We start from the raw sequence: 56,105 nt of genomic DNA, 5'->3' as shown, positions 1-56,105 counted from the left end.
TCCTCATTGTGATCTTCGGCACGCTGCGTGGCGACGTGTTCTTTTCGGCGCGCAACATGCTCAATATCGGCCTCGGCATCACCATCCTTGGCGTGCTGGCGATGAGTCAGACCGTCGTCATCGTGGCCGGTGGGCTCGACATCGCGGTCGGCGCCGTCGTCGGCCTCACCACGGTATCGACCGCCATGGCCATCCAGGCGACGGGCTCGCCGGGGCTCGGCATCGTCGCCGGTCTGGTCGTCGGCGGGCTGGCCGGCCTGGTCAACGGCATCATCATCACCTACGGGCGCGTCAATGCCGTCATCGCCACGCTCGGCACGATGGCCATTTTCCGCGGCATCGCCTTCATCATGTCGGATGGCCAGTCGATCGCCATCTTCAGCGACACGTTTCGGTTCATCGGTATCGGCAAAATCCTCGGCCTGCCGCTGCTTTTGTGGATCCTGATCGCGACGGCGATCCTGTTCCAGGTCTTTCTTTCCCGGTCGATAGTCGGCCGCAACATCTATGCGCTCGGCGGCAATCCGGTCGTGGCGCGCTTTTCCGGGATCAACGTCAAGCGCTACCGCGTCGGCATCTATATCATGAGCGGCGTGGCGGCGGGGCTTGCCGGCATCCTGCTTGCCGCGCGCACGGGTTCGGGGCAGCCGGTTTCGGGGTCGCAAGGGCTGGAACTCGAGGCCATCACCGCCGCCGTTCTCGGCGGATGCGCCCTGCAGGGCGGCAAAGGGACGATTGTCGGGGCGCTGCTGGGGGTTGCGATCATCGGCATCCTGAACAACGGCATGATCCTGACTTCGGTGCCGACTTTCTATCAACTGCTTGCAAAGGGATCGCTCCTGATCCTTGCTGTGGTTGTCGCCGAGTATCACCTCAACAGGACCTAGCAATGGCAGTTAAGCCCCTTCCGAAGACCGAAGACGTGCCGGACGCGACCACTATCGGCCCGGCGTCGCTGAAGGACAGGATCGCGAGGGACATCGGCCAGCGCATCCTTTCCGGCCGCTATCCCCCTCTTTCCATCCTGCCCAGCGAAGCCGAACTTTGCGCCGCCTATGACGCAAGCCGCACCGCACTGCGCGATGCGCTTCTGACGCTCGCGGCCAAAGGACTGATCGAAGCGCGAAAGCGCGCGGGGACGCATGTCCGGCTGCCAAGCGATTGGAACAGGCTCGATGCCCAAGTGCTCGACTGGATGAGCGGGATCGAGCCCGACCTCGGCTTCGTGCGAGGGCTCATCGAAGCGCGCCTGGTGATTGAACCGGCAGCCGCCCAACTCGCGGCCAAGATGGCGAGCTCCGGTGATCTGGCGATAATCGAGGCCGCCTATGAGGCGATGTGCGACGCGCCTGAAGACGACCTGTCTGCCTGCCTCGACGCCGATGTGCGATTTCACACTGGAATCTTGCGTGCCAGCCGCAACCCGGTGTTCGCAAACCTCGGCAACATGCTGGCTGCGGCGCTCAATTTCTCCTTTCGGCTGACGACCTCGGCCACGGCCAATTTCCAGGCCACGCTCAGCGCGCATGGTGACGTCCTGGAAGCCATCCGCATGCGACGGGCCGATGACGCCTACCGGCAGATGAAGGCGCTGATTGGGATAGCATCGGTCGACCTCTTGACCATCGCCGACGGCGCGCACCGCGACCGCCCGGTCAGGCAGAACCTCCCCGTGCCAGCCGGCGATCTGCATTAATTGCATGACGCATGCCGGAAGCATCTGAATCGCTCCGGCTCCTGAGCGCCGAAATCGTCCGGATCTCGATGCGGCCGGTGATGTCTACGGCGGTTTTCGAACGCTCGACCGGTCGGAGGTCAGCTGCCAGCGGCCGTTGCTTGAGACGGTTGTCATTTGAACCCACCGACAATTTCGCACCGCTAGGGAATTGGACAGCCTACCCGAAGCGGTTGCCCCGCAAACCTGGCATCCCCGGCCGCAACGCGAAAACGCCGCCTTCATTCGGGTTTGCCAGCAAGTGATCCGCCGTCATCGTGAAGCGCGCGGAAGTGACGAAGAGTGTATCGAGGTTGACGCCCCCAAAGGCGCAACTCGTCGGCCAGGTGCAAGCCAGTTCGATAGTTCGATCCAGCCGGCCGTCGGGCGAGATGCGCACGAGGCAGCTTCCGCCGGCGACCCGACAGTTCCAGACATGGCCGTCGGCGTCCATGCAGGAGCCGTCGGGCAGTCCTCGCTCGAAACCGCCGAAGAACCGCCGCCGCTCGGCGATCCTCGAAGAGCTCTGGTTCCAAGTATAGCTGTAGAGTTCATTCTTCATCGTATCGGCGGTGATGAAACGCCCATCCTGGGTCCACGCCATCGTATTGGTGATGCCGAAGCGGTCTTCGCTTAGTTTCGTCACGTCGCCGGCCGGTCCGATCCGGAACAGCTGTCCGGCATCCTGGGTGACGGCGAGAGGCGTGTCGTCTGGCGTGATATTATTGGCCATCGTGCCGACCCAGAACGAACCGTCTGGCGCCACGACGCCCTCATTCAGCCGTATCTCGGGCCTGTCCGGCTCGATCTCGGCGATCGTTTTGAACGGCCCGCCGAATTCCCACAAGGCGACTTCCTTCCTGAGGCCGACGATGGCGCCACCGTCCCTGCGCAGTCCAATTGAGGTGACGAGGTCAGGCGTGGCCCAGCTTTCATGAGCTCCGGTCATCGGATCCAACCGATGGATCCGGCGACCGATGATGTCGACCCAGGCCAGCCTGCCACGGCGGTCGTCCCAGACCAGACTCTCGCCGACCACATCGCGCGCGTCAAAAATCAGGGCTGCATGCGTTTCTTGCACGGGGCTCCTCCAGTTCGGCGTCCAGAAATCCGCTTGCATATATCTTCTGGTCAGAATATGAGCAATTAGATTATAACCTGTCATACAGGTTGGGGAAGCGACATGCAGAATCCGACAGAGGCAGCGGCTGAGCCGAGCCCTGGCTTGGTGAACACGGCGATCCGGGCGATCACCCAGCACATCCGCTCCGAGGGGCTGGCGCCAGGCGATCCGTTGCCCAGCGAGGCGGCCATGACCCGCCAACTCAATGTCTCCCGCACGGTGGTACGCGAGGCCTTCCGTTCGCTTTCTGCTATGCGCCTGATCGACATGAGCGCCGGGCGTCGCGCCACGGTCGCCAAGCTCGATACCGGCGCGATGTCGATGGTCATCGAACACGGCATCACCACGCATCAGATCAGCGTGCATCAGGTCTATGACGTGCGGCGCACGATCGAGATGCGCACCGTGGGGCTCGCCGCCCTGCGCCGCACCGATGCGGAAGCGGCCACCATTGCCAACGCGGCCAAGCTGATGCGCGAGAGCTTCAAGAACCCCGAGATCGTCATGGAGCACGACATCGCCTTTCACGAGGCGATCGCCTCCGCATCGCACAACCCGGTCTTCTCGCTGATCGTCACTGCCTTCAGCGGCGTCACGCGCCGCACTTGGGTGATCGGCTGGCGAACCCGCTCGACCCCCGAGGACCAGCTCAAGATGATCAAGGGGCACGAGGACATAGCCGACGCGATCTTCAAGGGTGATCCGCGGCTTGCGGCCGAGCATATGGCGCGGCACTTCGACAAGAGCGTCAAGGCGCTCCTCGACGCCGGTATCGCCTGAGATGGGGATTGCCTGACATGAAGATCCGCGCCATCGAGACCATCCGCATCGAGGAACGGCCCAACCTGCTATGGGTGGAGGTCCATACGGACGAGGGCCTTACCGGGCTCGGCGAGACCTTCTTTCTGTCGCGCACCGTCGAGGAATACCTTCATGAATATGTCGCGCCGCGCGTGATCGGCCGCGATCCGCTGCAGATCGATCTATTGGCCGCCGATCTCGTCGGCTATCTCGGCTTCCGCTCCAGCGGCGCCGAGGTGCGCGGCAATTCCGCCTTCGACATCGCGCTGTGGGATATCTTCGGCAAGGCCACCGGCCAGCCGATCGCCCAATTGCTCGGCGGCTTCAGCCGCAGCTCAATCCGCACCTACAACACCTGCGCCGGCACCGAATACATCAAGGACGCCAAGGGACAGACGACGGCCAATTACGGCATCGGCTCCAGGCGGGACTATGAGGACCTCAACGGCTTCCTCACCCGCGCCGGTGAATTGGCCCAGGAGCTGCTCGAGGACGGCATCACCGCCATGAAGATCTGGCCGTTCGATCACGCGGCCGAAAAGACGCGCGGTAATGACATCTCGCCGGCCGACCTGAAGGCCGCGCTTGAGCCTTTTGCAAAGATACGCGAAGCCGTCGGCGACAAGATCGACATCATGGTCGAGTTCCACTCGATGTGGCAGCTCCTGCCGGCCATGAAGATCGCAGCCGCGCTGGAACCCTTCGCCACCTATTGGCACGAAGACCCGATCCGCATGGACAGCCTCGGCGACTTGAAGCGCTACGCAGTCGCTAGCCCCGCACCGATCTCGGCATCGGAGACGCTGGGCAGCCGCTGGGCCTTCCGCGACCTGCTGGAGACCGGAGCGGCCGGCGTCGTCATGCTCGACATCTCCTGGTGCGGCGGCCTGTCGGAGGCGCGCAAGATCGCCTCGATGGCGGAAGCCTGGCGGCTGCCGGTGGCGCCGCATGACTGCACGGGGCCGGTCGTGCTCGCCGCTTCCACGCATCTGTCGCTCAATGCGCCCAATGCGCTCGTCCAGGAAAGTGTGCGCGCCTTCTACCGCACCTGGTACCGCGACCTGGTGACGGCGCTGCCGGAAGTGACAAACGGCATGATCACCGTGCCGCCGGGGCCGGGTCTTGGTCTGGCGCTCCATCCGGAGCTTGATCGCGCCTACACCGTCCAGCGCCGCGTCAGCGACAAGGCGGATATCTGAAAGATCCAAAGGGAGGAATAGACATGAGAAAACTCACTGCAATGCTTCTGCTTAGCGCGGCTCTTCTTGGCGGGCAGGCGACCGCCCGCGCCGACGGTCTCAACATCGTCTTCACGCATCATTCGTCGGCCTCGAACACTTTCTGGCAAGCTGTGAAGAAGGGCTTTGACGATGCCTGCGCCAAGGTCGAGGCGAACTGCAACATGGTCTTCACCCAGACCGAGGGCTCGGTCGAGCAGCAGGTCGCCAACATGCGCGCCGCCCTTGCCGCCAAACCCGACGTGCTGCTGACCTCCATCGTCGACGACCATGCTTTCGACGACGTCATCAAGGAGGCGCGCGACGCCGGCGTGCTGGTGATCGCCGTCAATGTCGACGACACCGAGGGCGCTAAGGGCAATGCCCGGCAGGCCTTTGTCGGCCAGGGCTTCAAGCCGGCCGGCTATTCGCTGGCCAAGGCGATTTCAGAAAACTTCCCGAAGGACGGCCCGATCAAGATGCTGGTCGGCATTTCCGCTCCCGGCCAGAACTGGTCGGAAAGCCGGGGCGCCGGCATCATGCAGTTCCTCCAGGAATACAAGGCCGCTCATGCCGACCGCGACGTGTCGTGGGAGCGCATCGACAGCGGCACCGACCTCGCCATTACCTCCGACCGCGTCGGCGCCTATCTCAACGCCCATCCGGACACGACAGCCTATTTCGATACCGGCTTCTGGTGCGCCGGCGTGGCGCGCGTCCTGGCCGATCGCGGCGTAGCGCCAGGCAAGGTCCTGCTCGGCGGTTTCGACCTGGTGCCCGAGGTGCTGCAGCAGATGCAGAAGGGCTATGTCCAGGCGTTGGTCGACCAGCAGCCCTACATGCAGGGCTTCATGCCGGTGATGGAGGCCTATCTCAACAAGAAGATTGGTCTTGCTCCATCGGACATCGACACCGGCCAGGGCATTGTGCGGCCGAAGGAGGCCGACAGCATCATGGCGCTCTCCGCTCAAGGGCTGCGCTGAGCATCAACCACTGAACCCTTGCATCGGCGGCGGCTGGTGCCGCCGATGTGATGGACGATCTCGAACGCCGGAGCCTTTCGTTGAAGCGCCTGTTCAAGACCTATCTCGAAAAACCGGAGCTGGCCGGGCTGATCCTTTTGGTGCTGCTCATCATCCTGTTCCAGGTCCGCTCGCACGGCGTGTTCCTGAATGCCGACAATCTGCGCGGCATTCTCGGCATCCTGCCGGAGGCCGGCCTCGTCGCGATCGGCGTCACCATCCTGATGATCAGTGGTGAGTTCGACCTGTCGGTCGGCTCGGTCTTCGCGCTGATGCCGATGACGATGGCGGTGCTGATGGTGCACGGCTGGCCGTTCCCGCTTGCGCTGCTTGCCGGGTTGTTGGTCTGCGCGGCGATCGGCTTCATCAACGGCTACGTCACCATCCGCTTCGCCATACCGAGCTTCATTACCACGCTTGGCATGCTGTTCATGGCGCGTTCGCTTACCGTCGTCGTCTCGGGCGGCTTCCCGCCGCTGCTGCCCGCCGACCTGCCGAACTGGCTGTTCACCTCCTTCGTCGGGCCGGGCAACATGTTCCGCATGTCGTTCCTATGGTTCGTCGCCATCGCCGTGCTGACCTCGCTGATGCTCTCGCGCACCAATTTCGGCAACTGGATCAAGGCCACCGGCGGCTTCCTGCCCGCCGCCGCCTCGATGGGCATCCCGACCGCCAGGGTCAAGCTCGCCTGCTTCATACTGTGTTCGATGCTCGCCGGCTTCGCCGGCATGCTGCAGGTGCTGCGGCTGGGATCGCCCTTGCCGTCGATCGGCGAGGGGATGGAGCTTCAGGCGGTGGCGGCAGCCGTCATCGGCGGGGCGTCGCTCGCCGGCGGCATCGGCACCGTCATGGGCGGCCTCATCGGCACGACGCTCATCCGCGTCATCGACAATGGCCTCGTGCTCAGCCATGTCGATGCCAACTGGTTCAAGTTCGCCATCGGCTTCCTGACCATCTTCGCCGTCGTGGCCAATGCCTGGATGCGCAAGCGCGCCAAGGCCATCAAGATGGAGGGCTAAAGCGGTGACCGACGCCATCATCTCAGTGCGCGATCTTCACAAATGGTATTCCGGCGTCCATGCGCTGAAGGGCATCACGCTGGACTTCAAGCGCGGTGAGGCGCTCGGACTGGTCGGCGACAACGGCGCGGGCAAATCCACCCTCATCAATATCCTCTCCGGTGTTCATATGGCGGATCGCGGCGAGATCCGGGTCGAGGGGAAGCCAGTGAGGATTGCGCGGCCGCGGGATGCGATGAATCTGGGGATCGAGACCATCTATCAGTACAACTCCATGGTTCCGACCATGTCGATCGCCAGGAATCTGTTCATCGGCCGCGAGCCGACCCGCTGCGCGGCCTTCGGCGTCGGCATCCTCGACCAGAAGAAGATGGCTGAGGAGAGCGTCCGCGCCATCGCCAATGTCGACCTGCATCTGCGCTCGCCCGAGGCGCTTGTCGGTGAGCTCTCCGGCGGTCAGCGGCAGGGCGTGGCAATCGCGCGCGCCATGCATTTCAGGTCGAAGGTGATGATCCTCGACGAGCCGACCAACCATCTCTCGGTCAAGGAGACCAAGAAGGTCATCGGCTTCGTGCGCGGCCTGAAGGAGCAGGGCGTCACCGGCGTCTTCATCAGCCACAACATGCACCACGTCTTCGAATGCTGTGACCGCATCGTAGCGATGGCGCGCGGCGAGGTGGTGCTGGACAAGCGCATCGAGGACACCTCGATCGATGAAGTGCATGGCGTGCTCTAAAGCAGTTCCAGGAACAGCGCGTAGCGGTCTACCGGCTGGAATTGCGTACAAACGAAGGATCTAGGAAAGGGCGGCAATGACGGTGCTTGCAAGTCGTATCGCGCTGTTGACGGGTGGGCTCGGCTCGCTCGGCCGGGCCCAGGCCGTGACTCTGGCGCGGGCCGGCGCGCGCGTGCTGGTGCTCGACCGTCCCGACATCGAGAGCGCACCGGCGACGGTTGCGGCGCTCGCCGCGGAGGCGGGCGGCGACATCGCCTTCGTCGGCTGCGATCTCAACAGTCTCGCCGCGGCGGAAGCAGCCGTGACAGCGCTGGCGGCAAGCGAAGGCGGCATCGACATCCTGATCAACAATGCCGCGCTGATCATCAACCGGCCGTTCGAGGAGTTCTCACTGACCGAGTACGAGGATCAGATCCGCGTCAACTCGTCGGCCGCCTTTGCGCTGGCGCGGGCCTGCGCGCCGGGCATGAAGGCCAAGGCCTATGGCAAGATCGTCAATTTCTGCTCGATCACGCTCAACGGCCGCTGGGACGGCTATGTCCCCTATGTCGCGTCGAAGGGCGCGATGCTGGGTCTCACCAAATCGCTGGCGCGCGAACTCGGCCCGCATGGCATCAGGGTGAATGCGGTCTCTCCCGGCGCGGTCGTCTCGGAAGCGGAGGAGCGCGTCTTCGGCGACCGGCTCAAGCAATACAATGACTGGATCCTTGAGAACCAGAGCATCAAGGCGCGCATCGAGCCGCATCAGGTCGCCGAACTCGTGCTGTTCCTGGTATCGCCGGCATCCGACATGATCACCGGCCAGAACATCGCCGTCGACGGCGGCTGGTGAGGCCATGGCCGACTTCGTGGAAGTGAACGACGGTCGGTCGAGGCTCATCCTGGCACCCGGGAAAGGGGCTGCGATCGCCCGCTTCGACGCGCTTGTCGCCAATGGCGCCCCGGTTCCGTTGCTTCGACCTGGCGATGGAGGCGGCACCTCCGGCTGTCAGTTGCTGGTGCCATGGTCGAACCGCATCTCGGGTGGCGGCTTCGCGTTCGACGGCCGCTTTCATGCCATCGAGCCTAACGTGCCAGGCGAGGCCTTTCCGATCCATGGCGATGGCTTCCAGCGGCCGTGGCGGCTTGGCGCCCGTACCGCCGGCGAGGCGGAGCTGGTGCTCGACGATGGCGCGATCGGGCCTTACCGCTATTTGGCCTCTGTCTCCTATTCGCTGCGCGACGGCGCCCTCGAGGCCCGCCTGACAGTGGAGAACCGTGCCGGTATGCGCTTGCCTTACGGCCTCGGCTTCCACCCTTGGTTCCCGCGCGATGCGGCGACCACGCTTCAGGCAAAGGCCGAGCGCGTTTGGCTGGAGGATGAACGCCATCTTCCCGTTGGCGCGGTACCAGTAAGCGACCGCCCTGCATGGGATTTCTCGATGGGCTCGCCGCTGCCAACAGGCTGGGTGAACAACGGCTTCGACGGGTGGGACCGGCGCGCCATGATCGTCCAGCCTCAGGAGGGGATTTCCATCTCGCTCACCGCCACGCCGGGTTTGGACGTGTTCCTGCTCTATTCGCCGTCGCCTGGATCGGGCTTCTTTTGCTTCGAGCCGGTCTCGCACAGCGTCGACGCGCACAATGGCGCGGGCGAGGGGCTGGCGCCGCTGGAAAATGGAGCGACGATGAGCGTTGGCATGCGCATGGATTGGGCTGCGATGCAACCTGCTCTTGCCGGGGACCCGGTGCTAGCCGGGTTGTAATGTGGATGGTGTCACCGCACTTGCGGGCTCTCCAGTTCGAGAACGGAGCCGTGAAAGGACAGTTGCGACCCTTGCACCATCAGGAACTTCGGCAAGCGTCGCGTGTTGAATTGTTCTCGAAGGAGAACACCATGCCCAAGGAAACAGAACGCGCCTCCGTGGGCCCCGAAGCCGATGCCAAGGGCCAAACGGAAAAGAAGCACAAAGGTGGGTCGAACGACGGCATCTCAAGCGCAGATCCCAGGGTCATTTCGGAGAAAAAGGACGGCGACGCTACCTTCCCGCTAAAACAGGACAAGCCGAAAGGCCGGTAAGGCCAGGACGGCAACCGCCGCTTTAGCGTGGCGCCTGTCGTCCAGCGACGGCTAAGGGTGGCCCGGTGACCTAATATCGAACCGGGCCGCAGTCGCTTTGATTTGCGTGAGGTCGCGTGGAATCTCCAATCCCAGTTCGGCAACCACGGGGAAAAAAGCTTTCGAGGCCACCCGGGGACAGAATGGCGAGCCATCGGGCACGCCTGCAATGAGGCGCGGCTTTGAGGCGCAGCGGACACTGGCATCACCCACCAGCCCCAACCGGGCAATTCGAGTCGGGCCGAGTTCAATACCGATGGTAATGCCTAGTTCGCTGATATTGGGCAGGATCGTTCGGCACAGATCGAACGATGACCGGATTGCAGCCGCCGCCAATACCGCAGAACGCACCGTGCCATGCTCATCCGTGTTGCGCCCGTCGCCCTCGGCGATCAGCGCGTGGAGGCAATCACCGATATACCGTACTTTACGCCATCGAAGTCGTCCCGAGCGACGCAGTTCATTTCACCGCGCCGGACGTGCAGGTTTGCGACAGGACGCGCAGTCGAACCTGCGATAAAGGCCGCTCGCGGCAGCAGCCTGCAGCTGAATGTCGAAAGACCTACTAATTCTCTTTGATCACCCTCGCTGCTCGCACGAGCGATGACCAGTCCGCGCCCATGGCTGCGACAAGGTCTCGAGCATCCTCGTCGGATATTCCGGTATGGTCTACCAGCTTCCGTGCCAGCAATTCGAATGCTAATTCTATAATCGTCATAGCTCAGTCCTTACGAGAGTACTCGCGACGATAGCTTGCAAATGGGTCGTCCGCATTCGCACATGTTAAGCGACCGTCATGAACGTCTCATGTACCGCAGAATGTCTGCAGGACGCGCTCGTCCGATCGTGGCGGGTCAGCATAATGTTCCATTTCCGGCTGCTCATCGAAGGGACGGCTGACGACCCCCAGGATCTCCTCGAAAGGTGTGAAGTCCCCGCCCAGTGCCACCTGGATCATCTCCTCAATGCGATGGTTGCGGGGAATGAATTTGGGATTGACGGCATGCATAGCGGCCCGCCGCGTGGCTGTGTCGGCTGCCTCGCTTGCGACGCGCTCGCGCCACCGCGCCGACCAGGCATCGAATGCGCCGGGATCCTGAAACAACGGCCGTGCCGTGCCTTGACCTTCCGCTGCGTCGAGGTCGTCGCCAAGCCGCCGGAAGCCGAGCGTGAAGTCGGCTTCGCCGCGAGCCAGCACATCCAGAAAATCAGCCGCGAGCTGCAGGTCGCCTTCCGCCTCGGTCAGCAATCCGAGTTTCCTGCGAAAACCGCGCTGCAACACAGCCTCATAGGAAGACTGAAACGACCTCAGCACATCCTCGGCTTCGGACACGGCATCATTCTCATCCGTGCTCATGAGCGGCAGGAGCGTCTCGGCAAAGCGCGTAAGGTTCCATGTGGCGACACGAGGCTGGTTGGCATAGGCATAGCGTCCGGCGCGGTCGATCGAACTGAACACCGCGCTGGGGTCATAGGCGTCCATGAAGGCGCATGGGCCATAGTCGATGGTCTCGCCCGAGATCGCCGTGTTGTCGGTGTTCATGACGCCATGGATGAAGCCGACCAGCATCCAGCGCGCCACCAGACCGGCCTGTGCGGTGACAACGGCCTCCAGCAAGGCGCGGTACGGGCGTGCTTGCCCCGCCAACTGCGGGAAGTGACGGTCGATGGCATAGTCGGCGAGGATCTTGAGCCCGTCGGCGTCGTGGCGCGCGGCGAAATATTGGAAGGTGCCGATCCGGATATGGCTTGCCGCAACTCGGGTCAGGACGGCGCCGGGCAGCCGGACCTCGCGATAGACCGGGTCGCCGGTGAGCACCGCCGCCAAGCTTCGCGTCGTCGGAATGCCCAGGGCGGCCATCGCTTCGCTGACGACATATTCGCGCAGTACAGGACCGAGGGCAGCGCGGCCGTCGCCGTTGCGCGAGAACCGCGTCGGTCCCGATCCCTTCAGTTGGATGTCGCGGCGAGTGCCGTTGACGTCCACCACTTCGCCAAGCAGCAGCGCGCGTCCGTCGCCGAGCTGAGGCACGAAATTTCCGAACTGGTGGCCCGCATAGGCCAGGGCGATTGCTTGCAAGCCTTCCGGAAATCTGTTGCCGGCAAGCATCTCCACTCCCTCCCGGCTGGTAAGCTGATCGGCGTCAAGCCTGAGTTCCTCGGCGAGTGGCTGGTTGAACCGGATCAGCCGGGGTGCGGACACCGGCTTCGGATCTGTTGGCGCAAAGAAGCGCTCCGGCAGTTGCGCATAGCTGTTGCGCAGGGCGGGAAACTGCATCTGAATGGATCGGGATTGTTCAGCGGTTGCAGGTGACGTCATGACAAGCTGGCTCTGAAGCGGAGGGCTGGACCGCTCCCGTTCGAAGAGCCTCCCTCCATATAGGGACCCAACGTCGCTGGTGCCATTCGGATCCATCAGGTCGGCACCGGACAAACCTGGGAACCACCCGCGTCCATCAAGGTTCGGGCGGGCTAACGTAGGACGACAGGCAAGGTGTCGCTTGGCGTCTCGCCGAATGTGAATGATGAAATGGAGTTCGGTCATGGCTGCAGTCGAGGACGACGAGACCCCCTGCCGTCGCGGAATCCAAAGCTTAGCCCCCGGATCGCCATTGTCACCGAATGAGCACCCCGCAATCTACTCAGCGCGCGCGGGCTATGCTGGGGGAGAACTCTGTCCTGCGGCGGCGATGCTTCGCTTGGGCCTGAGAGTTCCGCTGAAGGAAACGACGGTGAACCAGACTCGATCCGTTGCTCGGTGATCAGCCGGGCGCCGCGCTCATAGGTCAGGTAGCGCCAGAGCCACTGGATTGAGACCTGAACGCGGTGCTGAAAACCGACGAGCAGGTAGACATGGAGCAGGTAGACATGGATGAGTGCCAGGCAGGCCAGGCGAACCAGCCAATCAGTTCAGCCTGCCAGAGGCAAAGGCGATGGTCGAGGATGCGAAGACAGCACCGTCGACCGCGCCGGCAGACGTGGCGATCGGCGCGGGCATTGGCGGCGGTGGCGTCGCCGGCACGCTGACAGATCTTCAGAACCAGCTCTCGCCCGTGTCCTACGCAAACGAGTGGATCACGAGGGTCGTTGCTGTTCTCGCCATCGGAAGCGCGGTCCTGGTCTTCGGCGGCGCCGCCTATCGCTGGTAACACGAACCCAAGGCAAAGCGCCTCGCTGAAGCGCTTGGCACGGTGCCGGCATGAACCTGGCTTATCAGCCTCGTCGCCGGCCTGGTGGGCGTGCCGCGCCCGCTGGCGGGCATCATCGCATGGGCAACCATTGCCGTGGCCGTCTCGGGAGCCGTCTGGGGCGGCTACGAACTCATCAAACACTACACATTGGGGCGCCGAAGAGGTTCGCACCCAGATTGAGAAGGACAACCAGGATGCGATTCAAAAGGGCAACGATTCTCGCATGTCTTTTGACGACTGCATGGCCGCTGGCGGGGTGTACGACTTCCGACGTCAGCGGTGTTCCAGTCCTGCGGGCGGCGATCGGTAGCAGCCTCGCCGGCGCCAAGGGCAAGACAGTCGAGGATCAGAACAAGATCGACGGCACCATACCGCGAGGCTGCGCCGTCAAGCTCTACACCGCGGCTGAATGCGACAGGCACACCAAGGCGAGCGTGGAACGCCGCCGAACTAAAATAGCGCGTCGAGGGCAGGGGCATGCCGACATCGGAAACGAAAAGCTTGGAAATGATGATCGGCGGCCAGCTGCCAACCACTCTGGACATGCAGCGAGACATTTACCGAGATCAGGCGCGACATCAAGGACAGCGATGCACGAGCCGCTCTGAGCTATGAGCAGTCAGAGCAGCGCGCGGCCTCCAGCCGGGCGAAAATGTATCAGAAGACCGACGAGCTGGTTGAGCGTGTAACCGCCACCGAAAGCGCGGTCAGCAAGCTCAACGCCGACATGACCAGCGTCAAGGAAGTCACGGCTGAGGTGACGCGCTGGAAACTGATGGGGCTTGATGCCTTGGGCGTAACCGGCATGGGGCGGCGGCACTGGCTTCCCTGATCATCGCCTACTGGGCCGATATCTGGCGCGTGTTGCGGGGAGGGTGATCCGCCGGCATGAATGTCGAGAGCCTTTTCCGAATGCAAAAACGACGCCCGGCGGGGGACCGGACGTCGTTTGTTGCGGGCCGTTTCCTTGGGAGGTAAGGCAGGTCCGCCGCATTTGTTGCCGCCGAACCTCGGCGGAAGAAAGGAGCCGGACGCGGTAGCCGCCTGAGCCCGGGTCGTCCGAGTGATGCCCCCATCTCCCGTCGAACCACACCGCGTCCTACTCTCTGCATAGCAGGTGGAAGCGTACTAGAAATGTTACCCTGCGTTAGATGACGAGGTCGCCTACTGCTCGGACATCTGGCGCGAGCTGCGGGGTGGCTAGGCATGCACCCAAGCTAGGTTATCTCGTAATAGAAATCGCAGATCAGATCGGCGACTTTCACTGCCTCGAAGTCAGTCATGTGCGCCGCGTTCTCTACAGCAACGGTTTCCAAATCATCCTGATCGATGGCCAGAAGGTCCAGCAATTTTGCAAATTTGATTTTGAGTTCGCGGTCGCCGTTGAATTCGTCGATCGTCACATTCAGAATGTTTCCATTCGCCTCGATCAGCCTCGCCTGAATGCTATGTTCGGAAGCCGCTAGCGCTCGGATCGCGGCGAAGAAGTGCTCACGAGCATTGGTGTATTTGTCGTCCATTTTTGACCTCTATCGGGTGGAAAGCGCGCCCTGGACGCGGGGAGCGAGCCGCGACGTACGCTTTCCATAGAGCTGGAGTCAACAACTTCGGTGCGGTCTATGGTGCCCGCGACGCCATCCAGGCCATGAAGCGGGAGATAGACGCGTTGCGGCGCAAGCAGGTGCAGCCGCAGTGACAAACGAAAGGGGCGCCGCCCCAAAGTCGATGAGGCGGCGCCTTACCGGCTTCGGGAACCTACCGCGCCGCCCCGTAGTTGACCTGTGCTGGTTCTACCAGCTACTCCAGAACTCGCCCGCTAGGTTACGATGGCGGGGCTTTTTGTTGTGTGCTAAGGCCAGACCGTGAACTGGGGGCGGACATGCGCATATCTATCTTCGCGACGGTGATCTTGGTGTTTATGGCGGCCGGCTTTTGGCTCACCGCCGAGCTGGTAATTCAATCAGCCTGACGCCAGTACAGAACATTCCGGCTTAACATTTGTTATACCGGCGATGCCTGACTGCCCATCACCTGTCCCGGCTCGTATACTGCTTCTCGCGATCCTCCTTGATCTCGCTGTCAAGCAACATCTTGAACGAGGCGACGGCGAAGAGGCTAAGCGACGTCGGGTCAAGGCGGGTCTCGGCTCCGGCCGACCAGGGCTTTTTTTGCGCGTGGCGGAACTTCCATCGATCCCACATGTTTCGCCGCGCAACTCGGGTTGACCCAACTCTCCCGATTTGTGTCCCCTCTAACCCTGGGGGAACGCCCGCCGCTGCCGTGAATGGAGCGGCGGGCCAGCGGTCCAGTGGTGCGCGTTGGGGCAGCTACCAGACTGCCTCTGTGATCCTGCCCGGCTTCAAATCGATACCAACCGCGACCTCGCGGCCAGCGTCAGTTTCACCTCGTAGATATGCTGCCCATTCTCGTCCCGAACCCGCACGACGAATTCGTGACGGTTTGCCGGAAGGGGATGGTTTATCGCGAGTTCTGGGAGAAGGTGCTTCGCTGCCTCGCGCATGTCGGACACGGACATTTCGAGGCCCTGATCATCCGGGGTGATCTGACCATCCTCGATCGTGTCAAAGAAAAAGCGTGGCATAACGCCAGCCCGAACTTGCGCCTTCTAGCCTTGTTCCCTGGCGGTTAAATTTGCGTACAGCGTCAATGTCCTGACGCCGGGCCGCATTCCCTGATGCGCCTTCCTGCTCCCGTCATCTGCCCCGCTGGCTCGGCCAGCGGGGCTTTTTTTATTTGCCCACGTAACGAAACCATCTCAGGCAAGTTCGGAGCCCAAAGGAGGCTCCGATGACTACCGCCGACGGAGGCGAAGCTGATCCGGGCATTCAGTTCCTTGCCCGGCGGCTGGCTAAAGAGGTCGGCATCCCCGAAGCAGAGGCGCGCGGCCTGATCAAGCTCATCGGCACCAACTGGAGTTCTTTACTGCGCGAAGCCCGATTCCCGAAAAAACAGCGTCGCCCGTTTTGATCGCGGCAGCGGTCATGACCCGGTGAAGCCTTGCGCAACGGGAATCTTACTGCATGTTCCACTGTTCGGCCCCGAGAGAAACATCATGCCAATTCAACAAAAGGCAAGGGACGCCGGTAATTGGGCGCGTCGGCGGTGGCCATGCTTGGACGACGGCGGCAGGTCGTTGAAGGGAATGTCTGGCCGAAACGCCATGTCGATCAACCCTGCCTCAATCGAGACATTGCCACCGATGGCGTTGTCATCGGCACGTCACGATTACATGCCGAACGAAAATATCGACTGTCCGAAATGCGCCTTCGTTTCGGTCGTCACGGTCAGCTTTGCCACTGCCTGAAGCGGATTAGGCGCCGGCCACCCTGGAAATCGCATTTGCGCCAGAAACGCTGGGGACGATCCATTAGCATCAGATGGGCTTGGCAGCGAAAGACGTTTACGGGCGCCCAGATCGCTCCAGCCACAAGTTAGAGATCGGCAGGAACTTCCGCCGGTGGCCGTGAGGTGATTCCAAGCGGCGGGCGAGCCCGCCGCTTGGATGTCTATTCTCGACCGTTGCCGGCCGAATGCCGTTATCAGCGGCCCCAGATCCCCTGTCCATAACCGGGCCCGGGAATATCGAAGATCGAATTTCCTTTTAAGGTCTGCGCGCTGTCGGCAGTGTTGACACTCGCTGTGCCGATCAGGTCGACCGCGTAGCCGTGGTCGGACACCATCGAATGGTAACCGGTGTTCGGATAGCCGGAGCCATGGTTGAAGTCCGAGCCGTAGTGGTCGCTGCCGGCAAAAGCCATGCCGGAGGCACACAAGAAGGCGGCAGTGGTAAGAACGATCTTTCGCATTTCAATTTCTCCATCTTTAAAGGTTGGCATGTGGCCTCACCGCGCCGTGCCCCGCACCGCATTGATGAGGCCGTCTCTTCATGCCCTTTGGGCAAACCGACCAACCGCTATCCTTCTGGATGTGCGGCGGCAGGTTGTTCAGCGCGCGGTCGTTTCGTTGCGTTCGTCCGCTGTTCGGAGGGCTGCTTGATCGCAGCCGAACTCATCACAGTTGGGCTGCGTCAACGCGGCCCGTACGAATGACGGCTGTTCCCGATCAGCCGTCGCGTGGTGGGGTCAATGTCTGCGTTTTGTCGATCATGGCCTTGTAGAGCCGCGAGCCTCTTCATAGGCCGTATGGTTTGGTCGATAAGACTCGTGCGGAGCCGGTGGCCGAAATCGTACGAAGTAACTGGCTTATGCATTTCTAACCTCAGATTCCGGAGCAAGACGCGTTGGCACCTCGCCAAGAATAGATGTTCGCCGAGCGAGATGGATATTTTCGTTTTCCCGTTGGCTTCCGCATCTGCGGTGCTTATTGTCATATACCGCTTTCGTTTCAGGCGTTTTTCTGTAGTGCCATGGGACTGTTTCGTTTGTTTCAGCGGGTGAACTCCGTTCGTCCGGGGTTCATCGGCCAGATGAAGCCGCTCCATGGCGGCACTGTCCGATCTAGGCCATTCGTGTCTCGGCCGTTTTCTGGAGCACCAGATAGAGCTTGTTTGCACGTCAGCGCCGGCCAAAGACCTCCACGCGTCGAAACAGTTGAAACAAATCACGCAGCGTCTGAATGCGTGCTGAAACAAAAAGGGTCTAATATCCGCCCCTGGGAGATCACGCGAACAAAGGGACGACCATGCAGCCTGATAATCCGGTTATATCCACGCACACAGGCTATGCCCTCTTCGACGCCAACAATGTCCTCGTTGGTAGCAATCCGGAAATGTTTGGAAGCCAGCGGTTAGATCGCCGCGAGACGCAGCCGATGGACGCCATTGCCGCAGTCGCCGAAGCCCTCCTATATCTAAAAAGTTTCGACGGCCGCCCCATCGAGCCAGGCAACGCGTTCGCTGAAAGTGCTGCGGCACGATGGACGCAAATCGACGAAGGGCCCGTTGAGGCGGAGACTTTGGATGGGCAATGGAAGTTGCTCACGGCACATCCTCGGCCGGATGGTGGCATGGCCCTGGTAAGCGTCGACATTACCGACATGAAGCGAGCGCAGATCGCGTACCGGGACAACGCCGAGATATTCCGCTGCATCACGGACAGTCACCCGCTGCCCGTTTGGGTGGTGGACGCGGGAAGCGGGCAAATCCTCTATGAAAGCCTCGATGCGTCGAACCTGCTCGGCCGAAAATGGCCACCGAACGAACCTCAATTCCTGCCGGATCATTTCGTGAATAGTGGCGACTTCGATGAAATCAGTTCTCTCGCCGACACCAGCGACATTGTGCGGGATCACGAAATCCAGCTTAGAAACAAAAATGGATCGACCGTCTGGTGCTCGACCAACTGCCGTCGCGGCGTTTATGGCGGACGCCCCTCGCTCATCATCGGGGTTTTGGACATCACGGAACGAAAGCAGCGCGAGGACCTGTTCGGTTTCCTGATCAAGCATCATCCGCTGCCGGTATGGATGAACGATGCAGGTTCGGGTGAACTCATCTACCAGAGCAATGCTGCCGAACGGCTGCTTGGATGGAGCAAAAAGGCGCAACGCGAGACGGTGCGGCTCGACGACTATTTCGTCGACCCCGAGAAATACCGGGAAATCAATCGGGAGCTCATGCAAAAGGGTGCCGTCGAAAATTGCGAGGTGCTTCTTAAAAGACCCGATGGCCAAGAGTTCTGGGCCACCGGCAATCTCAGGATCGTCGAGTTCCAGGGCCGGCGCGTGGTTCTCGCCGGCATCGCCGACGTGACCAAGCAGAAGAAGCGTGACGGCGAAGTCGCTGCGGCACGGGAGATGCTCGCAGACGCCGTTGAATCACTCTCCGAGGGTTTCGCACTGTACGACGAAGATCACCGCCTGGTCATGTGCAACAGCCTCTACCGCGAGTTGAACCACCCGGTGAGGGATCTCGTTGAACCGGGTGTGGAATGGGCCGATCTCCTTCGCGAATCCGCCAAGCGCGGCGTGTACCGCAATGCGGTTGGGCGTGAGGATAAATGGCTTGACGAACAGATTCGCAGTCGGATCGAGTTCCACTCCCCTATCGAGGTCCCTCTCTCCGACGGCAAATGGCACTCGGTATCGATACATCCCACCGATCTTGGCGGCTTCGTCGTAACGCGCGCCGATATCAGCGAGCGCAAGAAGGCCGAGGCTGCCGAGCGGGACGCCACGGCACTGCTGCAAAAGGTGCTCGATGCCTGCCCTTCGCCTATACGCATGACCACGTTCGAGGGAGAAACGCTCTACCGCAATCCTGCTACCAGAGATCTCTACGACGATCGCCCTCGAATAACCGACTACTATGTCGATCCAGATCATAGCGCGATATTGGAGCGCACCCTGATCGAAAAGGGCAGGATCGATGATTTTCGGGTCCAGCAGTACGACACCGAGAACAGGGTCTTCTGGGCTTCTGTTTCCGCTCGCCTGATCGATTTCCAAGGAAGACAGGTGATCGTGTCGAACACGACGAATATCACCGACATGCTCGCAGCCCAGGAAGAAACACGCAAGGCAAACGAGCGGCTGATCGACGCGATTGAATCTCTGGCTGAAGGGTTTGCCCTCTACGACAAGAACGATTGTCTGGTGCTGGCCAACAGCAGATACCGCCAGATGCACGCGATAAGCGCGGATGTGCTCGTTCCCGGCGTGAACTGGCTCGAGTTCCTTCGCGTGACCGCAAAACGCAACCAGTTTCCGGTTCCACAGGACAAAATCGACGACTGGCTTGCCGAAAGGGCAAGGGACCGCCGCGAGTTCCGGCAACAGGAATTCCGACATACGGACGGCGGATGGTTTTTCGTCTCGAACTGTCCGACCCGCGAAGGTGGGTTCGTGGTCACTCGAGTCGACATCACAGAGCGCAAGCGGGCCGAGGAGGCCGCCAAGGAAGCGGATGAAATGGTCCGTAGAGTCCTCGAAGCCTGCCCCGTTAGCGTCCAGATGACCCGAGCGCATGACGGGAGGCTGCTCTACCGCAGTCCCGCCACCGTCGAGTTGCTGGGCGACGTCACCAGCGCCGTCGACTACCATGTCGATCCGTCAGAGCGGATGCGATATGTTGAGCGGCTGCTCGCGACGGGGTTGGTTGACGATTTCGAGACCCGGCTCAAACGCAAGGACGGTGGAACCTGCTGGTGTTCGATTTCGTCTCGACTGATCGATTACCACGGCGAGAAAGTGATCGTTTCCCACACCTATGATCTCACCGACCGTATCGAAATGCAGCAGGAATTGGAGCGACAGCGCGAGACGCTGCACCAGAACGAAAAGATGTCGGCGCTCGGCGGATTGCTGGCGGGAGTGGCGCATGAGCTCAATAACCCGCTTTCGGTGGTGCTTGGCCTGTCATCTCTGTTGAAGGAGACCGCAACCGACGCCAAGGTCGTTGAACGCGCCGACAAGATGAGCAAGGCAGCCGAACGCTGTGCCAGGATCGTCAAGACGTTCCTCGCTATGGCCAGACAGCAGCCGACGCGAACCTCAAACGTTGCGATCGCTGACATCATTTCAGAAGCGGTGGAAGTGGCGAGCTATTCGATACGATCGTCGGACATCGGCCTTTCAGTTCATCTTGAACCTGGGCTTCCGCCGATCTGGGCGGATCCCGATCAGCTTGGCCAGGTGTTGATCAATTTGCTTGTCAATGCAGAACAGGCGCAGCACGGCTGGGAAGGGCGACGGTCAATCACGGTTTCAGCGCGGCTTCATTCCACGACCGGCAACATAGTCGTCAGCGTCGCCGACACCGGTCCGGGAATTCCCAAAGAGATACTTCCCCGCATTTTCGAGCCGTTCTTTACGACGAAGGAGATTGGGGCAGGGACCGGGATCGGGCTATCCTTCTGCCATCGGATCGTCCAATCCCATGGAGGAACCATCGAGGTCGAATCGCCCGAGGGGGGTGGCTCGACCTTCATACTTTCGCTGCCTGCTTCGGACCGTCTCGATGAACGAGCCGAAACGGCGGAGGACGAGCTCCCGAATTCAACCGGCATTGCTTGTCTGGTGGTGGACGACGAAGAGGAAGTGGGTGAACTGGTCGCTGAGGTGCTGAGGCGAGACGGTTTCAACGTCACCATTGCCAGATCCGGCGAAGAAGCACTGCTGCACCTCCAGAACCGCACTTTCGCGCTGATCCTCAGCGATCTGAAAATGCCGAACATGGATGGACGGAGATTGTTCAACCAGATTGCCAAGCTCCATCCGGCCGAGCTTGGCAGGTTAGCCTTCCTGACGGGGGACACGATCAGCCCGAACGCGCAGATGTTCCTGCGCGCCGCGAAACGGCCTTATCTTGAGAAACCGATAAAACCTAACGAGCTCCGTTCGTTTGTCTCGAATTTGGTCAACAACAATACTTGACAGATCCATCGATTTGCACCTCACTTCAGGGGGCAACTTGTCCATTGGCGAGTTGCTCGGTGGTCGATTTTGACGACGCACGCACACATAGTTGTCTGCGATGACGAACCGGATATCCGCGACACGGTGGCGGAATATCTGGAGCATCATGGCTATGCCGTGACGCCGGCCAACGCGGGACCTGCCCTGCGTGAGCTTATTGATAGCCAGCACGTCGATGTGGTCATATTGGATATCCGAATGCCAGGTGAGGATGGCCTCTCCCTGGCGCGATATCTGCGAGAGCACTCAGACGTTGCCATCATCATGCTGACCGGATCGGCGGAAATCGTCGACCGCATTGTCGGATTGGAGATTGGCGCCGACGACTATATCGCCAAGCCCGTAGACCTGCGGGAGCTGCTGGCGCGGGTGAAGGCCGTGCTGCGCAGGACCTCGACGAGCGAAAGTGCCGCGAAGAAACCGAGCTCTCCTGGCCACCAGGTCCAGTTCGGCAAGTGCCGCTTCGACCCGGATGCACGCAAATTATACAACGCCGAGGGGGTCGAAATAGCGATCACCGCCATGGAGTTCCGGCTTCTGAAAGTATTTAACGAACATCGCGGACGAGTGCTCAACCGCGACCAACTGCTCGAACTCGCTCATGACCGCGCGTGGGATCCCTTCGATCGCAGCATCGACATTCGCGTCTCGCGCCTGCGGAAGAAAATCGAGGTTGATCCCTCCAAGCCGGAGGTGATCAGGACAATCCGCGGTATGGGTTACCTCTACTCTTGAGCGGGCCGCCCGGTTGGACCAGCGCTTCAGGGCTGGTGGAAGTGGCAGTCGCTCCTTCGTGGACTGCCTTCGCGAACAATCCGTTCGCAAACCAACTTCAAGTCCGAAATCGCCTTATGCGGTTCTCCTGCCCTCGCCCCGGGCAGGGCCGCCCGGGAGATCTATGAAGGTGCGCTTACGGCCAGGGATCGCCGGCGGATCGCGAGCGATGAAGCCCGGCGTCCCTCAGGAGATGTTCGTTAAGCTCGAAGAGCGCGGCGCGCAGATCGCGTGCGGCGCGCCTGCGTCTGCGGATGGTGCGCCAGCGGCCGAACGTGGATTGCAGGAAAACCGGCATCGCTCAGGGCGCCTTCCGGCTTGCTGGCGCGTTCGTCTGAGCGCGGCGCAGGAACGAACGGTTCACCGGGCTGTGTGGCTTCAGCGCAAGGCGCTCATTGGCGAGCGCTTCGGCCATTCCGGTCAGGCCCCCGCGCACCGTCGCCTCGATTAAGGTCCAATCGATGATGTCGCGCTGGGCGTGGCTGCCACCGAATGAATTCGCAATGAAACGCGCGCCATGCAGATGGCCCGCTGCCGCTTCATACTCGCCACGCCAGAACGCCGCGAAGCCTTGCACCAGAGGTAGGGCGGTCCGCCGGCCCCATTCGGCGGCCTCGGAGACCTCGGCGCTGCTGCGGTAGGCGTCGATGATGTGGTCGACTTCTTTGTGCCTGCCGGCACCCAGATAGGCCATCACCGCATGCCAGTCGTTGAAAGGATAGGTGCGGCCGTCGGCATGACTGTCCCAGGCCGCCGCCAGTTCGTTCCAGCGGTCGCCGACGTCGTGGCCGGACAGATGCAGCCGCCACAGCAGGGCCGATGCATCGACCATGTCGACGGCGACCATGCTGCGGTCCTGCCGGATCGGCCCGTCATAGAGCGCGAAAACCTCGTCGGCCTGGCCGAGATCGAGATGGCAGAGCGAACGGTGCCACCAGTTGTGGACCCTAAAGAAATTGTCGTCGGCGGACCAGTGCGGCTCGCGGGCGATCATCCAGCCGATTCCGTCCTCAGCGCGTCCTTGCATCTCCATGACGTGGGCGACGGCGTGGTGAGCCCAGCAGTCGAGCGGCTGAAGGGCGACGGCGAGGCGCCCAATTTCCTCAGCGCGGCCGTAGTCGCCAGTCTCCTCAAGGCCGAACGCATGCATGCCGAGCAGGATCGAATGACCAGGGATGTCCTCCGACCATTTCGGCAGCACGCGGGCTATGCGGTCGCGCAGGCTGCGCGCATTGGCCCGAAAGAAGTCCATCAGGTGGCCCGACTGAAGCGCGACGATATCGCGCGGGTGGTCGGCGTTATGGCGGTCGAGCGCTGTGGCCGCTGCCGTCCATTCCCCCTCGACCACCAGGTCGAGCACCGTGACATGCGACGCCTCGCGGTCCGAAAGCCGCAACGACTTCACGGTGCCCAGGATCGCCTTGGCATCCCGTGTCGCGTCGGGCTGCGTGGCGAGACTGAACAGATGCGCCTTGACGATATGCGCCATCGCGAAGTCGGGTGCGACTTCGATAGCCTGGTCAAGCAATCCGAGAGGATCGCCGCGATAGATGTTGAAGGCCTCGACGGCCTGGTCGTACAGCCTAGATGCTTCGGCTGTCGATCCTGACAACACATTGCCTTGCTGATCCGTAATCATGATCGGATTTTGTTTCGCTGGTGTGTGTGGAAGACCGCATCATTGCCTGTCCGGCCGCGGGTCAGTTCGGGCATGGCGGTATGGACGCTTGAATAGGCCAGCAGGTGGAGCAGCAAGGGACGTTTCATGGCTTTAACCCGTTTTATCTTCATGGCCATGCTTCAAGCCGTGGATCGCCAAGCCGATCTCGGACGGGCTGATCCCGATATCCTTCAGGAGAGCATCCTCCATTCCCGCGAGGGTCCGTTCCGCCAGACGACGGGCCGGTAGCCCTGGAAAGAGCGATAAGCTGCCCGAATTCTCGGCGTTAGCGAAGACATTGCAGAACTCCATTGATGCAGAACTCCATTGATGAGGCCGCTTCGAACGGCGGTGCTGTTTGATTTAAGCCATCCCTGTTTCAGTCGATTTTCCGCAACGCCGCCGAATTGTTTCGTTTGTTTCACTGCTGACACAGTCGGGCGAAGGTTCGTTAGTTTCGTGCTACACGCGCTTCCGCCGCCCTGCCGACGGTGTGAATCCGAGTGGCAGCGTCGGAGCGAACCCACCGCTACATCCGCTCGATTACATCTGGCCCGACCGGGGTGACCGCAGGACCGGTATCCAGAATATCGCCACCATTGTGGTTCCGGAAAGCGTCGACGGAAAATTCGATCTGGCAGGCGACCACCCAGCAGGTGATGGCCGGCGCAATCAGCTACATCAACGAAGGCGTGTTTTACCGCGGCCGGCGCAATCTTGGGGAGGTCACGGCTTTCTTCAACAAAGGAACGAGCCTGCACTCTCATGGCCCTCATCAAGGAGAAGGAGCCGAACCTCGCGCTTTACCGTCGAGAGCTTCAAAGCCTGTAAACGCGCTTTCCGATCGCTGCAGTGTCCGCTCTCCTCGATATCCAGAAGGCCCTGTTGCCCTTCCGCAACGAGTGCGAGGTCGCGGCAGGTCACCGACATGGATTTGCGCGCCCTGAAATGACAGGCCGATCCCGGTCCATCTGGCGCCGAACATCGCCGTCGGCGGCGGGAAGCGCAGAGCCGGAAGGCGGCTTTGCCTGTCTGCGCGGGGCTCCACAGTCACCAGCCGGGGCGATGAGGGGAGAATGGCCGCCCCGCTCGCGCACGAAGTTTATTCGTATTCTGCGTTCGGCATGTTCATCCCGGCGTTAAGCCCTGCACCGAAATCTTCCTGGCGCTCCTTTGATGGGTCTCGAAGTTGACCAAGGCGACTAACGATGTCCGTCATTCGCTCGGCCACAAGATATCCAACTCCTGGCCCGCAAAAGATTTCAGTGCCGCGTCCGCTATGGTGCGGGTTCATCGAAATGGCTTGATCAAAGTTGACCGCGATAGGTGTGTTCAGATCTTTCTCTGTGAGTGTGAGCCACATAGTACCTCCCAAATTGACGAGACCAGCAAAGCACCCGCATGTGCTCAACGGTGCGGAGGCCGCTGCAAGAATATGAGCATCCGCTAATATTAACTTCCCGCCAGCGGACTTTGTTCCTCCTCGTGTGGCTCGGATCAGTAATTGCGCAATTTGGAAGCACCTCCTATTGCTACCCAGGCATTTCGGTATTTTCCTTGGGGTTTTTATTCACGCCCGGAGAAGGTGACGTCTCCGCTGGTGCATTTCCACCTTGGTTCTGCTCAGGAGCGCGCTTGAATGGCGCCGTTTGCCACGAACCATTCTTTAAGGGCGTAAATACAAAGAAGGCTAGCAGGCATAGGAAGATGACCGCGATTACTGCGGCGCCCCACATAAGGATCCTGCCAGTACCTTGTTGTTCTTGTTTACGAGAGAGGACCTCTTTCATCGAAATTCCTTCCAGGATTTGCGCGACGGAGCGTGCTTCCTCTTGCGCGCCCTCGTCGACGCAGCAATGTCATATGGGTTGGCGCGGATGACCGGCTCTAAATCATTCGGGAAGTTTGGGTCGTCGACCGGTAATCTCGGCAACGAATCCTTTTCGTCCGGTCGATGAGTAGGCAGCATCTCTGCCACCTCGGCTAGAATATCGTTTACGACCCCGTTCATCTGCGCGCCTGTTTCGAAGCTTTTCAGCTCCTCGAACTTCGCTACTGCATCAAGGTTCCGGCTTTTTGCTGCATCACTGCCGAATTCAGAATTGCGTCAACAGAGAGAAGCGCAGAGGCGGAAAGATTTCCTCAGTGGAGAGAGAGCCATGTCCAAAAGAACCCGCCTTGATGAAGACCCGGCCGAAGGCAGCCGTTCGGTAGTCGATCACGACCTTAAAAAGTCGTCCGCCAAGCCTGGACCCGAAGCGGACGCCAAGGGCCAGTCAGAGAAAAACCACAAAGGTGGAAAGAGCGACGGCGTGTCTAGCGCCAATCCTCGCGTAATATCCGGCGAGGAGGACGGCGACGCCACGTTCCATATGAGCGAAAGAAGTAGGACTTCACTCTGAAGGCCATTCGGTGCGCCATTTCCCATCTACTCCTTGGACCAGTACCTCTACCTCATGTCCCAGAGAAGCTTCGCTGTTTGCTGCCTTGACGGCGGCCAGGACGGCGGAACCCTGCGAGTCAAAGGGATAGTCCTTGTCGTCTTAGCGGACCTTCCATCGATCCGCGTCTTTCGACACGTAATACCTGACCTCAGTCAACTGATCATCCGAGACCTGGTGATCCTGGTTGGAAAGGTCGATCGGCAACGCGCCGATCACCCTGCCCGTAGTCTTCTCGATGACTGTGACGGTCCGCTGCGTCGATCAGGGCTTGTTAACAGTGTCGTCAACTGCATTGGCTGTCGATTTGACATCCCTGCCGACGCCGCGGACGGTATTGGCGCAGGCTGAAAGAGCGATCGCGCAGGCAAGAATGATGGTCGGCGCAGTGCGGAACAAGTTCATGGCGGCGTCTCCTGGTCGACAGCCCTCAGCGAGCACAGAAGCAAAAGCTGCTTGGAGGGGAACCCGCCCCAGTAATCAGGCGGGTTCCAATGAGATCATCCGCAGACGCGAATCTTTTCAACAATCATGCGGTGATGCTTCCAATGCTTGACCACCTTGGTACGGCAATGGCGTCGATGGTGATCCTTGATGACAACGCGTCCGTGGTCGGTCTTGATCACGGTCTTCGCTTCGGCAGGGATGCCGGCGAACGAGATTGATGCAACGGCGATCATGGACGCGAGAAATAGCTTTTTCATGGTTTCCTCAGTGAGTTGAACGCACGTAAACTCGCGGATGCAAATCGAGTTCCAATCACGCGAAGGGATGAGGCGAAAGCGCCATAAGGAAGGCTGCTTAGGAGATGGCAGCGTTAGAACTGAGTGTCGGCAACCGGAGGCTTCCCCGGCAGTTTCAACCGATCGCGTTGGTATTCAGCGTATCGCTCGGCGGTGGATTTGTCGTTGAAGAACTCCTGCCTCACGTTCCCGTCTTCGGTTACGCGCACTGCCCATCGCTCACCGACAAACTTGACACAAACGCCATTCGGTTCGCCCTGCACCATGGCCCCCCTCCTTGGAACAGCATAGTTGACTGTTAGACGCCGCTGAACGATTTGGGGACAATGGACCAGATAGCCGCGCTGATCGGGGCAGGGGGATGCGAAGATTGTCAGCGGCTGCTCAACCAGCATAACCCCGGGCGAAAGACCGCGGGGCGGGATGGGCGATCCGGCTCAAGGAGTTTGTTCATCCATTGCGGCGACCCCTAGCCAAAAGACCGCCTAGGGGAGTGGCCGTCCCTTTGTTTTCCGGCACATCCATCAAGGCTTGCGCGATGCGCTGGATTGACATCCGCTTCTCAATTGACCTCAGGTCATTATCAATTTGATTGATGGTCTTGATCTCGCGTAGGCCGATGCGGATGCCTTCAGCGCCATGTCCGACGAAGACAAGGCGGCCTATGTCGAGGCCGCCAAGCAGTAAGACTAGTTCAGAGGGCCGCCTCTCAGCGGGCGGCCCTTAACTTTCAATCCTTCAAGGCATCGCGAACCGCGTCCTTTGCCTTGCCGACGCCTTTCTGAATGCTGCCTTCGGCCTTGTCAGCGGCGCCGTCAGTGCGAAGCTTGTCGTCGCCCGTCATCTTGCCGACCTTGTCCTTCACCTCGCCGCGGAGTTTCTTCGCTGAGCCCTTAACTTCGTCTTTGTGCATCGTCGTTCTCCTTTGCGCAGACCCAACGTGAGCGGAACTTGAATGTTCCAGAGTGAGCAGGATCGGCATGGCTGGATACGGTGACGATGCAGACTTCACTGCCTATGCGGCCGCGGCCGGCTATACCGTGCCAGCTGGCAGCATCCCTGGTGCTCGCCAGCGAGGCAGCGCATATATCGACGGCACCTACGGCGCGCGCTTCTCAGGCCAGCCTACGGGCGGTATCAACCAGGAAAGAGCATGGCCGCGCACCGGCGCCACAGCCTATGGGTCTGCGCTCGCTTCCGACCTGATCCCCCAGCGAGTGATCGACGCCTCCTATGAGCAGCTTACCTCGAACTGACCCGCCCCGGCTCACTGTCCGTGTCGTTCGATCCGGTCAAACGGGTCAAGCGGCAGAAGGTCGACACGATCGAACGTGAGTTCTTCGAGCCCGGGCACGACGGCAACATCTTCGCACCGAATGCGCCTGTGTCGAGCCTGATCGAGGGCGTTCTCGCGCCCCTGCTCGGCCCGGTCTGGGGCGATCCAGCAATCATGGTGGTGTGAGGCCGGCTTCTATGCCGACATGGGAGAGATGGTCCAAGACCTTCTCCGGCCCGACGCGGAGGACGGCCTTGGCCAAGGCGAGGTGAAGCTCAAGCGCATCCCGACAACGCCCGGCCCGAATCCATGGGATCCTCCGGTCGAGGGTGCTCCAGTGCTCTACGATCTGAAGGCGGCCGTCAAGCGCGTCGACCAGCGCTATAAAAACGGTGTGTTGATTGTGGAAACCGTCGACCTCATCACCTCCGCCGTGCCCGAGGTCGAGCCTCTCATGACCGACACGCTGGCTATCGACGGCAGGGAGCGGGTCATTACCAGCCTGAAGCCGTTCCCCTTCGGGGGGTGTGGCGGTGGCGGGGAAGGCCATTGTGGCGGTGTAGAACTGTGATTGTCAGCCGTTCTCGCGCTTCCAAAGGCTCGAAGTGGCCGCGTATACGAAGGACGCTGACCAGGTAATCAGGACGAGGCCATTCAGCGCTTCAAGGGCCGCCACGATCCGCATGGGCCCGGTAGCATAGACTTCGCCAAAGCCAAGGGTCGTATAACAGGCGACGGAAAAATAGAAGAAATCCTCTGCGCCGCCGGTAACCTCGCCCATCAAACTGCCGTACTGAGTGTGAGACTGCATCCACGCATATACGATGGCGAAAAGACCAATACCCGCGATGTGCGCGGCAATCGCGCCCGTGATGAGAAGCAGAAGATCCACCCGCATTGGCAAGGAAAAACGGCGTCTCAAGGCGCCGGTCATGTTCAGTACCTCGTAGTGCATCAGAACTGTGACGAGTGCGAGCACTGCAGATGCGGAAATTGCGATGACCACGTTCGATACTTCCAGGCAGGAGTGAGATGCTTAAACGCCTATCACCCCGCGAGCGGTTCGAACAGCTTGTCGCTGACTGGACTCCGAAACTCGCCTCGCCTTTCTCGACGCGATCGACGACATCACGTCGAACATCGTCCTGCGCCGCGTGGTGGAGCGACTGGAGCGCGGCGACATCACCGGCGCCATCCAGGCCATGCACCTCGACGAGGCAGCATTCCGGCCGTTGGATGAGGCTATCAGGCAGGCTTTCAACGGCGGCGGTGTCGCCACGGTGGAAGGGATGCCAACGCTTCGCGATCCGTCCGGCCATCGTGTGGTGGTGCGCTGGGATGCAAGGAACTTGGCGACTGAGACGAGGCTGCGGGATCACTCGTCGCAGTTGATCACGAATATCGTCACTGACCAGCAGGTCGCCGTGCGGACCGCTTTGGAAGCAGGCCTCGCCCGCGGCGACAACCCGACCCGCACCGCCCTCGATGTGGTCGGTAGGGTCAATCGCGTGACAGGGACTCGTGAAGGTGGATTGGTCGGGCTCACCTCAGTCCAAGGCGAATACGTTGCCCGAGCCCGCCAGGAACTGCTTTCCGGCGAACCCGACCAATTGAGAAATTATTTGAGTCGGGCACGGCGGGACAAGCGCTTTGACGCCGCAGTGCGCAAGGCGATCGAAGCGGGGAAACCGCTGCGGGCGGATGCCGTCGCCAAGATCACAGGCCGCTATTCGGACGGGCTGTTGAGCTCCGCGCCGACACCATTGGCTTGCATGAGACCTTCGCGGCCCTTGGCGCGTCGAGGACATCGCGTTCCACCAGCAGATCGAGAAGGGCAACGTCGGGGCCAATACGGTCACGAAGACCTGGAAGCATACGCCGCAGGAACATCCGCGCATCCAGCATATCGCGATGCAGGGACAGACGGCCGGACGGAACCGCAATCCCGTACCCGCATGCTCCCGGCGTGCCGGCGAGACACGCGCTCGGTTGCAAGTGCCTCGCTGAGTACAAAATCGAGTTCGTTGCTCAGTTGGTGCGGTGACGTTCGCTCACGCATTGCCGAAGGCCCCACCATCGCGGTGTCGGCGGCATCCGCGGGGCATCCTTCGCGGACACCGCGTTCCCCATCTGCCGGTCTGCTGCCGGGGACCGCTTCGCGAGTTCCCGTTTTCCTCCGAAGCGATCGAAGCCGGCAGGCCCCTCGCTCGCTCACCAGCGTCGCACGCCTCGTTGGCCGAGTAATTCCTTTTAACGGTCCAGAAGTTTTCATGACGTATGGCGGACCCATGAAGCTGCTACGACATTTCGGCGAGCCAACCCGTCGTCTCTTTCTGTTGAGAACGGCTTTGCCCATCATTGGGCTGTCACTGTTTGTTGCGATGGCCACCACAGGCCTTTTGCTGTGGTCCACGGTTCAGACCGACGGCGTTGCCGTGTCACGGCAGCAAAGTCTGGTTGCACTGATCATATCCAAGCTCGAGAGCGGCGTTGCACACGACCAGGAGAGCGTCACGGTTTGGGACGACGCGGTCACCGCACTGCGAAGCCATGATACGAAATGGCTCGATGTCAATCTCGGCAGCTGGATGCACACGTATTTCGGCCATGACGAACTCTACATTCTCGATCCCGATAATGAGCCAGTCTACGCATCGGTGGGCGGCTCAACTGTCGAGCCCGGCAGCTACCGATCCATACATTCGAATACCGCGCGTCTTGTCGACGACCTCAGGGCAAGACTGAAGCGAGGGGACACCGAAACCGTTACGAAGCAGGTCCTCACGATAGGCGCGTCCGATATGGCGGTCATCTCCGGCCATCCTGCCATCGTGAGCATCAAGCCTGTCGTCTCCGACACTGGCCACATCGCACAAGAACCCGGTCAGGAATTTCTACATATCGCGGTTCGATATCTCGATGGCAGTCTCATCACCTCCTTGCGGCAGGACTACCTGCTCGACGGCGCGCGCTTCTCCTGGGTCAACATGCTTGCTCGGGGAGAGGCGTCTTATCCGCTGATTGACCGATCCGGTTCGACTATCGGCTTCTTTGTCTGGCAACCATATCGGCCTGGGGCGTCGGTATTTTCTCAACTGGGGCCAATGCTCGTCGCTACGTTCGGGCTGCTACTGGGCGGCGTCATCGTCGTCCTGATGAGCCTTCGCAGGCGGACCTTGAAGCTGATCGAATCCGAAGACCGAATCTATCACCTCGCCCACAATGATCTACTGACCGCCCTGCCCAATCGCAGCCAGTTCAATGACCGCTTGGCCGATGCGCTGACACGGCTGCCCTCGACAGGCGAGCAACTCGCAATTCTCTATCTCGACCTCGACCGCTTCAAGCAGGTCAACGACAGCTTCGGTCATCCCGCCGGCGATGAGCTGCTTAGGGAATTCTCGGACAGGCTAAGAAGGCTCACCACGGAAGCAGATACGGTCGCGCGCCTGGGCGGCGACGAGTTCATCATCATCCAGCGCCAGGTCGCAGGAGAGCATGAGGTCAAAACCCTGTGTGAGCGGTTGATTGAAACCGCTCGCCGACCCTTCGAAGTGGCCGGGGTTCAGGTCTTCGTCGGCGTGAGTGTCGGCGCAGCGTTTGCTCCGAGGGACGGATGTGACCGGGACGAATTGGTGCGCAAAGCCGACGTTGCGCTCTATCACGCCAAAGCCGCGGGCCGCAGCGGCTATGTCTTCTTCAAAGCCGAGATGGACCAGACGCTGGCCATGCGCAAGGACCTTGAACAGGAGCTACGCAAGGCGCTGCAAGTGCCTGGCCAGATCCAGGTCCATTATCAGCCGCTCTACACGGCCGACACCAACAGAATGGCGGGCGTAGAAGCCCTTGCCCGCTGGTCTCACGCGGAGCGTGGTTGGGTAGCCCCGGATTTGTTTGTACCACTGGCCGAGAAAACGGGGCTGATCGACCAACTGGGCGAACTGGTTCTGCGGAAAGCATGCCTTGATGCGGTCTCCTTGCCCATCGACACCTTGGCGGTCAATGTGTCAGCCTTGCAGCTGAACAATCCGAGCTTCGCCATGAAGGTGACGAGCATCTTATTGGAGGCGCAGATGGATCCGCGGCGCCTCGAACTGGAAGTTACCGAAAGCACGCTGTCGGAGCGCCCGACAGAATGCCAGCGCAACATCAAGGCGCTGCGCAGCATCGGGGTGCGCTTTGCTGTTGATGATTTCGGCACGGGATTTTCCTCACTGGGACGCCTCCAGACCCTGGACGTGGATAGGATCAAGATCGATCGAAGCTTTGTGCAGGGCTTTGGCCGCTGCAACGGTGAGGAGGCCATCGTTCAGGCGATCATCGACATGGCGCGCGTCACTGGAATCAACACCACGGCGGAAGGCGTTGAGACGCAGAGCCAATGCGATTTTCTGCGCAAGCTCGGCTGCGACCAGTTGCAGGGCTTTTTGTTATCCAAGCCGGTGCCGAAAGAGGAGCTCCAGAATCTCCTGGAGGGAAGATCCCGGCGCGTTTCTGCCTAGGTACCGAAACCCGACATCTCGTAACAGCTTGTCGGGTCCTTGGCGGCGTGATCGTTCGTGTGCCCATCGCTCCAAAGCCGAAACGGGCGGCTGGTCACAAAACTCGCCAGCATTCCACGACATTGTTGCTCCTCCGCAGCTCACGAGTCGTACCTCGAAAGTCTCTCGCGGCAAGCTGGGACAAGCGTAGACATCGCTGGGACGGCTGCGAGTACCTTGCCTGTGCGCGCGGCTGTGAGAGCGGTACGACACAGCCAACCTGCTCCATGGAGGGCGAGCGAACAACTTTCCCCACGACGCGCCTCTCGTGTCGGCGTCAACCCATGGCGTTGAGTGAGGGCGGTCAGAGTGAGAGTGCAAACGGGTGGGCCGCGACGGGTTGAGGGCTGGGAGAGAGGCTCCCGGCGCCCGTCGCGGAGACCCGCGATGTCCAGAAAGAACGCATCCGCTCGTGCCGGCCAGGACCGGACGAGCTTTTTTGACGAAATTACCGGCAAGATCATCGCCGAACTGGAGGCGGGGCGCGTGCCCTGGGTCCAGCCCTGGGGGACGGCGGCGGCGAAGGCGAGCCTCGCACTGCCGAGCAACGCCGCCACCGGCCGGCATTATTCCGGGATCAACATTCTGATCCTCTGGGGCGCGGTGATCGAGCACGGATTTTCCGGCCAAAGCTGGCTCACCTTTCGCCAGGCGCTCGCGGTTGGCGGCAATGTGCGCACGGGCGAACGAGGCACGACCGTAGTCTATGCCGATCGCTTTGTGCCCGAAGATGAGAAGCGGCGCGCAAGCGAGGCGGGCGACGAAGCCCAGGCGATCCCGTTCCTGAAGCGCTTCACTGTCTTCAACGTCGCACAGTGCGAGAATCTGCCGGAGAGTGTGGCGATGAACGCGCCGCCTCCGCCGCCGGCCCTGATCGAGCCAAAAGTCGAGGCGTTGATCCGCGCGACGGCAATCGACTTCCGCATCGGCGGCAACCGCGCCTTCTACGTTCCGGCGCTCGACTATGTGCAGATCCCGCCGCCCCAGACGTATTTCGAGCCTATCAACTGGCACCGAACGGCGTTGCACGAGTTGGGACACGCCACCGGGCATCCATCTCGTCTGGGCCGCGATACGACCGGCAGCTTCGGCACGAAGAATTACGCCTTCGAGGAGTTGGTCGCCGAGATGGCCGCAGCCTTCTGCTGCGCATCGCTTGGCGTCGTGCCGACCGTCCGGCACGCGGATTACATCGGGGCCTGGCTCGAGGTGCTGCGGGAGGACAATCGCGCCATCGTGCGCGCCGCGTCCTATGCCAGCAAGGCAGCTTGCTGGCTGCTTGGCTTTGTCCCCGCCGGTGATGCGGACGAGGCGCAGGCTTCGACCGGCCAGACAGTGGCCTGATCCTCCTACGCCTGATGCGAGCGCCTGCTCGCCAACCACCACGATGGCGACGGCCGCTCCACGTCCATGGATATCTTCATCCATCGACAGGCTCGCCGCCGAGCCTGATGAAGATCGAGACCCCTGTTCGGCCATGGCTAATCTCGGCAAGCCCGAACTCGGCTCGGTCGTCATCGTCGACATAACGGCCGTCCGCCTCCCTGCCGGTCTCGGCATGGAACCTGACGTTCGAGGATCCTGCTTCTCGTCTGCGTCTGGGGGCGAGCCGGCTATGGGAGCGGCAGCATCCCCGAGGGAGCCAGGCGGCCACGTGATGCGCTTTCACCGCTGACCGCGACCTATACATGATCCTGGCCGCACACCTAAGCGGCGCCAGACAGCGAGAGGAGGAACGGGATTTTGTGACGGTTCGGAGGTCGAGAGAGAGGCTCTCGGCCGCCCGTCGCGGAGCAATCTCGATGCCTACTTTTGTCCAGAAGATCACGCTGCCCTCCTCGCGCAATATTCCCTTCACCCAGCTCGTGCTCGCCCAGTTCAACATCGGCGGCGTAGAGGCGGACAGGCGGGGCGTAGCATGATTACCCTTCACGACGCTTCCAACCTCGCACACCGTCTTGGCCGGCAGGCCGAGGCAGTGTGCCGTCATTATCTGTCCGTCGGTCACCGGGAGGGGCACTACTGGGTCGTAGGCGATGTGCGCAACACGCCCGGCCGCTCCATGTTTGTTCGGCTCGAGGACTCGCCGAAGGGCCCGGCCGGCAAATGGGTAGATGCCGCCACCGGCGAGCACGGCGATCTCATCGACGTGATCCGGGAAAGCTGCGGTCTGCTCAGGTTCAAGGAAATTGCCGACGAGGCGCGGGCCTTCCTCAGCATGCCATTGCCCGGGCCGACGCCGGCCGCAGTCCGTCAGCCCGCACCGCCGCATCGTTCACCCGTAGCCGCCCGCCGCCTGTTCGATATGTCGCGGCCGATCGCGGGCACGCTCGTACAGTTGTATTTGCGCGAACGCGGCATTACCGATCTACGCGGAACCGGAAACCTGCGCTTCCACCCGCGCTGCTATTATCGTCCGGACGAGCATTCGCCGATCGAGATATGGCCGGCCATGATCGCGGCCGTAACCGACCTCGACGGCCGGATCAGCGGGGTGCATCGCACCTGGCTCGACCCGACACGCCGCGACAAGGCGCCTATCGACACGCCGAGACGGGCGATGGGCGACCTTCTTGGCAATGCGGTCCGTTTCGGCATTGGTGGCGAGGTGTTAGCGGCAGGCGAAGGCATCGAGACCGTTCTGTCGATCCGGCAGGTCCTGCCCGACATGCCGATGCTCGCGGCACTCTCGGCAGCCCATCTCGCGGCGATCCATTTCCCCGACACGCTGCGGCGGCTCTATATTCTGCGCGACGATGATTCCGCTGGCGATCGCGCGCGGGACAGGCTGGTCGAACGGGCGAACGCGGCTGGGATCGAGTCGATCGTGATCTCGCCCCAGCTCGGCGACTTCAACGAGGATCTGTGCACCCTCGGCCTGGACGCACTGCGCAGGGGAGCCCGGTTGCAGATCGGGCCGCAGGAGATGGGCCGCTTCATGGCGTAGGCGACATAGACGAAGGAGGACAGGCGTGCGGATCGCCGCCGTGCTCGGCGGATGCGTCCATGCTTCGCAGAGGACCGTGCCTCGGCCTTCGAGAGAGCGATCGGCCCACAAGCCGGCCAGCCGGGCAATGGCGGCGGCCGACTATTTTCCGGCGCGGCCTCAAGGCCGCTTTCCATCGCGAGGCAAAATAGCCGGCCTTAGCCATCGAGCCCTGCGCTTGCGCTCCGCGTGCCCGGCCGTCGGGCCCGTGGGCTTCGTCGCCACGAAGGCCGCGACGGTAGCGGTCCAGCCGACGGAGCATCCCCATGCGCGAGCACGACGACTACGAACCGCACCACGAATCCTCATCCACCGACCATGTCCTCAACGAACTCCAGCTCCATGGCTATCGCCCCTTCGCCGATGAGCCTGACCAGCGGCTTTTGCCCGACGGCAACCAGGTCGCGGGCGCCGTCGCCAACATCTTCGACGCCCTGATCGGCACCCTGGAGGACACGCGACTCGAACCCGATCTCGACGATCTCCTCTGGTCGACCACCAACGTATTCCACCGCGCCGCCGAGCGGATCGCGCGCGAGCTGGACGACAACGAGCAGGCGCAGAAGCGGTCGCAGCGAGAACAGGACGGCAGCGAGGTAAAGTCGGTCGAACTGGAGCGCCTGAACGCTGAGGGCATGACGCTCATCGAACGCCAAAACGCTTTCGAGCTGATGCGCGACCAGGCCGCCGAACACTACGAACGCCACGTCGGCAAGACTTGGCTCCCGCGCAGCGGATCGAGGGTCAACCATCGCAATCTGACCTCGGCGATGATCGACAGCCGCGATTTTCTGATGGCGAAGAAACGCGCCGACCAGGGGGTGCTCCTGCCGCCGGGTCCGAAGATCGTCCTCACCGGTGGGCTCGACTTCGACGACCACCGGCTGATCTGGGCCAAGCTCGACCAAGTTCACGAGAAGCACCCCGACATGGTGCTTGTCCATGGCAAGTCGCCGAAGGGCGCCGAGAAGATTGCCTCGCTGTGGGCGAAGAACCGCAACGTGCCGCAGATCGGCTTTGCGCCGGACTGGACGAAGCACGGCCGCGCCGCGCCCTTCAAGCGCAACGACACGATGCTGGAGATCGTGCCGAACGGCGTGATGCACTTTCCCGGAACCGGCATCAACGACAATCTCGCCGACAAGGCCAAGAGGCTCGGCATCCCGGTGTGGAAGTTCGGCGGCGCTTAAGCCGCCTCATCGACTAGATCGGAGATGGGAGGGGCCGGTCTGGGGACACGACTCGTCGACGGCATCACTGCCTGGCGGACCGGAAGAACGTACGCAGTTCACGCGCCAGTATCTCAGGCGCCTCTTCCGCCATGTGGTGGCCGCAGTTCAGGCTATGACCCCTCACGTCAGCGGCCCAGGAACGCCAGATCGCCAGAATGTCGCCGTATAGATCCTCTAGATCGTCACGAGCGGACCAAAGAACGAGAAGCGGACATTCGAGCATGCGGCGCGCGGCTCGATCCTCCTCATCGTGCTGACGATCGATCCCCAGCCCTGCCCGGTAGTCCTCGATCATGCCGTGAACCGTTGCCGGGTCGTGGATGGCGGTACGGAAGTCTGCGTAGGCTTCCTGACCATAGCCTCGGGACTCCCTCCGTACCAAGCGTCGGGGTCGGCCAAAATCGCACGTTCGGGTATTTCGGCCTGTGCGAAGAAGAACCAGTGCCACCAGGCTGTTGCAAACCGCGTGTCACAACGGGAAAGTGCTTCCGCGATGGGAATTCCCTCCAGGATCGCCAAGCTGCTCACCGACTCCGGATGGTCCATGGCGGTCCGAAACGCCGTGTAAGCGCCCCTATCGTGACCAACAAGCCCGAAATGAGCAAATCCGAGATGCTTCATGAGCGCAATACAGTCTCGAGCCTTGGCGCGCTTGGAAGAGCCTGCATGGTCTGGGGTGTCCTTGGGCTTGGATGATTGGCCAAAGCCGCGAAGGTCGGGGCAGATCACAGTATGGTCCGCCGCCAGGAGCGGAGCCACACGGTGCCAGGTCACATGCGTGCGCGGATGTCCGTGCAGCAGCAAAATCGGCGGCCCGTCTCCGCCCACGCGCACCCGGAGGATTGCTTCTGGCAGCGCGATTGTTTCCAGATTGAAGCCCGCGAACATCAGCTCTTCGATAACACCGTCTGCAAATCGCTTTCGAGGCGCGGTAGGCCCCACATCCCTTCGCCTCAGATTCGGAGGATAATGACGCGCACGCATCTGTTCCCAGGCGGTCGCATGACGCGCCGCCGCCTCTCGTGTGCGCTGATCCTTGACCCGGCTGACGGCTTGATGCCAACGGCCTCGCCGCTCGCCGCTCGCCGCTCGCCGCTCGCCGCTCGCCGCTCGCCGCTCGCCGCTCGCCGCTCGCGCCGACGCACGGCGCCGTGAAGCAGATCATGCCCTCGAACGATTGGAAGATCTTTCGATCGTGGGCACAGCTCTTGCCGCGTATCGACATTCCTGCCGGTCGCTGACATGGCGGCGGCCATCAACTGGCACGTCGCGCGGCTCAGGGCGGCATCGCCGCGGGACCACCATTGGATCCAGCTGGTGGCCTACTCGGAGCGCAAGATGCGGCATCGTTGAATTTGATCGAACCGTGATGCGCATGGACTTGGAGACCTCCCCGTTGGCAGACCGGGTGGAACGCAGCAAAATGGCCGGAACCGAGGGGACGAAGCCGGTGCCTCTGGATGCGATGTCACCTTGCTTGCCCGACGGTCGCCATTGGTCGGTTTGGCCGTACCCTTCTACCGCTCCACGCGGCCTCTTCGATGGCCTGATCTGGCCGAAGACCGGCTGACGCCTCGATCGCCTTTGACGCAACAGCGGCGTCGGACTTTCTTCCCCTTGCGGGACCCACCCCACGCCACAGGCCGCGCGGGAGCCCCCGGGTCTCCGCCATTCCTCGCGAGACAAGAAAGACCTCCTTGGCTGTCAGGCCCCTGCGGGGTGCGTCGTCGATCGCCTGCGGCCTGCTGATCGCCATCGAGGCCCGCAATGGTGCGGGCTCGGAAATCGGACAAGGAGACCTACAATGGCAACCATCGGTATTTTCAAGAAGACCGGCTCCAACGAGTTCACCGGCGAAATCGTTACGCTCAGCGTCCAAGTCAAGGCTGTGCGCATCGTCCCCGACCAGCGCCCCACGAACGAGAACGCCCCCACACACCGCGTGCTGGTCGGCCGCGCTGAGATCGGTGCTGCCTGGTCCAAGCGCTCCAGCGATGGCCGCGACTATCTGGGCCTCAAGCTCGATGATCCAAGCTTCAACGCCCCGATCTACGCCAACCTTTTCGAAGACGAGGAGGGCCAAGGCTTCTCGCTGATCTGGTCCCGTCCCAATAGCCGGCGTGGCGACTGAGGTCCGCAAGTGCCCCGGCCTGTTCGGCCGGGGCATCTGGCCTCTCAGGCCGTGAGAGCAACCGTGAGCAGGAGTGAAGCGGCCCGCAGAAAGGCGTTTGTCGAAAGCAGGTTCTGCGCGCTAGAAACGATCGTGGTTTCATCGATCTTAGCCCATGTAACCCCGCTTGATCTTTCGTGCCGCCAACCGCGACTGCTCCGAGGCTGCCTGCCTGCAATCTTCGAAAAAGTGGACTTTCTGGCGGCCTCGCGTGCCAATCCGTCCCCATAGCCGGACCAGCGACATTTCGCCGAACAGGGTGGGTTGCAATGACAGGACATAAAACCGTGCCATGTTACGAGCGCCATCAATACGGCGCAGGAATACGGGGTCGGGCGCGTTGTTCATGCATCCGACTATCGATCCTCGCCATGGGATGCGTCCAATGCATCTTTCGAATCCGTGGCTCGGCATCGATTCAAAAACTTGATCGAATGTCGCCTTATCGGACGAAAGGCGAGGGGGGGGCAGCATGACGACACGTCTGCAAAGGGGGGCCGCTTTCCCGGAGGGCTAATCGCCCGAGCTAATCACCGGTCGCGCGGATGGTCGCCGGCCTGTTCGCTGACGAGGCCCTCGACAAGGCTCAACAGGCTTGAGGCGGTGGAAGCAGGCATATCAAGCACACGCAAGATCAGCTTCAGCTTGTCGTCGGCTTCCTGACGACTCTCACCGAAAAAATGCGGGGCTGCGTAATGGATCATTTCGATCGGTGAGCAGTCCAGAATCTCGCAGATGTGAAGTAGCCTGGTCGCATGCAGCTTTGAAAAGGCGCGCTCGTAACGTGCAAAGATCGTCTCGTGCAAGCCGACCATGGTCCCCATCTGCGCCCGATTGAGCCGCTTGGCGTCGCGACGCTCGCGCACGAACCGACTGAAAGCCTGCTCCATGTCGCCGAAGCTCCGGATGCCTTCGAAACCTGGTTTCCTGTAGACCGGCTTCTCGGACTCAACGTCTGCCGTTTCGATGAGTCCATGCTCGTCTATGTATTTCTGGACGTCCTTGATTGCCATTGCGACGGGTTTACCCGCTCCTGTGTGTGCCGCGAAGCGCGCCCATAAGACGCGACTCTTCGCCCCAAATTACTCGATACATGAAAAAACAGAGCCAACGTGACTCAAGCCTAGCAGGTGAGTGGGCCTGCGATCAAATTCCACATCCAGGACCATGAAGGGAGATCTGCCGATCGGCTGTAATCAAAGGCCAAGGTCGTCCAGATACTTTGCGATTGCCTGTTCCATGATCGCCTGCATCGATGTTTCGGCGGTGAAGGAGGCCAGTTTCAGCCGCCGCTTGGTCGCTCGGTCGAGGTTCACGTTCACAAAGCAACTTTCCCCCTTCACCCGCTCTCGCTTCATCCTGCGCAAGGCCTTCCTGGCCTCCTGCCTCAAGTCGCTGCCAGTCTGCGATGTGCCGTCGGGCTCGCGGTCTGTGCCGATGTCATTGGACGGGCGATCTTCGTCACCTCCCGGCGATTGCTTGCGCGCAGCGAGTGCGAACTCGTCCAGGGACAGGCTTTCCTTGCGGCCCATCAGGCGTGCTCGGCTTTTGGAAGGGGGCTCAACAGGGCATCGATCTCGCCCACCACTTCTTGCGTCTCGCGGCGCGCTTTGGCTACAGCCTCGGACAACGCCTGCATCTGGAGAGTGCCAGTGCCGTTCTGGATATCCTTATAGATGTTGCGTTCCATTACCTCGGCCCTAAAGAGATAGGTCCCGACCTTGTCCTCGATGATGGGACGAATCTTGCGGTAAAGTTCCGTCTGTCGAACAGTCATCGAAATCCGGGTGCGCAAGACCCCGTGGCGACATGACCCGCCGCGGAGCTCGTTGACCCTCACGACGGACTGGAAGCAGTCAATCGCGCCCAAGACCTCGCGCTTGGACGCCTGAATTGGAGAGATCACCAGATCGGACCGTCCAATCACAGGGTCAATGGTGGAGATATCCTCTCCAGGCGTGTCGATGAGGAGGTAGTCAAAACGATGGGCGTGGCGCTCAATGAACGCATCCAGCGACTTGGCCGTCTTATGGCCGAAGACGCTGATGCCTTCTGGTTGCGCGGCCTTGTCGTGGCAGTCGCTCCACCATTTGGTCAGATTGCTTCTACCATCCATGTCAACCATCGCGACCGCCGTACCGCGCAATGCATACTCGCCGGCAATGTTCATCAAAGTAGTGGTCTTGCCAGCGCCGCCTTTGCCATTGATGGCGGAGATCACGATAGGCATGCGCGAATTCTCCTTTGAGCGTGTGTTTCTACTCACACACGAATCCAGGATTGCTCGAGTAAGGGTCCGTGGGCACATGAATTTCTATGAATGTAGAAAAACTATGTCCGAATGACAATGATAAAGTGTCATTTTGGGCAAATTCCTGCTTTTCCGATGTCATATTGGTTGGCAGGATACGGAAAAATGTGATACATTTTTCCTGACGATCGGGGGACAAGCCCCCGATCCGCGGCTTGGCCGCGAGCGAGGCAGACGGTCCATGACTCCAGCCAACGCAACGGTTTCAGGTCGGCCGGCGAGGAGGGAGAAGGTCGCGCATATTCGGTTCGCGCCAGAGGAACTTGCCGCGATCGCGTCGGCTGCGGAGACCGCCGGCCTGTCGGTTTCGGCCTTCGTCCGCTCGCTTGCTTGCGAGGGGGCGGGCCTCCGGCCGTTTCTGAATGAGGAGGATCAGGCGATCCTGCAACTCCTCGCCAAGGATTTGCGTGCTGTTGGCAACGCTCTCAATCAGGCCATACGCGCACTCAACACTGGGCGCATGGCTGCGGCTTCGAATGTAGCCGCAGCCGCGGACGATGCCCGCGCCATTGCATTGACGGTCGCGGCCGAGCTCTCTCAGATGACGAAGAGCGCCAGCTCGGCTCGCCGCCTTGGTGCGCGCTAATGGAATTCTTCCTGGGTGCTTTTGAACGGGACTGGGAACGCCGTCGCGCAGCGCTGCTTCACGAACTGCAGCTGGGACGAGGCGAGCACCATGAATGGGAGTGGCGTCGAAAGGGCGGGGCGGCGTTCCCAGACGAGACACAAGGCGGCGGCAGGCTTTCGTTTCGTCGCAGGGACGTCGAGCTCCAACGGTCGATTCGACAACGGATCATAGCCGTGGCGCATGGAAGCCAGCCGGCGGTGGTCAAGCTCGCTTCCTATGGTGGAGGCGTGCGCGTCGCCGCGATGCTCAGCTATACTTCCCGGAATGGCGAACTGGCGGTCGAAACCGAGAAGGGCGAGCAGATCACCGGAAAGGCGGCCCTCTCGCAGCTGCGCACGCGATGGGAGCATCTTTTCGACAATCGTGCCTCGAGCCGGGACATTGGTCTGTTCCAGGTAGCGGTAAACACAAAGACACAGGAAAACGATCGCGACCAGATCTTTCGCCATGTCCTGCGCGCCGCATTCGGAGAGCGCCGCTTTGTCTATGCAATCGAAGACGTGGACGGCACTCATCTTCGAGTGCACGGGGTCCTGCTATTGCGCGGGGCTGACGGCGAGCGCCTGAGCGGCGACGCAAAGGCTGCTGCAATCGCACAGGAGCGGTTCGACAGGAGCAAGATCGGCAGCGTCGTGCAGGCGCGAATTCTATTTCGCGGTCACGGCAATGGCGTTGCCTTCGCGCTGAGCCGGGTTCGTGAAATGGTCGAACGCTTCGATGGGCAGCTGCGCGATGATAGGGGCACCAGCATCGCTACTTTCGAGCGGGCCGGCGGTCTCGTCCAGAGGCATTGGCGCAGGCAAATGCAAAGCCGCAAGGGACGTGACGTCCTGCATCTAATCGTGTCCGCGCGCGCTGGCACCGATCCAACCGCCTTTCGAGATGCGGTGCGGGAGTTCCTGGGCGATCAATTCGCAGGGCATCGCTACGCTTACGCCATGCACGATCCGGCTGGGGATCCAAAGGGAATGGCGCAGGGTGGCAAGCGGCCGCATATCCACGCTCACGCGATCGTCACCATGCGTTCGGAGACAGGAGAACGCATCGAGACCAGCCCCCAGGTCTTCCGGGCGTGGCGCTCATTGATGGCCGAGAAAGCCCGACAGCGCGGAATCAATATGGAGCTGACGGACCGTCGCGAATTTGCAAGTGCGCCCGCCTATACTCGAACCCAGGTGCGGCCTGTCAGCTATGCGGGGAGAACCGAGCATGAGGGCACCAGCCAGTCGGCACGGGAACGTTATCTAGCCAAGCGTTCCAATATCCCTGACGCAGCACTGTCCAGCCGGAGTGCCCAATACGCGGCAGCCGCTGCCCAGGTATGGCGCGAAATTGCGCGTGATAGCTCGGTCAGGAAGGTCGCCGAGTTCGCTGAAGATCATCTCGAACGAATCCGGGCCGCGTTGCGGGTTAGCCAAATCCACGCGACTGCGGTCTATCGGCGAAGGCCGGACACGAATGAGGCTAAGGGACATCTGTCACGAGAACTTTTTGGAGGCGACGAGGCTGCCATGCATGCGATGACACGTGCTGAATTGGAGGCATATGTGAACCGGGTCGAGGCCATTCTGGCCGACATTGAGCGTTCCGTCGGGCCGGGCGAGCGGGCCCGATTCCACGAGATCACAGAAGCCGCGCGCGAGGTGATGAGCATCCGCCGGGAAAATCTCCGGTTCTCCGAACAACAGCCTGTCGCAGGCGACGTGGGTCGCGGCAACCCAGGCGCCCCCCGCGACGTTTCGACGTCGGCCGAGGCCGATCCGCAGGATGGTCGAACGCCACCGAAGTCGACGCACGAGCCGGTTTCTGGCAAAGCGGCATTGGACCGAAGCCATGAGCTCCCGCGAGACGAACGGTTGGGGAGCGCTCGTCAGGGCCGTGACCCTCCCGGTTGGATTGCCGCCGAAAGGATGAATGAAGCCGGGCAGCCGGCGGCTGAAAGACCGAGTGGAATCCCGGAGCGGTGTGCCTCGCAAACTGATGCATCGCAACGATCGCCAGAGCACCTGCGCGAATTGGAGCAGCAATTGGAACAGCGCCACATGCGTGATCGCGACGAGCGCGAGCGGTAGGGGAGGAACCGCACAAGCGTCCGCTGGCCATGTGCCTCGTTGAGCCGAGATTTTAGAGTGCGGCTCGCAAATGCCGGATTGGCCTTCCGGGCGCCAGCGACTGCGCGGCTTGTGCAATGCTCTGCGCGTCAATTCCATAATGCCGATACAGATCTGCGATGGTGCCCGTCTGGCCGAAATGTTCTACGCCGAGGGACCGGGTCTTATGGCCCTGGACGGACCCGAGCCAGGCAAGGGTCGCAGGGTGGCCATCGATCACGGTGATGAGCCCGCAATTGGAGGGGACGCCGGCGAGCAATCGTTCGATATGGCTTCGTGCGTGTGCCAGGCCGTGCTCCCTTGCGCGCTGCGCAGCAGTCCATCCGGCATTCAGGCGATCTGCCGACGTTACGGCCAAGAGGCCTACGTCGCGGCGGTCCTCCGCGATCAACCCGATCGCATTTATCGCTTCGGGTGCGATCGCTCCCGTATAGGCGACCACGATCTGGGCATTTGGTCCTGGCTTGCGCATCCAATAGCCTCCGCTGAGGATGTCTTCAGCCAGCGCCTGATCAACAACGCGTTTGGGCTGCTCGATCGGCCGCGTCGAAAGTCTTAGATACACGGAGCCACCCGTCGCGTCTCTGAGCCAGCTCACGGCATCGGCATGACCATCTCCATCGCGCTGCATGTAGTCGAATGAAAACCGCAGGATTGTTGCAAGCTCGTCAACGAAGGCTGGCTCGAAGCTGGCAAGCCCGTCCTGCGCCATGCCGATCAGTGGTGTTGCTATCGATTGGTGTGCGCCGCCTTCAGGCGCCAAACTGATCCCAGAGGGAGTGGCCACGACAATGAAGCGGGCATCTTGGTAGCAGGCATAGTTCAGAGCGTCGAGGCCGCGCTCGATAAACGGATCATAGAGGGTTCCTACCGGTAACAGCCGTTCGCCAAATATCGAATGGGAGAGCCCGAGAGCGGAGAGGGTTAGAAACAGGTTCATCTCGGCAATGCCGAGTTCGATGTGTTGGCCCTTTGGCGAGAATTCCCAGTTGAAGGTCGAAGGAATCCGCTCTTTTCTGAACAGGTCGGCCTTCTCTTCCCGGGCAAACAGACCTCGGCGATTTACCCATGCGCCAAGGTTGGTAGAGATGGTCACGTCCGGCGACACGGTGACGATCCTTCTCGCGAGATCAGTGTCGGCCTTGGCGATCTCGTGCATGAGAGTTCCAAAGCCATGCTGTGTCGAAACTGGCGATTGCACCTCAGTGGTGAAGGCAGCAGGAACAGCGATTTTCCCGGCCTGATGGGGCGCTCGGCGCCGGGCGTTGAATGGGGCCGCCTGTACAAAAGCGGCCAGTTCTTCGGCGGGCAGCAGGAGACCTTCATATGGATCCCATTCGTAACCGGGCCGAACGCCAAGGCTAGCGCGCAGTTCCTCGACCTGCTTTGAGGTCATCAGCCCCGCATGGTTATCCTTGTGGCCCGCCAGCGGCAGGCCGAATCCCTTGATCGTGTAGGCGACAAAGCAAACCGGGCGATCGTGCTCGCGCGCGTCCTGGAAGGCCTGCAACAATGAGCGCAAGTCGTGCCCACCGAGGTTGGTCATCAAACGCGCTAGGTCTTGATCGGAGCGGCTTTCAATCAGCTTGGAAGCCAGGCCTTGGTCGCCAAGATCATCGATCAAGCGTTTTCGCCATGCCGCCCCGCCCTGGTAGGCCAAAGCCGAGTAGAGCTGGTTGGGACAGTTGTCGATCCAGCTTCGCAAAGCCTCGCCCCCGGGTTCCTGGAAGGCTTCCTCGAGGAAGGAACCGTATTTGAGGATCACCACCTCCCAACCGAAATCGCGAAACAGCGAGACGAAGCGCTCCCATAACCCTTCCCGCACCACCGCGTCCAAGCTTTGTCGATTGTAGTCGACGATCCACCAGGTGTTGCGCAGTCCGTGTTTCCAGCCCTCAAGCAGAGCTTCAAAGATGTTACCCTCATCCATCTCGGCGTCGCCGATGAGCGCGACCATGCGGCTCTCGGCGAGAGTGCAGGCCATGCCTTTGGCTCGAAGATAATCCTGCACCAATGAGGAAAACAGCGTCTGTGCGACCCCCAGGCCGACGGAGCCCGTCGAGAAGTCCACGTCGTCGGTATCCTTCGTGCGTGATGGATAAGATTGCGCCCCTCCGTAGCCGCGGAACGATTCCAATTTCGAGCGTGTCTGTTTGCCGAAGAGATACTGAATGGCATGGAAGACCGGACTTGCGTGCGGCTTCACCGCGACCCTGTCTTCAGGACGCAAGACCGCGAAGTAGAGCGCCGTCATAATGGTGGCGAGCGATGCCGACGATGCCTGGTGGCCTCCAACTTTGAGCCCGTCGTCATTGGGTCGAAGATTGTTGGCATTGTGGATCATCCATGTGGACAACCACAGCACCTTCCGCTCGAGAGCCTCAAGGCACGCAAGTTTAGGATCGTCCATGTCTGCTCCATCATTTGATATGGTGAGGATAGGAAAATCGGCGGGGCGATTGCAGCTAAAATTGCTATCAGGTAAGGCCATATCGGTGAGTTCAAGCCAATTTCGATGCAAGGAACAGAAGGTCATGCCAAAAAGCGTCATTGACGATATCGATCGCAAGTTGTTGGCGGCGCTTCAGTCGGATGCTCACGCGACAACAGAAGACCTCGGCGAGATCGCCGGTCTGTCTCCATCACCTTGCGCGCGTCGGGTGCGGATGCTGGAGAAATCTGGCGTGATCAAAGCGTATGTAGCAATCGTCGACCAGGTGAAGGTTGGATTACCCGTCAGCGCGTTTGCGTCCGTCAAGCTGGAACGACAACGGGAAGAAGAGCTGGATCGATTTTCAAATGCTGTCCTGCGCTGGCCGGAAGTCGTGGAGTGCTATCTGATGACTGGCAAGATGGACTTCCTGCTGCGCGTCGTCGTCAAAGACTTGGAGGCTTATGAAACATTCCTGAAGCAGAAGCTCACTAGACTCGATGGCGTGGCATCAATCGAGTCGAGTTTTGCCCTTGGTCAAGTGAAACATGCTCATGGACTGCCAATCGACGCTTAGGTCACCAATATACTTGGCGCCCTACTGGCCTGCCCTTAAGCAGGTTCGAGACGGATTTCAACTAAGAAAACCCGGTTTTTCGGTCAGTTGAGGGCCCGCACAACGGTAGTCCAGACCAACAAAATACCACCAATGTTTCTGTGGGATTGGCTCGGTCCGCCTACGGTCAATGCCATCGCACCTGTCTCGGACGCGCTGCTGAATGCTGCAGCGATTTGGGCGTAGGCATTGTAGGCGCACGAAGCCTGTCGGCGCCGCAGCTATGTGGCGGGAAGGTTTCATCATCGGTGAGTAACGAAGGCCCTAGCCGGGACCGGAGCTGCTTCGTTCGTCAGGCGCCGAACGGCTGCGAGGCGGTGCCTTTTGCGAGAGCTCGATCCAGACCGGCGCGTGATCGCTGCTCTTTTCCCAGCCGCGCACCTCGACGTCGACTTGCGCGTCGATCAGCCGCTTCTTGAGCGACGGGCTCAGCAGAAGGTGGTCGATGCGCAGGCCTGCGTTGCGGCCGAAGGCGTTGCGGAAATAGTCCCAAAACGTGTAGATCTTCTCACCGGGATGACGCGCGCGCAGCGCGTCGGTCCAGCCTTGTTTGAGCAGCGTCGCATAGGCGGCGCGCGCCTCGGGCGCGAACAGAGCATCGTCCAGCCAGCGCTCGGGCTTGTAGACATCGAGTTCGGTCGGCATGACGTTGAAATCGCCTGCCAGCACCACTAGCTGTTTGGACCCGACGAGTTCGGCTGCGTGGTCGATGAGCCGATCGAACCAACGCAGCTTGTAGTCGAATTTCAGGCCGGGCCTCGGATTGCCATTCGGAAGATAAAGGCATCCGATAAGGATGCCGTTGACTGCTGCTTCGATGTAGCGGCTATGGCTGTCGTCGGGGTCGCCCGGAAGGCCGCGCCGCGTTTCGTGGATTTTGCCGACGCGGCTCAGGATCGCGACGCCGTTCCAGCTTTTCTGGCCATGCCAGACCACGTCATAGCCGAGGTCGCGGATCGGCCGTTCCGGGAACTTCTCCTCGGGCGCCTTGAGTTCCTGGAGGCAGGCAATGTCCGGCGCTGCCTCTTCCAGCCAGCGCAGCAGCACCGGCAGGCGCCCGTTGACGCCGTTGACGTTGTAGGTCGCGATCCTCATGGCTTCACAGGTCCGGCAGGAACTGATCGGCCCGGCCCCATCCCGCGAGGGCCTTCGATGCGGCGCGCTTCTTCAACTCGGGCGCATCACCGACATGGAAATGAGAGGGCGCATCGATTGTCTTCATCTCCGCCCAGGTGACAGGTGCTGCGACCGGGGCGCCCGGCCGCGATCTGGCGCTATAAGGCATGATTGCCGTTGCGCCGCGCTGGTTGCGAAGATAGTCGACGAAGATCCGTCCCTTGCGTTTGGCCTTCGACAAAACGGCCGTGAAGTGGGCAGGGTCGCTCTGCGCGACCGCCTGAGCAAGCCGGGAGGCGAAGGCCTTCACCTCAGGCCATTCAGCTCGCGGCGTAAGCGGCGCGATCACATGCACGCCCTTGCCGCCCGTTAGCATCGGGAAAGTGGTCAATCCAAGGGATTTCAGTATACCCCGGAACTGGAATGCGGCAGCGCGAACCGCCTCGAAATTCAGTCCCTCGTCGGGGTCGAGGTCAAACACAAGGCGGTCGGCCTTCTCGACGTCTTCGATGCGCGCTCCCCATCCATGGAACTCGATCGTTCCCATCTGGACACAGGTCACAAGCCCCTCGGCGTCGTCGACGTAAAGGTAGGGCTCCTCATGGCCGTCCTTTTCGGTGATCCCGACGTGATGGACCTTGTCGCCGAAGCTGCCAGCGTCGTGCTTTTGGAAAAAACATTTCTTGGCGCGGCCCTGCGGGCAGCGGACCAGGCTGATTGGTCTGCTGCCCGCCCAGGGAAGCATGATCGCAGCAACATCGGCGTAATGATCGGCAAGCTGTCCCTTGGTGATGTTGGATTCGGGGTAGATTACGCGGCCGCGATTGCTGATCGCGACCGCGCTTGTCGCCGGCGGCGGCAGCGTCGCTGTGCGGTGTTCCGTCTCGAGCACAACCGCTTCGGGCTTCTTGTCCTCACGCAAGCCGAGATAGCTTGGATGGCGCAGTGTTCCTTCATTGGTCATCTCGGTGAAGGCGATCTCGGCGACAAGGTTGGGACGCAGCCAGTGCGCGCGGCGAACCTCCGCGCGCGGTGCTTCGACGGTGGCGGCCTTCTGCTCGAGCGGCGCCATGGTCTTCATCAGCCGGGCCATCCCGGCGGTATCGAAGCCGGTCCCGACCTTGCCGGCATAGCGCAGCTTTCCGCCGTCATGGACCCCAAGGATCAGCGATCGAAACGCGCGATCCTTGTCTGACGGCGTCCAGCCTACGAGCACGAATTCCTGACGTTTGATGCACTTGATCTTCAGCCAGCTTCCGTCGCGGGCGCCGACATAGCCCGAATCCGCCAGCTTCGAGATAACCCCCTCAAGGCCGGCGTCGCAGAAGCGGTTCAGCAATTCTTCCCCCCGACCCTGGATATGATCGGAGTAGCGAAGGATGGGGCTCTTCGCCGGCAGAATTGCCTCCAGTTTCTCCTTGCGCTCCAGCAGCGGCAGCCTCGTCAGGTCTTCCCCGTCGAGTTGGAGCAGGTCGAAGGCATAAAAATCGATGCTCGCGGGAGCGCCCTTCAACGCGTTCTGCAGCGCCTGGAAACTGGATCGTCCCTCGGCGTCCGTGACGACGGCCTCTCCGTCGATGAGGGCAGAGCGAACCTTGAGCTTGCGCGCCTCCGCCAAAATGGACGGAAAGCGGCCGGACCAGTCCAGGCCGGAGCGCGTATAGGCGCGCGCCTCGCCGCCGCCCACGGCGACAAGAATACGGTAGCCATCGTATTTCATCTCGTGGATCCAGCGATCGCCAGGGGGAACCGTGTCCACCAGTTTTGCAAGCTGGACCGGCCGGAACGCGGGTGGCGCAAGTTTGGCTGCCCCGCGCGAGGCTGGCTTCGCAGGGGGAGCTGAAGATCCTTTGATTGTGGGCCGACGCAAAGCTGACTTGCTCACTTGACTTGACCCTGTTCAGACCGAACTATGCAATGCGTCATTGCGAACACGCAGCCTATTTCTTCAGTTTCTCCGCGGCGGCATTGAGCTTATCGCGGTCGTTGCCGATCCGCTTGACCAGGGCTTCGGCCTGCTCTCTGCTGATACCGTGCTTGCGGCCGAAATAATTGACCTCATAGCCTTCACCCCCGGAGACCTGCCGACGGTCTGCGGCGCCTCGCTTCGATTTGTTGTCCGCCATTATCGTCTCCCCTGTTCCATAGCAGCGCCGTCACGACGTTCGACCTGTAACGCTTTGGTAAGACTTGCGATCCTGAGCCGGACAAGAAATTAGACGTTTCACCTGAAATCCCGCGTCTTGACCTTGAGGTTGTCGATGTGGAGGTCGGGTATGTAGATGTCGCGGCTGCGCAGCCCCTTGGGCGGCAGCTCGCGCGGATCGGGTCCCGAGCCGCCATTGCGCACCTGGTCGTCACGGGCGTGCGGCAGGGGAAAGCTGCCCTCGCGTTCGCCGATGCTGGCGAGCTCGGCTGAAAGATCGCTAATCTTCCGAGCCACGAGGTGGACCACTTCGCCCTCACGCTGGATGCGGCCGCTTACCGCGATCATGCCCGCCGACAGAACCGTGCGCCGGTGCTGCTCGAACACTTGCGGCCAGACGACGAGGTTCGCGATGCCAGTCTCGTCCTCAAGGGTGATGAACATCACGCCCTTGGCCGAGCCCGGGCGCTGCCGGACGAGTACTATGCCTGCCGCTTCCAGCCAGCGCCCGTCGCGCGCCTCCATCGCCTCGGCGCTTGAAACGATGCGGCGGCGGCGAAGATCTTCGCGCAGGAAAGGCCGTGTCGCCGCCCTTGAGCTGAAGCAACTCGGTCGATTGCGGCGCGCGGCAAAGTTCCCGGAACCTGCTATGTAAGCAGCAACTTTGCGGCCAGGATCAAGCTGACCTCGTATACATCACGCCCGCTCTCGTCGCGAACCCGCACGACGAACTCATTGCGGTCTGCTAGCAGCGGATGTTCTACTGCGAGTTCAGGCAGAACGCGCTTCGCTTCCTCCCGCATCTCGGGCAAGGACATTTCGAGGCCCTGATCATCGGGGATGATCTGACCATTCTCAATCGTGTCGAAAAAATATCGTGGCATACTCCAGCCCCAACTTGCGTCTCCAAGGTTTGTTCCCGGGCGGTTAAGCTTGCGGGACAGGGTCAAAGTTCTGGCCCATTGCCAAATGATTTCCTCTTCTAGGGCAAGTACTCCTCGATTGCGCTCTGGGCACACCGTCATCTGCTATTATCGGTTGCCTCACAGATGAAACATTCAATTCAGCTAAAACCTCCCTGAACTGACTCGAGCCTCGCTCTGTGATTGTGAAGAGAAGCTACTTCGTGAACAGTCCCGAGGCAAAAAGGGACGGGGCGAATGTGTCACTGGCGACAGCGTTGTAGGCATCGCTTCCGATTCGAATTCATCCCTTTTTATAGTCGCGGCAATAGCGATTGGTGCGTCTCAGCCCGCAGGGATAGAGGCGCCACCTCGCGCAGAGTGACGGGCTTTATATCGCCTAGCTTGTTTCGGTCGCGCCTGTCAGGCTCTCTGAATGCCCAACCACATGCCGCTCACGCCTCGCAATTCTTACGCTGAGCCAGGACGCATAGCCGCGCAACCAACAATCGGCATCGGCATGCCGAAACGTGAGGCAGTTTGGCCATCAGCTAGGTGATCGCGGCTTTGAGCTTAGCCAAATGTGCAGTGGCGAGGTTAAGGAGCGCCGTTGCCGTTTCCTCTGCTGACCACCCCTGCGCGATCGAAGAGGCTACCAAAGCCGCGAAGGCGGTCTCTATTGCAACTTCGCAGTTCACTTCCCTGTCGGGGCTTCCCTCAGGCAGTATGGGAGCGGCAACCGGTGCGGTTTCGGACATGCAAAATGAATCGCCGAAAATGGAAAAGGTTCCAGTTTGGAAAGCTGCATGGAAGCTGATATTCCCTTGCCGATTAATGGCACTCCAACCGTTCGTACCTTGCCGAGACAATCGCTAGAGATAATGGCAATTGGTCAGCCCGATCGCCCAGTTGTGGACCCCACGAAAGCTGGTGAATGCGAGTCCGGTTCGGAACTTTTCGAGATGTGAGGATCCGGATGGTGCGACAAGGCTCTTTAGCCGGATCTAGCCTAAGTGACCAGACTCGAAAGTGGAACAGCCGGGAATACCAGGTACTCGGCCAACTGTTATGGCATGTGGTCACAACAGGCATACAAAAAGAGGGCTTCAGACAGAAGGGTTGGGTCCATCTACGCTTTAGGCTAACGTCCTAGGCCGTCCCGCGACGCAAGCATGACCCGGCTGCCAGATCAGGATCAAGAAAGCCGGGTCAAAGCTTGGCGATCAATAATCGCTGTCGTCCTGCTGGATGACCACCGGGCGGTGATGCTGACGGTGCATCGAGCCCGTGACGACAACGGTGTCGGGCCGACGATGGTGGCGATGCCAGGCACGCTTACCGTTGTCGTAAAAGGCCACTTGGCCGTGGTGACGGTGATGAAGGCGACCGCCGTCCTCATTATAAACCACTGTGCCATGATGCTGATGGCGATGATGGGTCGTGATCACGACATCGGCCTCGGACGCCGACGCGACAGCCGGAGCGGCGATAGAGAGCGCAAGCGCGCCGAAAAGCAGAATCTTCATTACAAAATTCCCAATCAATCTGAACATCCCTTCGGAGCACAAACCCTTGGGGCGGATAATAGTTCCGAATGCAGCGGCGACGCCGGGAAAACGCGAATACTTAAGCGGCCAAGTCGACCCGCGCGAACTTTGTCGCGCTGGTGGGACCGATCTTCACGAGGGGCCCGCGATGGTGCTCGGAACCTCTATGCCGCCATACACGAGCGATGCAGGGTTTGGGTTGAGATGCTCGCCGCGCGAACGCCTCTCTGACGGCTTTGGTGGAATTGGCCATTCAGCGTCGTAACATTCCAGCCGGCTAAAGAGTTCTGTGTCGAAGGATCGACCGATGCGAGATTTGCTCAAGAACATCGATGTCGACTTGGTGATTGAGATTGATAACTCTCTGGACGCACCTAAGCAAAGCTGTTGCAGTCTCAATGGGAGCCGCGGTGACTGCAATCCGCAAGCGATCCTCGACGAAGAAAAAATCATCGCGATTTGGAGCAGCCAATAGATCTGGAGCAGCCAATAATTGAGGGCGCTGGTGCGCGAAGCCTGGGAAGGTTGCCGAACCGATTGGCCCCCCGATTTCTCCTGCATGATTTGTCCTTCTGACCGGTGCTGAGCCAGAGTGCGTTCGGCGCATAAGGGCGGCCTTCGGTGGGGCCACCTAGGACTAAAATCCATGCCGAAACAGCAATGGTCCTGCCAGTCTCGCCCCTCGGAACTGACACCTCACGCGCTCGTTTGTCCTGCAAGACTTGGGAGGAAGCTTATGGATAGGAGTGTTGGGCAAGCGCGATGGCTGCTGGGGCCCATCTTCGCCATAGCCGTCACCTTCATGGTCATTGGAGTAGCTCTCAACTGAGAGCCCGCGTGCGAAACGCAAACGTTCATAGATTGGCGCAATCCTGTCCCTTCTTGCGCCATTAGGGGTTCGCTCACTGCTGCAAAGTGGCCGGCGAACCCTCAACCCTCATTTTGATTGGACGCTCATGCATGAGGTGGTTCCATTGTTCAGTGACAAAGAAACCCGTCTTCTTGAGGCCGCGCTCCTTCTAGCGGTGCCGCTTTCGATCGTAGGAGCAGTGCTGCTCGTCAGCCTTACGTTTGGTTGGTTGGGGTGAGGATGCAGCCTGGCATTCGATTCGGACGTCCCCCATGAGCATCGGCTTCATGCAGGCATGAACGGCGCCAGCACCTCGGGATGCGCTGCAAAGTGTGAATGTCTGTTGTCTGTTCAATCGAGAAAGAAATCTTTCTCGCCCAGCCTCATCAGTTGACCGACGGTGAATTCGCACCGGCAAAGTCGCCGCCAAGGCTGCTTCCATCCTCGTCAGCCAAGGAGAGTCTTCGTAACGAGCGCCTCTCGGCGGCACGACAACGAAAATCGATGCAGCCGGCATAGTCATAATGTTGTCCCTGCAGCCGGTTTTTAAGGGCCAGCTAAAAAAGGGAAGGGGTCAGAGGAACAATCCGAGCTCAATGCGGTTGGGCCGCTGACGGAGGAGGCTGCGCCATGAACAGCGTCATTTATCTCATCGGACTCGTAGTCGTCGTGCTTGCGATCCTCTCCTTTCTTGGTTTTCATTAGGAGGCATTATGCAGCGGAAGGATCAAAACGGCCATCAGGCGGCCGATGTCGAGACGGCCAAAAGCGACCTGTCTGACAGAGTCCGACAGGAGACACAAAGCGCGAAAGAATTGTTCCAAGACGCGCGTGACGAACTGGGTCGCAAAGCCGAAGACTATGCCTCCGAAGCAAAGGATGCCCTTTCCGGCAAGGCCGAAAAAACGCAGCGCGACATAAGCGCAAGTTTGGCGGCATTTGGTGGCGCCCTACGGGCGGCCAGCGAGCATCTGGCCAACAGCGACCAACAGAGGGCATCAAAGTATGTTCTCGACGCGGCAGGCGGGTTGGAGCGCCTCTCGTCCTCGTTGAAGGAGAAGTCGTTCGAGCAGGTTCTCGGCGAAGTGCAGTCGTTTGGCCGTGAAAACTCTGGTGCTCTCGTCGCCGGATCGGTGTTGGCTGGCTTGGCGCTCGGGCGATTCATCAAGAGCTCGTCGCCAAGCGGCTCTGGTCGGAAGGGTGACCAATCTCAAGGGGAGAATTCTGCCGATAGCAACGCCCGGCCGAAATCGAGCCCTGACAAGCCCGGCGATGACGCGAGCGTGGGGCACGACCAATGAGCAACGAACAGGATAGCCGTAGCCTTCCAACGCTTGTCAGCGATCTCGCACAGCAGGTGACGACTCTGCTGCAAACGGAAGCCAGGTTGCTGCGGGCAGAAATCTCGGAGAGCGTCAATAGAGCCGGGACCGGCGCTGTCGAGGTTCTGGGTGGTGCCCTGTGCCTGCTCGCGGCGCTAATCGTGCTGCTGCAGGCGCTCGTCATCGCCTTAGCCAGTGCCGGCCTCGGCGCGGGATGGTCCGCGCTCCTCGTCGGTGTGGTCGTGGCCGTTCTAGGCTTCGTCCTTTTGCGCAAGGGCATGGCGAGTATGGCTCCCGCCGAGTTGACCCCAGATCGGACCCAGGACCAATTGAAGCGTGACGCGCGCCTGATCAAGGAACAGATAAGATGAACGAGAAATCCGCTGCCGAACTGGAACGCGAGGCCGACATTGCGCGAGCCAACATCGTCGAAACGGCCGATTCCATTCGCAACAAGATGACCCCAGGCCAACTAATCGATGAATTTGCTGGCCTGTTCGCGGGGGGTAACGGGTCGCAGATGCTTGACAACCTAAGGGCGCAAGTGCGGGATAATCCGCTACCGCTGACGCTGGTGGGAGCCGGGCTCGCCTGGCTCATGCTTGGGCACGGCGCATCAGCGATCAGCGCCAATAATTGGAATTCAGAGCCAAGCCCCAACCGGGCTCCGTCGGGCAGTCAACTTCCCGGCGAGCCAGGCCACGGTACCGGCTTGGACACTAAGCTGTCCGAGGCGGTCAGTTCGATGACTTCGGCCGCAGGCGCAGCAGCTTCCGCTGCTGCGAGTGGCGCCAGCGACCGTTTGACCAGCATGACCGGACAGGTCAGTTCCAAGGCCGGCGACATGGCTGCGAGAGCAACCCGATCGGCGCAAGACTGGCTCCAGCACGAACCGCTGGCCTTGGCAGCTGCGGGTCTTGCTCTGGGCACCGCGATCGGTGCGATGCTGCCCCATTCCGCGCTTGAGGACGAACAATTTGGCAGCTA

The 56,105-nt window shown here is 60.9% G+C and carries 56 protein-coding genes and 3 pseudogenes (2 of these 59 only partly in view); 32 read left to right on the top strand and 27 right to left on the bottom strand.

The annotated features are described in order from the left end of the window. Together LB532_RS25485 and LB532_RS25480 are read left to right on the top strand one after the other, a co-directional pair. A protein-coding gene (locus tag LB532_RS25485; RefSeq protein ID WP_224557396.1) for an ABC transporter permease crosses the window boundary here: on the top strand, positions 1–887 show its 3' portion. Its footprint begins 61 nt before the window's first position; the window shows 887 of its 948 coding nt (coding positions 62–948); its start codon lies off the left edge, out of view; it ends in the stop codon at positions 885–887. 2 nt (positions 888–889) lie between these two features. Further along, positions 890–1,696 carry a FadR/GntR family transcriptional regulator gene (locus LB532_RS25480; protein ID WP_140642265.1) on the top strand — a complete coding sequence of 269 codons (807 nt, stop codon included), beginning with the start codon at positions 890–892 and terminating at the stop codon, positions 1,694–1,696. Positions 1,697–1,895: 199 nt separating this feature from the next. Here LB532_RS25480 and LB532_RS25475 read toward each other — a convergent pair whose 3' ends face one another. Further along, a complete protein-coding gene (locus LB532_RS25475) occupies positions 1,896–2,834 on the bottom strand; it encodes an SMP-30/gluconolactonase/LRE family protein (protein WP_140642263.1) in 939 nt (312 codons plus the stop codon). A gap of 63 nt (positions 2,835–2,897) precedes the next feature. Between LB532_RS25475 and LB532_RS25470 the strand changes: the two genes are divergently transcribed. From LB532_RS25470 to LB532_RS25435, 8 genes are all read left to right on the top strand, one after another. Beyond that, complete coding sequence (locus LB532_RS25470; protein ID WP_140642260.1) at positions 2,898–3,617, top strand: FadR/GntR family transcriptional regulator; 720 nt, start codon at positions 2,898–2,900, stop codon at positions 3,615–3,617. Between the two features lie 17 nt (positions 3,618–3,634). After that, positions 3,635–4,837 (top strand): mandelate racemase/muconate lactonizing enzyme family protein, encoded by a 1,203-nt coding sequence (locus LB532_RS25465; protein ID WP_140642259.1) that lies wholly within the window; start codon positions 3,635–3,637, stop codon positions 4,835–4,837. A gap of 23 nt (positions 4,838–4,860) precedes the next feature. Next, a complete protein-coding gene (locus LB532_RS25460) occupies positions 4,861–5,838 on the top strand; it encodes a sugar ABC transporter substrate-binding protein (RefSeq protein WP_140642257.1) in 978 nt (325 codons plus the stop codon). Between the two features lie 80 nt (positions 5,839–5,918). After that, positions 5,919–6,896, top strand: coding sequence for an ABC transporter permease (locus LB532_RS25455; protein WP_140552577.1), 978 nt, complete (start codon positions 5,919–5,921; stop codon positions 6,894–6,896). A gap of 4 nt (positions 6,897–6,900) precedes the next feature. Beyond that, positions 6,901–7,632, top strand: coding sequence for an ATP-binding cassette domain-containing protein (locus tag LB532_RS25450; RefSeq protein ID WP_140642255.1), 732 nt, complete (start codon positions 6,901–6,903; stop codon positions 7,630–7,632). 76 nt (positions 7,633–7,708) lie between these two features. Then, the gene (locus LB532_RS25445; RefSeq protein ID WP_140642253.1) at positions 7,709–8,464 is read left to right on the top strand and encodes an SDR family oxidoreductase; all 756 of its coding nucleotides are present in this window, start codon (positions 7,709–7,711) and stop codon (positions 8,462–8,464) included. 4 nt (positions 8,465–8,468) lie between these two features. Continuing rightward, entirely contained in the window at positions 8,469–9,377 is a 909-nt protein-coding gene (locus LB532_RS25440) for an aldose 1-epimerase (protein WP_140642251.1), read from the top strand. Positions 9,378–9,427: 50 nt separating this feature from the next. Continuing rightward, on the top strand, positions 9,428–9,691 hold the full coding sequence (locus LB532_RS25435) for a hypothetical protein (RefSeq protein WP_224557390.1): 264 nt from the start codon (positions 9,428–9,430) through the stop codon (positions 9,689–9,691). A gap of 51 nt (positions 9,692–9,742) precedes the next feature. Here LB532_RS25435 and LB532_RS25430 read toward each other — a convergent pair whose 3' ends face one another. Together LB532_RS25430 and LB532_RS25425 are read right to left on the bottom strand one after the other, a co-directional pair. Further along, entirely contained in the window at positions 9,743–10,081 is a 339-nt protein-coding gene (locus LB532_RS25430; protein ID WP_140642249.1) for a hypothetical protein, read from the bottom strand. A gap of 454 nt (positions 10,082–10,535) precedes the next feature. Further along, on the bottom strand, positions 10,536–12,014 hold the full coding sequence (locus tag LB532_RS25425) for a protein adenylyltransferase SelO (RefSeq protein WP_181169466.1): 1,479 nt from the start codon (positions 12,012–12,014) through the stop codon (positions 10,536–10,538). A gap of 592 nt (positions 12,015–12,606) precedes the next feature. Here LB532_RS25425 and LB532_RS25420 point away from each other — a divergent pair. Next, positions 12,607–12,879: a hypothetical protein gene (locus LB532_RS25420; protein ID WP_181169454.1), complete on the top strand. Its 273-nt coding sequence runs from the start codon at positions 12,607–12,609 to the stop codon at positions 12,877–12,879. A 694-nt stretch (positions 12,880–13,573) separates the two neighbouring features. Continuing rightward, positions 13,574–13,753, top strand: a complete 180-nt coding sequence (locus tag LB532_RS25415; protein ID WP_246674465.1) for a DUF1515 family protein — start codon at positions 13,574–13,576, stop codon at positions 13,751–13,753. A gap of 385 nt (positions 13,754–14,138) precedes the next feature. On the opposite strand, the gene LB532_RS25410 is transcribed toward LB532_RS25415, so the two are convergent. Together LB532_RS25410 and LB532_RS25405 are read right to left on the bottom strand one after the other, a co-directional pair. Next, positions 14,139–14,441, bottom strand: coding sequence for a hypothetical protein (locus LB532_RS25410; protein ID WP_140552571.1), 303 nt, complete (start codon positions 14,439–14,441; stop codon positions 14,139–14,141). 839 nt (positions 14,442–15,280) lie between these two features. Next, complete coding sequence (locus LB532_RS25405; protein WP_140554104.1) at positions 15,281–15,523, bottom strand: DUF6894 family protein; 243 nt, start codon at positions 15,521–15,523, stop codon at positions 15,281–15,283. 206 nt (positions 15,524–15,729) lie between these two features. On the opposite strand from LB532_RS25405, the gene LB532_RS25400 reads away from it, so the two are divergent. Beyond that, entirely contained in the window at positions 15,730–15,909 is a 180-nt protein-coding gene (locus tag LB532_RS25400; protein ID WP_140642243.1) for a hypothetical protein, read from the top strand. Between the two features lie 145 nt (positions 15,910–16,054). Next, a complete protein-coding gene (locus tag LB532_RS25395) occupies positions 16,055–16,246 on the top strand; it encodes a hypothetical protein (protein WP_140642242.1) in 192 nt (63 codons plus the stop codon). A gap of 235 nt (positions 16,247–16,481) precedes the next feature. On the opposite strand, the gene LB532_RS25390 is transcribed toward LB532_RS25395, so the two are convergent. Further along, positions 16,482–16,748: a hypothetical protein gene (locus tag LB532_RS25390; RefSeq protein WP_140642240.1), complete on the bottom strand. Its 267-nt coding sequence runs from the start codon at positions 16,746–16,748 to the stop codon at positions 16,482–16,484. A gap of 835 nt (positions 16,749–17,583) precedes the next feature. Here LB532_RS25390 and LB532_RS25385 point away from each other — a divergent pair. Both LB532_RS25385 and LB532_RS25380 read left to right on the top strand, forming a co-directional pair. After that, positions 17,584–21,273, top strand: coding sequence for a PAS-domain containing protein (locus tag LB532_RS25385; protein ID WP_140642238.1), 3,690 nt, complete (start codon positions 17,584–17,586; stop codon positions 21,271–21,273). A gap of 69 nt (positions 21,274–21,342) precedes the next feature. After that, the gene (locus LB532_RS25380) at positions 21,343–22,050 is read left to right on the top strand and encodes a response regulator (protein WP_140642236.1); all 708 of its coding nucleotides are present in this window, start codon (positions 21,343–21,345) and stop codon (positions 22,048–22,050) included. Between the two features lie 340 nt (positions 22,051–22,390). On the opposite strand, the gene LB532_RS25375 is transcribed toward LB532_RS25380, so the two are convergent. From LB532_RS25375 to LB532_RS25355, 4 genes are all read right to left on the bottom strand, one after another. Continuing rightward, positions 22,391–23,728 carry a tetratricopeptide repeat protein gene (locus tag LB532_RS25375; protein ID WP_140642233.1) on the bottom strand — a complete coding sequence of 446 codons (1,338 nt, stop codon included), beginning with the start codon at positions 23,726–23,728 and terminating at the stop codon, positions 22,391–22,393. 132 nt (positions 23,729–23,860) lie between these two features. Continuing rightward, a complete protein-coding gene (locus LB532_RS30390) occupies positions 23,861–24,061 on the bottom strand; it encodes a DUF1127 domain-containing protein (RefSeq protein ID WP_140642231.1) in 201 nt (66 codons plus the stop codon). Between the two features lie 790 nt (positions 24,062–24,851). Further along, entirely contained in the window at positions 24,852–25,112 is a 261-nt protein-coding gene (locus tag LB532_RS25360; protein WP_181169453.1) for a hypothetical protein, read from the bottom strand. A gap of 169 nt (positions 25,113–25,281) precedes the next feature. After that, a complete protein-coding gene (locus tag LB532_RS25355; RefSeq protein ID WP_140642229.1) occupies positions 25,282–25,539 on the bottom strand; it encodes a hypothetical protein in 258 nt (85 codons plus the stop codon). 369 nt (positions 25,540–25,908) lie between these two features. Between LB532_RS25355 and LB532_RS25350 the strand changes: the two genes are divergently transcribed. Continuing rightward, entirely contained in the window at positions 25,909–26,151 is a 243-nt protein-coding gene (locus LB532_RS25350) for a hypothetical protein (protein WP_140642227.1), read from the top strand. A 303-nt stretch (positions 26,152–26,454) separates the two neighbouring features. Here LB532_RS25350 and LB532_RS25345 read toward each other — a convergent pair whose 3' ends face one another. The 4 genes from LB532_RS25345 to LB532_RS25330 all read right to left on the bottom strand — a co-directional run bounded on the left by LB532_RS25345 (position 26,455) and on the right by LB532_RS25330 (position 27,846). Continuing rightward, a complete protein-coding gene (locus LB532_RS25345) occupies positions 26,455–26,595 on the bottom strand; it encodes an entericidin A/B family lipoprotein (RefSeq protein WP_140554092.1) in 141 nt (46 codons plus the stop codon). Between the two features lie 95 nt (positions 26,596–26,690). Further along, entirely contained in the window at positions 26,691–26,894 is a 204-nt protein-coding gene (locus LB532_RS25340) for a hypothetical protein (RefSeq protein WP_140554091.1), read from the bottom strand. A gap of 113 nt (positions 26,895–27,007) precedes the next feature. Further along, positions 27,008–27,199 (bottom strand): hypothetical protein, encoded by a 192-nt coding sequence (locus LB532_RS25335; RefSeq protein WP_140642225.1) that lies wholly within the window; start codon positions 27,197–27,199, stop codon positions 27,008–27,010. 464 nt (positions 27,200–27,663) lie between these two features. Then, positions 27,664–27,846 carry a CsbD family protein gene (locus tag LB532_RS25330; protein ID WP_140642223.1) on the bottom strand — a complete coding sequence of 61 codons (183 nt, stop codon included), beginning with the start codon at positions 27,844–27,846 and terminating at the stop codon, positions 27,664–27,666. Positions 27,847–27,913: 67 nt separating this feature from the next. Between LB532_RS25330 and LB532_RS30385 the strand changes: the two genes are divergently transcribed. The 3 genes from LB532_RS30385 to LB532_RS25320 are packed head-to-tail and all read left to right on the top strand — an operon-like array spanning position 27,914 to position 28,780. Next, positions 27,914–28,189: a DnaT-like ssDNA-binding protein gene (locus tag LB532_RS30385; protein ID WP_411908899.1), complete on the top strand. Its 276-nt coding sequence runs from the start codon at positions 27,914–27,916 to the stop codon at positions 28,187–28,189. A gap of 20 nt (positions 28,190–28,209) precedes the next feature. Continuing rightward, entirely contained in the window at positions 28,210–28,395 is a 186-nt protein-coding gene (locus LB532_RS30380) for a hypothetical protein (RefSeq protein WP_318012473.1), read from the top strand. A gap of 28 nt (positions 28,396–28,423) precedes the next feature. Further along, entirely contained in the window at positions 28,424–28,780 is a 357-nt protein-coding gene (locus LB532_RS25320) for a hypothetical protein (protein ID WP_224557388.1), read from the top strand. 3 nt (positions 28,781–28,783) lie between these two features. Here LB532_RS25320 and LB532_RS25315 read toward each other — a convergent pair whose 3' ends face one another. Beyond that, positions 28,784–29,215 carry an ion channel gene (locus tag LB532_RS25315; RefSeq protein WP_140642219.1) on the bottom strand — a complete coding sequence of 144 codons (432 nt, stop codon included), beginning with the start codon at positions 29,213–29,215 and terminating at the stop codon, positions 28,784–28,786. Positions 29,216–29,411: 196 nt separating this feature from the next. Here LB532_RS25315 and LB532_RS25310 point away from each other — a divergent pair, with 196 nt between their 5' ends. The 5 genes and pseudogenes from LB532_RS25310 to LB532_RS25295 all read left to right on the top strand — a co-directional run bounded on the left by LB532_RS25310 (position 29,412) and on the right by LB532_RS25295 (position 36,926). Continuing rightward, complete coding sequence (locus LB532_RS25310; protein WP_224557386.1) at positions 29,412–32,711, top strand: putative bifunctional diguanylate cyclase/phosphodiesterase; 3,300 nt, start codon at positions 29,412–29,414, stop codon at positions 32,709–32,711. 426 nt (positions 32,712–33,137) lie between these two features. After that, positions 33,138–34,094: an ArdC family protein gene (locus LB532_RS25305; protein ID WP_140642215.1), complete on the top strand. Its 957-nt coding sequence runs from the start codon at positions 33,138–33,140 to the stop codon at positions 34,092–34,094. A 344-nt stretch (positions 34,095–34,438) separates the two neighbouring features. Then, a pseudogene (locus LB532_RS30375) lies at positions 34,439–34,651 on the top strand (hypothetical protein); the annotation flags it as partial. A 17-nt stretch (positions 34,652–34,668) separates the two neighbouring features. After that, positions 34,669–35,697, top strand: coding sequence for a toprim domain-containing protein (locus LB532_RS25300; protein ID WP_263492294.1), 1,029 nt, complete (start codon positions 34,669–34,671; stop codon positions 35,695–35,697). Positions 35,698–36,002: 305 nt separating this feature from the next. Continuing rightward, on the top strand, positions 36,003–36,926 hold the full coding sequence (locus tag LB532_RS25295) for a DUF2493 domain-containing protein (protein ID WP_140642213.1): 924 nt from the start codon (positions 36,003–36,005) through the stop codon (positions 36,924–36,926). A 64-nt stretch (positions 36,927–36,990) separates the two neighbouring features. Here the strand turns inward: LB532_RS25295 and LB532_RS25290 are convergent. Further along, positions 36,991–37,856, bottom strand: a pseudogene (locus LB532_RS25290) (alpha/beta fold hydrolase). A 916-nt stretch (positions 37,857–38,772) separates the two neighbouring features. Here LB532_RS25290 and LB532_RS25285 point away from each other — a divergent pair. Beyond that, entirely contained in the window at positions 38,773–39,099 is a 327-nt protein-coding gene (locus tag LB532_RS25285; RefSeq protein ID WP_140642211.1) for a DUF736 domain-containing protein, read from the top strand. Positions 39,100–39,246: 147 nt separating this feature from the next. Here the strand turns inward: LB532_RS25285 and LB532_RS25280 are convergent, their stop codons facing one another. The 4 genes from LB532_RS25280 to LB532_RS25265 form a co-directional block, all read right to left on the bottom strand. After that, positions 39,247–39,486, bottom strand: a complete 240-nt coding sequence (locus LB532_RS25280) for a WGR domain-containing protein (RefSeq protein ID WP_140642209.1) — start codon at positions 39,484–39,486, stop codon at positions 39,247–39,249. Between the two features lie 182 nt (positions 39,487–39,668). Next, complete coding sequence (locus tag LB532_RS25275) at positions 39,669–40,028, bottom strand: helix-turn-helix domain-containing protein (RefSeq protein WP_224557384.1); 360 nt, start codon at positions 40,026–40,028, stop codon at positions 39,669–39,671. 306 nt (positions 40,029–40,334) lie between these two features. Next, positions 40,335–40,670 (bottom strand): hypothetical protein, encoded by a 336-nt coding sequence (locus LB532_RS25270; protein ID WP_140642205.1) that lies wholly within the window; start codon positions 40,668–40,670, stop codon positions 40,335–40,337. Then, positions 40,670–41,368 carry a ParA family protein gene (locus LB532_RS25265; protein ID WP_140642204.1) on the bottom strand — a complete coding sequence of 233 codons (699 nt, stop codon included), beginning with the start codon at positions 41,366–41,368 and terminating at the stop codon, positions 40,670–40,672. Before LB532_RS25265 ends, LB532_RS25270 begins: the two co-directional genes overlap by 1 nt. A gap of 133 nt (positions 41,369–41,501) precedes the next feature. Between LB532_RS25265 and LB532_RS25260 the strand changes: the two genes are divergently transcribed. Together LB532_RS25260 and LB532_RS25255 are read left to right on the top strand one after the other, a co-directional pair. Beyond that, positions 41,502–42,035 (top strand): plasmid mobilization protein, encoded by a 534-nt coding sequence (locus LB532_RS25260; protein WP_224557383.1) that lies wholly within the window; start codon positions 41,502–41,504, stop codon positions 42,033–42,035. Next, entirely contained in the window at positions 42,035–44,149 is a 2,115-nt protein-coding gene (locus LB532_RS25255; RefSeq protein WP_140642200.1) for a relaxase/mobilization nuclease domain-containing protein, read from the top strand. Before LB532_RS25260 ends, LB532_RS25255 begins: the two co-directional genes overlap by 1 nt. Before the next feature lie 52 nt (positions 44,150–44,201). Here LB532_RS25255 and LB532_RS25250 read toward each other — a convergent pair whose 3' ends face one another. Beyond that, on the bottom strand, positions 44,202–46,598 hold the full coding sequence (locus tag LB532_RS25250; RefSeq protein ID WP_140642198.1) for a transketolase: 2,397 nt from the start codon (positions 46,596–46,598) through the stop codon (positions 44,202–44,204). 124 nt (positions 46,599–46,722) lie between these two features. On the opposite strand from LB532_RS25250, the gene LB532_RS25245 reads away from it, so the two are divergent. Further along, the gene (locus LB532_RS25245; RefSeq protein ID WP_140642427.1) at positions 46,723–47,196 is read left to right on the top strand and encodes an Lrp/AsnC family transcriptional regulator; all 474 of its coding nucleotides are present in this window, start codon (positions 46,723–46,725) and stop codon (positions 47,194–47,196) included. A 303-nt stretch (positions 47,197–47,499) separates the two neighbouring features. On the opposite strand, the gene xth is transcribed toward LB532_RS25245, so the two are convergent. The 6 genes and pseudogenes from xth to LB532_RS25215 form a co-directional block, all read right to left on the bottom strand. Next, a complete protein-coding gene (xth, locus tag LB532_RS25240; protein WP_140642196.1) occupies positions 47,500–48,330 on the bottom strand; it encodes an exodeoxyribonuclease III in 831 nt (276 codons plus the stop codon). Between the two features lie 4 nt (positions 48,331–48,334). Then, on the bottom strand, positions 48,335–50,236 hold the full coding sequence (gene ligD / locus LB532_RS25235) for a DNA ligase D (RefSeq protein ID WP_281407145.1): 1,902 nt from the start codon (positions 50,234–50,236) through the stop codon (positions 48,335–48,337). A gap of 55 nt (positions 50,237–50,291) precedes the next feature. Then, positions 50,292–50,477 (bottom strand): DUF3606 domain-containing protein, encoded by a 186-nt coding sequence (locus LB532_RS25230; RefSeq protein ID WP_140642194.1) that lies wholly within the window; start codon positions 50,475–50,477, stop codon positions 50,292–50,294. Positions 50,478–50,575: 98 nt separating this feature from the next. After that, a pseudogene (locus tag LB532_RS25225) lies at positions 50,576–51,073 on the bottom strand (OB-fold nucleic acid binding domain-containing protein); the annotation flags it as partial. Positions 51,074–51,144: 71 nt separating this feature from the next. After that, positions 51,145–51,522: a DUF6894 family protein gene (locus LB532_RS25220; protein WP_140642190.1), complete on the bottom strand. Its 378-nt coding sequence runs from the start codon at positions 51,520–51,522 to the stop codon at positions 51,145–51,147. A gap of 1,100 nt (positions 51,523–52,622) precedes the next feature. Beyond that, complete coding sequence (locus tag LB532_RS25215) at positions 52,623–52,925, bottom strand: hypothetical protein (protein ID WP_140642186.1); 303 nt, start codon at positions 52,923–52,925, stop codon at positions 52,623–52,625. Positions 52,926–54,509: 1,584 nt separating this feature from the next. Between LB532_RS25215 and LB532_RS25210 the strand changes: the two genes are divergently transcribed. The 3 genes in view from LB532_RS25210 to LB532_RS25200 are tightly spaced (each overlapping or abutting the next) and all read left to right on the top strand, a layout consistent with a single transcriptional unit that may run on beyond the window. Then, positions 54,510–55,097: a hypothetical protein gene (locus LB532_RS25210; protein ID WP_181169452.1), complete on the top strand. Its 588-nt coding sequence runs from the start codon at positions 54,510–54,512 to the stop codon at positions 55,095–55,097. Then, a complete protein-coding gene (locus LB532_RS25205; protein ID WP_140642184.1) occupies positions 55,094–55,489 on the top strand; it encodes a phage holin family protein in 396 nt (131 codons plus the stop codon). Before LB532_RS25210 ends, LB532_RS25205 begins: the two co-directional genes overlap by 4 nt. After that, positions 55,486–56,105, top strand: partial view of a hypothetical protein gene (locus tag LB532_RS25200; protein ID WP_140642182.1) — the 5' portion only. 244 nt of this gene lie beyond the right edge of the window; 620 of the gene's 864 nt are visible here — the first part of the coding sequence; its start codon is at positions 55,486–55,488; the stop codon falls past the right edge of the window. The genes LB532_RS25205 and LB532_RS25200 overlap by 4 nt, the downstream gene beginning before the upstream one ends.

This window comes from Mesorhizobium sp. ESP-6-2, assembly GCF_020164675.1.
Classification (GTDB): Bacteria; Pseudomonadota; Alphaproteobacteria; order Rhizobiales; family Rhizobiaceae; genus Mesorhizobium.
The sequence above is the reverse complement of the archived record's forward strand: the minus strand, read 5'-3'. Positions and strand labels throughout refer to the sequence as shown.

Excerpts from the sequence above, each read along its gene's own strand:
- LB532_RS25335 (WP_140642225.1), bottom strand. The coding sequence starts at position 27,199 with ATGGTGCAGGGCGAACCGAATGGCGTTTGTGTCAAGTTTGTCGGTGAG.
- LB532_RS25330 (WP_140642223.1), bottom strand. The coding sequence starts at position 27,846 with ATGCACAAAGACGAAGTTAAGGGCTCAGCGAAGAAACTCCGCGGCGAG.
- LB532_RS30385 (WP_411908899.1), top strand. The coding sequence starts at position 27,914 with ATGGCTGGATACGGTGACGATGCAGACTTCACTGCCTATGCGGCCGCG.
- LB532_RS25215 (WP_140642186.1), bottom strand. The coding sequence starts at position 52,925 with ATGAAGATTCTGCTTTTCGGCGCGCTTGCGCTCTCTATCGCCGCTCCG.
- LB532_RS25245 (WP_140642427.1), top strand. The coding sequence starts at position 46,723 with ATGCCAAAAAGCGTCATTGACGATATCGATCGCAAGTTGTTGGCGGCG.
- LB532_RS25475 (WP_140642263.1), bottom strand. The coding sequence starts at position 2,834 with ATGCAAGCGGATTTCTGGACGCCGAACTGGAGGAGCCCCGTGCAAGAA.
- LB532_RS25210 (WP_181169452.1), top strand. The coding sequence starts at position 54,510 with ATGCAGCGGAAGGATCAAAACGGCCATCAGGCGGCCGATGTCGAGACG.
- LB532_RS25205 (WP_140642184.1), top strand. The coding sequence starts at position 55,094 with ATGAGCAACGAACAGGATAGCCGTAGCCTTCCAACGCTTGTCAGCGAT.
- xth (WP_140642196.1), bottom strand. The coding sequence starts at position 48,330 with ATGAGGATCGCGACCTACAACGTCAACGGCGTCAACGGGCGCCTGCCG.
- LB532_RS25415 (WP_246674465.1), top strand. The coding sequence starts at position 13,574 with ATGTATCAGAAGACCGACGAGCTGGTTGAGCGTGTAACCGCCACCGAA.
- LB532_RS25230 (WP_140642194.1), bottom strand. The coding sequence starts at position 50,477 with ATGGCGGACAACAAATCGAAGCGAGGCGCCGCAGACCGTCGGCAGGTC.
- LB532_RS25340 (WP_140554091.1), bottom strand. The coding sequence starts at position 26,894 with ATGAAAAAGCTATTTCTCGCGTCCATGATCGCCGTTGCATCAATCTCG.
- LB532_RS25375 (WP_140642233.1), bottom strand. The coding sequence starts at position 23,728 with ATGATTACGGATCAGCAAGGCAATGTGTTGTCAGGATCGACAGCCGAA.
- LB532_RS25405 (WP_140554104.1), bottom strand. The coding sequence starts at position 15,523 with ATGCCACGCTTTTTCTTTGACACGATCGAGGATGGTCAGATCACCCCG.
- LB532_RS25350 (WP_140642227.1), top strand. The coding sequence starts at position 25,909 with ATGTCCAAAAGAACCCGCCTTGATGAAGACCCGGCCGAAGGCAGCCGT.
- LB532_RS25285 (WP_140642211.1), top strand. The coding sequence starts at position 38,773 with ATGGCAACCATCGGTATTTTCAAGAAGACCGGCTCCAACGAGTTCACC.
- LB532_RS25360 (WP_181169453.1), bottom strand. The coding sequence starts at position 25,112 with ATGTGGCTCACACTCACAGAGAAAGATCTGAACACACCTATCGCGGTC.
- LB532_RS25400 (WP_140642243.1), top strand. The coding sequence starts at position 15,730 with ATGACTACCGCCGACGGAGGCGAAGCTGATCCGGGCATTCAGTTCCTT.
- LB532_RS25305 (WP_140642215.1), top strand. The coding sequence starts at position 33,138 with ATGTCCAGAAAGAACGCATCCGCTCGTGCCGGCCAGGACCGGACGAGC.
- LB532_RS25255 (WP_140642200.1), top strand. The coding sequence starts at position 42,035 with ATGGAATTCTTCCTGGGTGCTTTTGAACGGGACTGGGAACGCCGTCGC.
- LB532_RS25445 (WP_140642253.1), top strand. The coding sequence starts at position 7,709 with ATGACGGTGCTTGCAAGTCGTATCGCGCTGTTGACGGGTGGGCTCGGC.
- LB532_RS25440 (WP_140642251.1), top strand. The coding sequence starts at position 8,469 with ATGGCCGACTTCGTGGAAGTGAACGACGGTCGGTCGAGGCTCATCCTG.
- LB532_RS25410 (WP_140552571.1), bottom strand. The coding sequence starts at position 14,441 with ATGGACGACAAATACACCAATGCTCGTGAGCACTTCTTCGCCGCGATC.
- LB532_RS25470 (WP_140642260.1), top strand. The coding sequence starts at position 2,898 with ATGCAGAATCCGACAGAGGCAGCGGCTGAGCCGAGCCCTGGCTTGGTG.
- LB532_RS25465 (WP_140642259.1), top strand. The coding sequence starts at position 3,635 with ATGAAGATCCGCGCCATCGAGACCATCCGCATCGAGGAACGGCCCAAC.
- LB532_RS25280 (WP_140642209.1), bottom strand. The coding sequence starts at position 39,486 with ATGAACAACGCGCCCGACCCCGTATTCCTGCGCCGTATTGATGGCGCT.
- LB532_RS25300 (WP_263492294.1), top strand. The coding sequence starts at position 34,669 with ATGATTACCCTTCACGACGCTTCCAACCTCGCACACCGTCTTGGCCGG.
- LB532_RS25480 (WP_140642265.1), top strand. The coding sequence starts at position 890 with ATGGCAGTTAAGCCCCTTCCGAAGACCGAAGACGTGCCGGACGCGACC.
- LB532_RS25345 (WP_140554092.1), bottom strand. The coding sequence starts at position 26,595 with ATGAACTTGTTCCGCACTGCGCCGACCATCATTCTTGCCTGCGCGATC.
- LB532_RS25265 (WP_140642204.1), bottom strand. The coding sequence starts at position 41,368 with ATGCCTATCGTGATCTCCGCCATCAATGGCAAAGGCGGCGCTGGCAAG.
- LB532_RS25275 (WP_224557384.1), bottom strand. The coding sequence starts at position 40,028 with ATGGAGCAGGCTTTCAGTCGGTTCGTGCGCGAGCGTCGCGACGCCAAG.
- LB532_RS25460 (WP_140642257.1), top strand. The coding sequence starts at position 4,861 with ATGAGAAAACTCACTGCAATGCTTCTGCTTAGCGCGGCTCTTCTTGGC.
- LB532_RS25390 (WP_140642240.1), bottom strand. The coding sequence starts at position 16,748 with ATGCGAAAGATCGTTCTTACCACTGCCGCCTTCTTGTGTGCCTCCGGC.
- LB532_RS30390 (WP_140642231.1), bottom strand. The coding sequence starts at position 24,061 with ATGGAGTTCTGCAATGTCTTCGCTAACGCCGAGAATTCGGGCAGCTTA.
- LB532_RS25270 (WP_140642205.1), bottom strand. The coding sequence starts at position 40,670 with ATGGGCCGCAAGGAAAGCCTGTCCCTGGACGAGTTCGCACTCGCTGCG.
- LB532_RS25220 (WP_140642190.1), bottom strand. The coding sequence starts at position 51,522 with ATGACGGTGTGCCCAGAGCGCAATCGAGGAGTACTTGCCCTAGAAGAG.
- LB532_RS25295 (WP_140642213.1), top strand. The coding sequence starts at position 36,003 with ATGCGCGAGCACGACGACTACGAACCGCACCACGAATCCTCATCCACC.
- LB532_RS25320 (WP_224557388.1), top strand. The coding sequence starts at position 28,424 with ATGGTCCAAGACCTTCTCCGGCCCGACGCGGAGGACGGCCTTGGCCAA.
- LB532_RS25355 (WP_140642229.1), bottom strand. The coding sequence starts at position 25,539 with ATGAAAGAGGTCCTCTCTCGTAAACAAGAACAACAAGGTACTGGCAGG.
- LB532_RS25250 (WP_140642198.1), bottom strand. The coding sequence starts at position 46,598 with ATGGACGATCCTAAACTTGCGTGCCTTGAGGCTCTCGAGCGGAAGGTG.
- LB532_RS25385 (WP_140642238.1), top strand. The coding sequence starts at position 17,584 with ATGCAGCCTGATAATCCGGTTATATCCACGCACACAGGCTATGCCCTC.
- LB532_RS25310 (WP_224557386.1), top strand. The coding sequence starts at position 29,412 with ATGCACCTCGACGAGGCAGCATTCCGGCCGTTGGATGAGGCTATCAGG.